A 57671-nucleotide genomic window follows, 5' to 3' on the forward strand; every position below is an offset into this window, starting at 1 on the left:
GTACGGCAGCGTGTCGTAGGCGCCGGGCGCGATCGCTTCGACCGCGGCACGCGCGTCGAAATAGTCCAGCGACGTGCCGGGCAGGGGTTTGCGGTAGGCAGTATTCATCATGTGGGGCGGGAAATCGGGGTATGACGTCCGGCGCGCGCCGGCGCCCGTCTCGCGGGGCCGGCGCGCGGCTGGCGGATCAGCGCTTCTCGATCGGCACGAACTGCAGGTCTTCCGGCCCCGTGTAGTTCGCGCTCGGACGGATGATCTTGTTGTCGACGCGCTGCTCGATGATGTGCGCGCTCCAGCCGGACGTGCGCGAGATCACGAACAGCGGCGTGAACATCGCGGTCGGCACGCCCATCATGTGATACGACACGGCGCTGAACCAGTCGAGGTTCGGGAACATCTTCTTCGCGTCCCACATCACCGATTCGAGGCGCTCGGCAATGCTGTACAGCTTCAGGTCGCCCGCTTCCTTCGACAGCTTGTGCGCGACGCCCTTGATCACCTTGTTGCGCGGATCGGAGATCGTGTAGACCGGGTGGCCGAAGCCGATCACGACTTCCTTGTTCTCGACGCGGCGGCGGATGTCGGCTTCGGCATCGTCCGGCGAGCTGTAGCGGCTCTGGATTTCGTACGCGACTTCGTTCGCGCCGCCGTGCTTCGGCCCGCGCAGCGCGCCGATCGCGCCGGTGATCGCCGAGTAGATGTCCGAGCCCGTGCCCGCGATCACGCGGCCGGTGAACGTCGATGCGTTGAACTCGTGCTCCGCGTACAGGATCAGCGACGTGTGCATCGCGTCGACCCACGACTTCGACGGCGTCTTGCCGTGCAGCAGGTGCAGGAAGTGGCCGCCGATCGAGTCGTCATCGGTTTCCGTCTCGATGCGCTTGCCGTTGTGCGAGAAGTGATACCAGTACAGCAGCATCGAGCCGAGCGACGCCATCAGGCGGTCGGCGATGTCGCGCGCGCCCGGCAGGTTGTGGTCTTCCTTCTCCGGCAGCACGGTGCCGAGCACCGACACGCCGGTGCGCATCACGTCCATCGGGTGCGCCGATGCGGGGATCTGCTCGAGCACGGCCTTCAGCGCGTTCGGCAGGCCGCGCATCGCGCGCAGCCGGGTCTTGTACGCGGCCAGTTCGGTCATGTTCGGCAGCGTGCCGTGCACGAGCAGGTGCGCGATTTCCTCGAATTCGCACGACTCGGCGACGTCGAGAATGTCGTAGCCGCGGTAGTGCAGATCGTTGCCGGTCTTGCCGACCGTGCAGAGCGCCGTGTTGCCGGCCGTCACGCCCGACAGCGCCACCGACTTTTTCGGCTTGAATGCGCCTGCGGCGGCCGGTGCTGCTGCGTCTTTCGTCTCGCTCATGTTTCCGTTCTCCAATAGGTATCTGGGTAGCTGTCGACCGCACTTGGCGCTTCAGCGCTTAGTACGGTCCCATGCAAAGCGGTCGACCGCACTTGGCGCTTTGGCGCTTGGTGCGGTCGCGTGCAAGGCGTTCCGGGAACCGTGTCCCGGCGCGCGGGCCGCGTTACTTCTTGCCCTGCGCGAACAGTTCGTCGAGCTTGCGCTCGTATTCGTGATAGCCGAGGAAGTCGTACAGCTCCGCGCGGGTCTGCATGGTCGGCACGGCGGCCTTCTGCGTGCCGTCGCGGCGCAGCGTCTCGTAGAAGTTCAGCGCGGCCTTGTTCATCGCGCGATACGCGCCGCAGCAGTACAGCGCGATGTCGACGTTCGCCTCGCGCAGCTCGTCGACCGTGAACAGCGGCGTCGAGCCGAATTCGGTCAGGTTCGCGAGGATCGGCACCTTCACGGCTGCCTTGAAGCGACGGTAATCGTCGAGCGTCTTCATCGCTTCCGGGAAGATCATGTCGGCGCCGGCTTCCACGTAGGCAATCGCGCGCTCGATCGCGGCGTCGATCCCTTCGGCGGCGGCCGCGTCGGTGCGGGCCATGATCACGAACTGGTCGTCGGTGCGTGCATCGACCGCGGCCTTCACGCGATCGACCATTTCCTCGAGCGGCACGACTTCCTTGCCCGGACGGTGGCCGCAGCGCTTCTGGCCGACCTGGTCCTCGAGGTGAACCGCCGCGACACCGGCCTTGATGAACGAGCGGACCGTGCGCGCGATGTTGAACGCGCCGCCCCAGCCCGTATCGATGTCGACGAGCAGCGGCAGGTCGGTCGCGTTGGTGATCCGGGTCGCGTCGATCAGCACGTCTTCCATCGTGCTGATGCCGAGATCGGGGATCCCGAGCGAATTCGCGGCGACGCCGCCGCCCGACAGGTAGACGGCCTTGAAGCCGACGGCCTGCGCCATCTTGGCTGCGTACGCGGTGATCGCGCCGACCACCTGCAGCGGCTGCTCGGCCGCGACTGCCGCGCGGAATTTCGCGCCAGCGCTCTGAAGATGCGTGTTGCTCATGAACGGCCTCCTGAAGGAATGACCATTAACAGCAAGGACCGGGCCAGCTCGCGAAATACCGCTAACCCACTGATTCTTAAGCAACCGGCGCGAGTGGCGAATCGCCCGACGATTTCAATTCGGCAATTTCAGGTTTCAAAAATGAAATCGCGCGCGCATAATCGATCGCCATGGACCTCTCCTCGACCAAGCCCGTCGGCCCGGCCGACCGCACGGTACGCCCGCGCATCTGGGCGATGGGCATCAGCCGCCTGCGCGACCTGTTTCGCGAGATCGCCGGCGAATTCGACGAACGCGCCGACGTGCGCATCGTCACGCGGGCCTACGAAGACGCGCTGAGCGCGATCGCGGAAGCCGGCACCGCGCGGCCCGACGTGATCGTCGCGGCCGGCTCGAACGGCGGCTTCCTGAAAACGCGCGCGCAGGTGCCGGTCGTGGTCGTGTCGCCGACCGGCTTCGACGTGATGCAGGCGCTCGCGCGCGCACGGCGCGACGCATCGCGGATCGCACTCGTCAGCGCCGGCGAGACGCCGCCGGAGGTGCGCCGCTTCGTCGCCGCCTACGGCCTCGACGTGCAGTTTGCGTCATATCAGTCCGCGCAGGAAGCGGAAGCCTGCGTGCACGACCTGCACGATCGCGGCATCGAGACGATCGTCGGCCCCGGCCTCGTCACCGATCTCGCGGCGAGTGCCGGCATGGGCGCGGTGTTCCTGTATTCGCACGCGTCGGTGCGCAAGGCGGTCGAAACGGCGCTCGAAGTCGCGTATGCGACCCACGCCGAGGCGTTTCGCCGTCAGCGCCTCGACAACCTGTTGCAGCACCTGCGCGACGGCGTAGTCGCGCTCGACGCGCGCGGTCACGTCGAGGCGATCAACGAGCGGCTCGCGTCGGCGCTCGGGGTCGAACCGGCGGCGGCCGTCGGCCGCGCGCTCGTCGACCTGCGGCCCGAACTGCGCACGCTGCGCGGCGAGGACGGCGACGCGCTCGCGACGGTGCGCGGCGTGCGCTACGTCGTGCATCGCGGGCCGCTCGTCGATCGTGGCGTCACGTCGGGCAGCGTGCTGACCTTCCAGGAATCGCGCGCGGTCGAACGGCTCGACCGCGCGCTGCGTTCGCAGCCGAACACGCAGCAGTTCGCGGCGCGCTACGCGCTCGACGACGTGGTCGGCGCGTCCGCGCCGATGGCGCGCGTGCGCGACCTCGTGCGCCGCTACGCGAAATCCGACGCGACCGTGCTCGTGCTCGGCGAGAGCGGCACCGGCAAGGAGATGATCGCGCAGAGCCTGCACGCGCTGTCCGTGCGGCGCAGCTATCCGTTCGTCGCGATCAACTGCGGCGCGTTTCCGGAAGCGCTGCTCGAGAGCGAGCTGTTCGGTTACGAGGAAGGCGCGTTCACCGGCGCGCGGCGCGGCGGCAAGACCGGGCTGTTCGAGGCCGCGCACCGCGGCACGCTGTTTCTCGACGAGATCGGCGAGATGCCGCCGTCGCTGCAAAGCCGGCTGCTGCGCGTGCTGCAGGAGCGCGAGGTGATCCGCCTCGGTTCGACCGAGCCGATCCGCATCGACGTGCGCGTGATCGCCGCGACGCACCGGCCGCTGCTCGCGGCCGTCGAAGCCGGCACGTTCCGCGCGGATTTGTATTACCGGCTCAACATCCTGAACATCGGCCTGCCGCCGCTGCGCGAGCGCGCGACCGATATTCCGGCGCTCGCGGCCACGCTGCTCGTGCAGGCCGCGCGGCGCGAGCCGCGGCTGGCCGAACGCGTGCGCGAGGTCGACGATGCGATGCGCGTGCTCGGCGCGACGCAGGCGACGCTCGCCCGCTACCGCTGGCCCGGCAACGTGCGGGAGCTGCAGAACGTGGTCGAGCGGATCGCGGTGGAACTGGCCGAGGAAGTCGACGAGCAGGATCCGGGCGCCGCGTGCGTCGCGCTCGCGCCCGATGCGCTGCAGGCGATCGCGCCGGAGTTGTTCGCGACACCGCCCGAGGCCGCCGATCCCGACGACGCGCAGACGCTGCAAGCACGCCGCCGCCGCGCGGAAGCCGACGAGATCCGCGCGGTGCTCGACGCATGCGGCGGCGACCGCGATCGCGCGTGCGCGATGCTGGGCATCAGCAAGACGACGCTGTGGCGGAAGCTTTCGGCGAAGTAGGTTCGGGCGGGATGCGGGGATTGCGCGTCGCGGCATGACGCGCTGGACCCGCGCCGCCGTCAATCGGTCTTGTGATAGTGGCGATATGCCTTCGCGCGATTGCCGCACGACGACATCGAGCACCAGCGACGGCTGCCGTTCTTGCTGTCGTCGATGAACAGCCACTGGCAGGCGTCGTTCGCACAACGCTTGACCTTCGCCAGCCGCGCGCTGCCCAGCAGGTCGGTCGCCGACCACAGCACCGGGCTCAACAGCCCTCCGAGCGTCGCGCCCGCACCCCCGATCCGCCACGCATAGCCGCCGTCGATGCGGGCGAGTGCTACGCGCGGTGCCGCTTCCGCCAGAAAACCGCCCAGCAGCGCGAGATCGTCGGCGTGCGGCTCGCGCCGCTCCGCTTGCGCGAGAAAGAGCCGGTACAGCGCCTCGCGCAACGCGAGCGCGCGCGCGAGCATCGCCGGCTCGTCATCCTGTTTCTCTTCTCCTGCACGACATGCGTCGGCCAGGCCAGCCGGCACGCCCGCCTGCTCGCGGCACCACGCGAACAGGTCGTCCAGCGTGCCGAAGGTTTCGGTCGGCGCGTCAGTGCCGCGCCAGTACAGCGTGTTCGCGAAATCGATGCTCAACGTGTCGGACGGCGCCGGAATCAGGCAGTCCGTCGTGACGGAAGGTTGCGTCTTGTTCATGCCGCGATCGTATCTAACCACCATGCCGGTTGACAAGCGCGGGGACGCTTTCTAACATAACCAGCATGGTGGTTAAAACAGCTTTGCCGCACCGATGTCCCCCTTCAGTTCAAGGAGCCAAAGATGATCGATCACCTTTCGTTCGGCGTTGCCCACATCGACCGCAGCCGCGCGTTCTACGACAGCACGCTCGGCGCGCTCGGCTACAAGCGGCTGCATAGCGACGACGGATCCCTCGGCTACGGCACCACCGAACCGGTGTTGTGGTTGCAGCACGCGGCGCGCCCCGTCGTCGCCGATCCCGAGTCGGGGCTGCACGTGTCGTTCCGCGCGGCGTCGCCGGTGGAAGTCGATGCGTTCTACCGGGCCGCGCTGGAGCACGGCGGGCACGACAACGGCGGGCCGGGCAAACGCGAGCGCTACGGCCCCGGCTATTACGCGGCGTTCGTCGTCGATCCCGACGGGTATCGGCTCGAAGCCCATTGCGAGCTGGACAACGTCGTCTGACCGGCTTCGGACGGACGCGGATGAACGACAAGGGCCCGATTCCGCATTGTGCGGAATCGGGCCCTTGTCTTTGCTGCATCGGTGTTCGGTTCGCGACGGTCAGCGCCGGCGACTAAACGATGCGCTCGAACGGCGGGCCGGGTGGCGGCGTGTGGCCGCCAGTTGCACCCGCCATTCGCCCCGCGCAAGCGCTTACCGCGCGTTGCGCGTGCTCTGCAACTGCTCACCGAGCCCGTCGATCCCGAGACGCACCGTCTGGCCGGCCTTCAGGAACACCGGCGACGGCTTGATCCCCATCCCGACGCCCGGCGGCGTACCGGTCGTGATCACGTCGCCCGGTTGCAGCGTCATGCAGGTCGACAGGTAGGCGACCAGCTGCGCGACGGTAAACACCATCGTGCGCGTGTTGCCGTTCTGATAGCGGTGGCCGTCGATCTCGAGCCACAGGTCGAGGCGCTGCGGATCGGGCACCTCGTCGCGCGTGACGAGCCACGGGCCGATCGGGCCGAACGTGTCGAAGCCCTTGCCCTTGTCCCACTGGCCGCCACGCTCGATCTGCCATTCGCGCTCGGACACGTCGTTGACGACGCAGTAGCCGGCGACGTAATCGAGCGCGCGCGCTTCGTCGACGTCCTTGCACGTCGTGCCGATCACGACACCGAGCTCGACTTCCCAGTCCGTCTTCACGGAGCCCTTCGGAATGTCGATGCCGTCGTTCGGACCGCAGATCGAACTCGTCCACTTGCCGAATACCACCGGCTCCTTTGGCACCGGCATGCCGGCTTCGGCTGCGTGATCGGCATAGTTCAGGCCAATGCCGATGAATTTGCCGACGCGCCCGACGCACGCGCCGATGCGCGGCTCGCCGGAGACGAGCGGCAGCGTGGCCGGGTCGATCGCGCGCAGGCGCGCGAGACCGGCATCGGACAGCGCGTCGCCGGCCAGATCGGGCACGTGCGCGGACAGGTCGCGAATCCGGCCATTTGCGTCGAGAATGCCGGGCTTTTCCTGGCCGGACGGGCCATAGCGAAGCAGTTTCATCGTGCTCAACCTCTATTGTCGAATGGGACAGGATACCGGCCGACGCAGCCGCTTGCAGCCACGCGCCGGACTGAATGTCGATCGTCGATGACGCGCGTCGGCGCCGTATCCGGCACGCCGTTCGACACGCGAGGCTCGCGCGGGCGCAGCGATCGCGGCGTCGCACCGAAGTGCGACGCGCATCGAACGGGCGGCCGCCGGTCTGCGCATCGGCGACGACGGCCCGGTATCCGCGGCATGTGCCGGCCTAAGCCGGCCGGCTTCACGCGCGGCCGCGCCGTCGCTGGCCCGCCGCTCTTTGTACCATCGGCGGCCCGCCGTGAAATGGCGCGCGACGGATACCGACTATTGGTGCGCCTGCGGGTGTTGCATCGCAGCATCCGGGGCCTCGAGTGGAGAACGGCAGGGTGTCGAACGGCGCCGTGCGTTGTCGTCGGGGCACGAATACACAATATTCGTTGCGACCCTGTCATCGAAAAGCGTGGTTGATCCGTTCTTGTTCGGTAACGATCGGTAAAAAGACGCTGCATTGCACACTAAAAGTTTGTTGTTAAGCTCGCGGACGGCCGTCAGTACCGCATGCGGGCTTCTCGAATCCGCGTGCAACGCCGGCCAGCGTGCGTCGCCCTCCGATTGGCAACTCCCGGACTTCCTACTCATGACGCAAACGACCACTGACCCGCTCCCCGGCAGCGACGCACGGGAGTCGATGGGTGCAGCCGACCGCTATCGCGCGCCCGCGCTCGACAAGGGTCTCGACATCCTCGAACTCCTGTCGGAACAAAAGGAAGGACTCACGCGCACCGAAATCACGAAGGAGCTCGGACGCAACGCGAGCGAGATCTACCGGATGCTCGAACGTCTCGTTGCGCGCCGCTATGTGATGCGCTCGAGCGGCGGCGACCGTTACACGCTCAGCCTGAAACTGTTCGCGCTCGCGCACCGGCATCCGCCGATGAACCGGCTGATCGCCGAAGCGTTGCCGCTGATGCAGCGCTTCGCGGATGCCGCCGAGCAGTCGTGCCACCTGAGCGTCTACGATCGCGGCAACCTGCTCGTGATCGCGCAGGTCGACGGCCCCGGCGCGTGGGGCGTGTCGGTGCGGCTCGGCTCGCGCGTCGGGCTCGCCGACACGGCGTCGGGGCGGGTGATGCTGTCGTTCCAGGGCTCCGAGCAGCGTGCGCACATGCTGGCCGAGCATCGCAAGGTCAAGGGCGAAACGCCGATCAACGAACAGGAACTCGCCTACGCGTGCCAGTCGATCCGGCAGGCCGGCTATGTGCGCCAGGACAGCCGCCAGGCGTACGGCGTCACGGATCTGAGCGCGCCGATCCTCGGCCCGTCCGGCCAGGCGATCGCGGTGTTGACCTGCCCGTACATGCGCCGGATCGACGCGCACACGACGCCGTCCGTCGATGTGGCCGTTGCAGGACTGCGCGATACGGCCGGTCAGTTGTCGATGTGCCGCGTGGAAATCGGCTGAACGTGCGAGCGCCGCGCGCCCGGCGCTACGCTAGAATAGCGGCCCTCTCAAAAACTACGGCGGCCGGTTGTCACGGCCGTCGTGTCCGATGGATGTCATGGCCAAACTTCTGAACGATCAAGAATTCCAGCGTTTCTCCGAACTTCAGCAGAAGCAGGCGAGCTTCACGATCACCGCCGAGGAAGCGGACGAGCTGCGCGACATCGTCGCGCGCGCCCAGAAGAAGCGCGACGATCGTGCCGCAGCGATGCTGGCGATCGAGAACTACATCGAGCAGTTCGGCATCACGCCCGACGAACTCTTCTCGCCCGAGCAGATCGGCGACGCCGCGCGCACCTACGGCCTGATCACGGCCACCAAGAAGGAACGCACGCTGCCGCCGTCGATCACGTTCAACGGCAAGCCGTACCAATGGACCAAGACGCTTCCGGACGACGTGCGCGGCGCGCTGTTCGACGCGTTTACGTCCGGCGAATCGGTCAAGCGGTTCATCGCGATGCCGAAGGACACCGCGCGTTGCGCGCTGACCATCGCCCGCCTCGAGCGCGAAACCGGTGGCGTTTATGCGGACGCGCACCTCGAAGAACTCGCGATTTCGCGTGACCAGGTGAACGACGCGGCGGCGAAACTCGCCGCGTAAACGCTGTCACGGGCACGGTTCATGCGTGCCCGCACCGACGCGGACGCCGGCAAAGGCCGGCGCCGCGCCTGGCGGAGCACTGCGTTCGCAGGCTCCCGAAAAGTCTCACCGAAGCGTCCCGTAAGCGCTCACCCGGGCATCCCGTAAAAGCTCACCCCACGCTCCCGGACACGCTCACCGCGCGCTCCCGAACCTCCTCACCGACGCCTCCCGCAGACGCTCACCGCCCTTTCCCGGAAAGGCTCACCGGCGCTTCCTGCAAGGGCTCACCGGCCGTTCCCGGGAAGGCTCACCCAGTGCTCCTGTATCAGCTCACCCAGCCGCTCCCGGAAAAGCTCCCTCGCGGCTCCCGAAAAATCTCACCTTTGTTTTGATTCCGATGCTGCGGGTGCGAATGCGGGTGTCAGCACGCCGCGCTACGGCACCCGAATCGGCGAAATGCGAAGGCCATCGACGCACGCCGCTCGCCCGCCCGCCGCGGATGCTCCGACTCGACGCTAGCGCCTCTCCTCACTGGTCGCGGAGCGTCGCATCCCATCGCGGATTCGCTCGAACACGCGGAATGGTCTGCATTGCGAATCGTGAAGAATCCGCGCAACTGCGGCCATGCGTCACGCCACAACGGCACATCATGCGTTCCGCGTCGACGGCGCACGATATCGCCGCACGTTCGCGCACCGTCGCCCACGCGACTACGATTGCAGCTTCATCCTGAACCCGACCACGCCGGGTTCCTCCGTCGTCGACACCGCGAAGCCGCATGACTTCGCCAGCGAAATCATCGCGGTGTTCTCGCGCAGCGCCTCGCCGATCATCCATGCGGTGCCGCGCGATCGCGCGTAGTCGATGATGCGGGTCATCATCAGCCGCCCGAGCCCCTTGCCCTTCTGATCGGGCCGCACGGCAATCGCGAACTCCGCCGTCTCGTTGTCGGGATCGGCGACCGCGCGCGCCACCGCGAGCGTGTGCGACCGACCCGACACGTCGGTAAACGACACGATGAAAGCCATCTCACGGTCGTAGTCGATCTGCGTCATGCGCGCGACTTGCGAATGATCGAAGCTGCGCACCGCACCGAAGAACCGCATTCGCAAATCGTCCGGTGTCATCGCGCCGAGCAATTCGTTGTGCGCCTCCTCGTCTTCCGGACGGATCGGACGGATCGTCACGGTCTCGCCGCGCCATTCGAGCGTCTGCTCGAGATGACGCGGATACGGCATGATCGCGAGCCGGCTGCGCCCCGCCGCCAGCGTGAGGCGCGGCGCGATGATGTATGCGCGGTCGGACAGCACGCGCAGCGTGATCGACATCGCGACGACCTCGCGCACGTCGCAAACAACCTGCGACAGCGCCGTCAGCGCATCGAGCGTGGGTTCGACGGGCGCACGGCGCGCGTAGGGCGAGCGCTCCATCACCGCGCGGGCGAGCACCGTATTCAGCGGCGGCAGCCCGTACACGATGAATGGCGCCGATACGCCGTCCGCCGGCGGCACCGCATAGCGGAACACCGGACCGAAGTTCGAATCGTCGTACATGTCGACCGTGATGTCGACGACTCGGGCGGCCGCCGACGCGTCGGCCGGCTCACCGTGCATCCCGAAGTGAGCGAGCCAGCGCAGCGCGGCTTCGCCAGCCAGTTCATGCTCGCCGGCATCGACCATCCGGCGGGCCTCGGCCTGCGCGGACGCGACGCACTCGAGCGGCTGCAGTGGCGTGCCCTCCGGCGTCTGCATCAGCAACTGCCGCCCGAGGTTGTAGTCGACCAGCCGCGCGTACGCGCGCGCAAGCCGCTGCGGCGTGGTGTACACCGGGATCCCGTTAGCGTGCAGGGCGTCGCGTGTCGCCGCGTCAACAGCACCGAAGAAGCACGCGAGGATGCCGCGGTATGCGTATTGCCGCGATTCGATCAGCGTGCGCGCGACCGCCTCGGCCGGCGCGCTGTGGGACGTCGAATGCACGACGAACAGCGCGCCCGTTTGCGGAAACGGCGCGAGCGCCTTGACGGCGGCGCCGAAATGCTCGGGACGCGCATCGTCGCCGAGCATCAGCGGATTGCCGGGCCCGGCGAGATGCGGCAGCGCGGCCGCTACCGCCGACGTCGCCGCTGCCGGCCAGTCGGCCAGCACGTCGCGCACCTCCGCGACCGCATCGCCCGCAAGCTTCGCGACGCCCGCGTCGCTCGTCACGAGCGTCGCCGCGCCACGCGCGGTGACGCGACCGACGCCGAGCGTCTCGATCTCGTCGAGCAGATCGTCGAGCGCATCGACGCGCACCATCCCTGCACGCTGGAATGCCGCCGTGTAAAGCGCGTCGCCGGGATCGGCGCGCCCGGTGCGCAGCGCGAGCACCGGCTTGTTGCGCGCCGCCGCGCGCGCTGCCGACATGAACTTGCGCGCGGCGCATACGGTGTCGAGCTCGAGCAGGATCGCGCGCGTGCCGGGATCGCTGGCGAGGTAGTCGAGCACATCGCCCGCGTCGACGTCGGCCTCGCTGCCCAGCGCGACGACATGCGAAAAGCCGAGGCCTCGCGCATCGGCCCAGCCCAGTACCGCGTTCGTCAGCGCGTTCGATTGCGACACCCAGGCGACGCCGCCCGATCGCGCCGTATAGGCCGGCGCGCCGAAATGCGCATGCCGCGCGGGCGACAGCACGCCGAGACTGCCGGGCCCGACGATACGGAGCACGAACGGCTTCGCGGCCTTGAGCGTGCGATCGAGTGCCGTGCGATCGGCGTCGGTGCGCGCTTCGCCGACGATCACCGCAACGCGCGTGCCGAGTTCGCCGAGCTTGCGCACGATGCCGGCCCATGTGGCAGGCGGCGTGCAGATCACGGCGACCGATGGCGGCGCGGGCAGGCGGTCGACATCGGCCACCACCACATGCCCGTTCAGTTCGCGGTACTTCGGATTGACGGGCCACACGGGCCCGTCGAACGCACCGTCGAGCACGCGCGCCCACACCATCGCACCGATACTGCCGGCGCGCGACGATGCACCGACGACGGCGACGGACCTGGGCTGGAACAATGCATCGAGATGGCGGACGGTCACATCGGCTCCCTGCGGTAACGAAAGACGATTCGACCGGCACACGGAACAGATAGCCACGTGCCGGCCGACGCGAACTCCAAGCATAGGCGAACCCGATGCGGCTGCCTATATGCCGAACGGCAGACTGTCCGACGCGCATCAATGCCCGCAACATGCGCCTGTCACCGACGCCTTCGCACGATGCAACGGACGAAGGCGACACGAGGCGGTCATCCCGGTCGCCACTTCAAAGGTGAGGATTTACAGGAGCCATGGTGAGCAAGTTCGGGAATAGCACGGCGCAGCGTGTCATTACGCGTGAGGTGAAGGCAATCGGCCGTACGTCAGCACCGCGAAAATCGAGCATGCCGATGCGCGCATGCCGCGTCATTGCGCGATTGTTTACGGGAATTCGCGGCGATATCCGCGCGAATTGCAGCGAATTCGCAAAAAGGCATCCGTTAATCGCGCGACATTGCCGTTTGATTCGCGGCCCCGAATCGCATTGCGGCGACCCAAAAACAAAACGGTGCGACGGCCGCATGGCCGTTCGCACCGTCAGTCAGCGCACGAAAGGTGAGGATTTTCGGGAGTCAGTCCTTGATCAGGAAACGCGCGCGGTTCTTGCCGAGCCACGCCGGCGCACGCCCGCGGCCGCTCCACGTTTCGCCCGTCTTCGGGTTCAGGTACTTCGGCGGCAACGGACGCTTCGGCTTCACGGCAGCGGCGGCGCCCATCGGAAGGAAACCGAGCTCCTCCGCCGTAATGTCGAACTCCTCGATTTTCGCCCGAATGGCGGCAATCGCATCGGCAATCGCCTTTTCGCGTTCCTTGTCGATCTTTTGCTGAAGTTTTTCGAGCTGCGCAGTCAGTTGCCTGTAGGTCGCCATATGGATGGGACTCCGTGAGTGTTATTCATGAAAAATAGCCGACTCCAAGCGAATAGAAAAGCGCTTCACCCGATCATGATTTCCTCAGCCGGTCGTGACGGGATCAATAACCGCTTTTCTTCTTGCATGCGAAGAGAAGATTTCGCACGGCGTCATCGGTCGATCGCTGGATGACATCGAATTCTCCATTGCAGAGGGCTCGGGCGTTGTCCGTGCAATTGCTCCAGTCGCCGCCGGTGCACTGCACCTGCGTAGTGGGGCGTCCGTCCGAAGTAAACAGTGGCGCCCCGCCGCCGCACCCGCCCAGCCCCGCAACAAGGGCCAACAATCCGGCCCGACACCTATGCGTTCGAGGCCACCGACAGACCGCCGCAAGCATGTGTTTCATTGTTGTTTCCGTCAACCTATTTTTGAATGTCGCGAGTATGCCATGCACTGTCGCACCGCGTTCAGTCAGGTGTCCGCTCGGGGCGTCCGCGCGTCTTGTACGGCACGGCCCGGCGCGGATCGTCGGTGATGCGAACGAATACCTGCTCGACGTCGGGAAGCGCGCCGAGTTCGCGCGCGAGCGCCTGCCGATCGAATGCCGGATCGGCACACCCTTCGACGTAGATGAAGCGCCGTTGCACGGTAATCCACAGGCTCGTGCCATGCAGACGATCGGTGCCCGCGAAATGCGTTTTGGCCGCCGCGGCGATCGGCGCGTCATACATATAGGAATTCGGTTTCGTGCAGCGGTGGGCGAGCCAGCAGGTGGTCCCACGCTCGACCCGGTAGTGCGCGTCGTCTTCCATCTCGGCGCGCGTCATCCACGGGCCGAGCGGCAGCGGGCATTCGGCGAAATCCCGCGACAGCACGATGAACGGATCGTTGTACCAGTTGCGCCGTGCCGCGGGTGCATCCGCGTCATTCGACTGCGCGAACGAGGACGTCGCCGCCAGTACGGCCAGCCATCCGGCGATGCCGATTCGCTTCATCGTTGTCTCCTGTCGGGCACTTCACCGGTGCCGTTCCTCATGTCCGCGCGCATCCGCCGCCGCGTGCCATCGATCGATGCCCAGCGCCGCCAGTTTCTTGTAGAGCGTCGCCCGACCGATGCCGATGCGCGCGGCCGCTTCCACCACCTTGCCGTCGCAAGCGGCCAGCGCATCGATCAGGAACTGGCGCTCCCACGCGGCCAATGCATCGGTATACGAAACGACCGGCGCACCGGGCGAAGCCGATGCGTCGCCGGCATCGCGGCCGGCCGACGACGGCGCGACCCGCGCGCCCGCCGGCACGCTGTCGGGCGCCACACGCACCGGCCCGAGGAACGGCGCGAGCGCACGCGCGTCGATCACCGAGCGATCCGACAGCATCAGCGCACGCTCGAGCGTGTTGCGCAGCTCGCGCACATTCCCCGGCCACGGATACGCGCACAGCACCCGCAGCGCATCGTCGGTCAGTTCGCAATGCGCGGCGCGGCCGTGCTGCGCGGCCAGTTCCTCCAGCGTCGCGTAGACGAGCGCCGCGATGTCGGACGCGCGCTCGCGCAGCGGCGGCGCGTGAATCGTCAACACGTTGAGCCGGTAATAGAGATCCGCACGAAAGCGGCCGGCCTCGACCAGCGCGGGCAGGTCGGCCGACGTCGCGGCGATGATCCGCACATCCGCGCGCACGATCCGGTTCGAGCCGAGCGGTTCGAATTCCTTGTCCTGCAATACGCGCAGCAGCTTGCCCTGCAGCGGCAGCGGCATGTCGCCGATCTCGTCGAGAAACAGCGTGCCGCGATCGGCCAGCTCGAACTTGCCGACGCGGCCCTTGCGATCGGCACCGGTATACGCACCGGGCGCCGCGCCGAAGAATTCGGTTTCGAGCAGCGTGTCGGGAATCGCCGCGACGTTGACGGTCACGAGCGGCTGGAGCGCGCGCGCCGACGCCGCGTGGATCGCATGCGCGAGCAGTTCCTTGCCGGTGCCCGTCTCGCCGAGCAGCAGCACCGGCGAATCGACCTGCGCCGCGCGCCGCGCCTGCCGCTTGGTTTCGAGGCTCGCCGCGCTCGTGCCGACGAAGCTCGCAAACGTGTATTTCGCTCGGCGCGCCTGCGCGAGCGAACGCTGCGTCGCGATCAGCTGTTGCTGAAGCTGCGCGTAGCGGGAAAAGATCGGCGTGAGCGTCTTCAACTGGTCGAACAGCGCGAAGCCGATCGCGCCGACCGTCTCGCCCGCCTCGTTCTTCAACGGCAGGCGCGTGACGACGAGCGGCTCGCGGCCGGTCTCCATGATGTCGAGCAGGATCGGTTGTCCGGTCGACACGACCTCGCGCATCAGGCTGTTCGGAATCACCGCCTCGCAGTCGAGGCCGACCGCCTGCTGCGGATCGGCGAATCCGAAACGCGCCGCATAACGCTCGTTCATCCACACGACGCGCGCGTCGCGATCGACGACCACCGTGCCCGCGCTCGAATCCTCGAACGTACGAAACAGCGACTCGGCGGCGCGCCGCAGCACGTCGCCGTAATTGACGGGCAGGCGGACCCAGTCGTTCATCATCGTATCGTCGTCTCCGCATATGCTTGGCCGGATGTCTCCAGAACGAGACGAAGTATCTCATTTCAGAGATACGCCGGAATGCCTTGTCAGGGAAAGCCCTTGCCGATTCGACGGGTTGTCCGGACGGCCAATTCGTCTCCGGATGGAGACGTTTTATGTAGAATCTTCAGACATTGGCCGGCGCGGGCCCGCCGGCCTGCGCCGGACCCATGTCCGGCGGCGCAATCCGGCCGATGGCACGAAACCTGCACGAACCGTCCCGGTCCGCGGCGCGTCCCGCGATCGAACAACAACCAAAGCCATTCCAAGCAATTAGGAGACTCCCTTGTCTTTCGTGATCGTCCTCGCCGCGCTGGCGTTCCTGATGTTCGCCGCGTATCGCGGCTACAGCGTGATCCTGTTCGCGCCGATCGCCGCGCTCGGCGCGGTCCTGCTGACCGACCCCGCCGCCGTCGCACCGGTCTTCTCCGGCATCTTCATGGAGAAGATGGTCGGCTTCGTCAAACTCTATTTCCCGGTGTTCATGCTCGGTGCCGTGTTCGGCAAGGTGATCGAGCTGTCCGGTTTCTCCGAGTCGATCGTCCATGCGGCGATCCGCTACATCGGCCGCTCGCGTGCGAACGCGGTGATCGTCGCGGTGTGCGCGCTGCTCACCTATGGCGGCGTGTCGCTGTTCGTCGTGGTGTTCGCGGTGTATCCGTTCGCGGCCGAACTCTATCGCCAGAGCAACATTCCGAAACGATTGATGCCCGGCGCGATCGCGCTCGGCGCGTTCTCGTTCACGATGGATTCGCTGCCCGGCACGCCGCAGATCCAGAACATCATCCCGACCACGTTCTTCAAGACGACTGCGTGGGCCGCGCCCGTGCTCGGCACGATCGGCTCGCTGTTCATCGTCGTCGTCGGCCTCACGTACCTGGAATGGCGCCGCCGTTCGGCGATGGCGAAGGGCGAAGGCTACGGCACGTCGCTCGTCAACGAACCGGAACGCGTGGAAGCGAAGTCCCTCCCGCATCCGGCGCTGGCGATCCTGCCGCTGATTCTCGTCGGCGTGTCGAACTTCGCGTTCACGAAGTTGATCCCGCAGTGGTACGGCGCCGCGTCGTACACGGTCGCGCCGGACGTGCTGCCCGGCGTGCACGCGCCGGTCACGACGTCGATCAAGACCGTCGTCGCGATCTGGTCGGTCGAGGCCGCGCTGCTGCTCGGCATCGTGCTGGTCATCCTGACCGCGTTCAAGCGCGTGAGCGGCCGCTTCGCGGACGGCTCGAAGGCCGCCGTCGCCGGCGCACTGCTCGCCGCGATGAACACCGCGTCGGAATACGGTTTCGGCGGCGTGATCGCCGCGTTGCCGGGCTTCCTCGTCGTCAGCGATGCGCTGAAGAGCATTCCGAACCCGCTCGTGAACGCGGCCGTATCGGTCAGCTCGCTCGCCGGCATCACCGGTTCGGCGTCGGGCGGCATGAGCATCGCGCTCGCCGCGATGTCGGACCTGTTCATCAAGGGCGCGCAGGCGGCCAACATTCCGCTGGACGTGCTGCACCGGGTCGTCGCGATGGCCAGCGGCGGCATGGACACGCTGCCGCACAACGGCGCGGTCATCACGCTGCTCGCGGTCACGGGCCTCACGCACCGCCAGTCGTATCGCGACATCTTCGCGGTCACCATCATCAAGACGCTCGCGGTGTTCTTCGTGATCGCCGTGTACTACACGACGGGCCTCGTGTAACGCTGTGCATCGGGCGGCGTTCCACACGCCGCCGCACTTCGGTCGGCCGCATCGACGCGGCCGACGCTCCTTTCCCCCGCACCCGCTCGATCGCCCTGCATCGCCGCAACAGGCAGCGCGGCGCGACGTCCATCACGTGGCACCTTCCCGATAGGCCGCATGCAAACCGCGGCGAATCGCCTGGAATTCGCCTCCGCCGATCCGCTCCCCGACCGACCGGAACCGCCCAACGCCACGCCGCTGCACGGCCCGGACGGCCCGGACGCCTCAGCATCCGCCACGCGCCGCCACCGCCATCCGCCACCGCCACCGCCACTCCTGCTCCTGCTCCTGCTCCCGCTCCCGCTCCCGCTCCCGCTCCCACTCCCACTCCCACTCCCACTCCCACTCCCACTCCCACTCCCATTGTTACCAGCAGCAGAACACTGCGTTGGGAGCGATCGCATTTTTCCCGCGCGTGGCCGGGCCTACACTGTTTTCAACCGCAGCCGCTTCGTCGAACGAAGGCCGGCCGCCCCGTCGGAAACATGGAGGTCCCGATCATGAAGCGCCTGATTCAAGCAGTTGCCATCGCCCTGGCCGTATCGGCCCCGCTCGCCGCGCACGCGCAGTCGAACCCGCCGCTCACGCGCGCGCAGGTTCACGCCGAAGTGAAAGCGCTCAAGCAAGCCGGCTTCCAGCCGAGCGACTGGTTCTATCCGGCCAGCATCGTTTCCGCCGAAGCGAAGATCGCCCGCGAACAGAGTGCCGGGTATGGCAGCGATCGCGGCGCGGCGTCGGAGTCGAGCCAGTAAGCGCGGCCTCCGCTTCCTCGACCCGCCCGACCGCACCCGTTTCCGCCGTTACGCCTTCACCGGCTGAATCAATTTCGCGCATGCCGCTGCCTGCGGGTCGCCCGCCGGCAGCTTCGCGCATACCCCATCGAACTGCTTCACCACCGACCTGACCGACGCATCGTGCGCGCCGCCGCCGCGCCAGCGGTTCAGTTGCGTGACGACCTTGGTCAGCGCCCGCAGGTTCGCCCCATAAAACGCATCGCGTGTCTTCCCGGCCTGCGCGAGCACGCTCGCGGCGATCGCCTCGATCCGCGCCGAATCGTCCGGCGCCAGCGCGACCGCATTCGCGAAGTAGGTCGCGCCCCAGCGCAGTTTCGTCGCCGGTCCGCTCGCCGAGTCGTACGCCTTCCGGTACCAGTCGAGCGCCGCGGCCTTGTCGCCGCGCGCCTTCGCATTCGCGGCCAGTCCGGACATGAAGTAGTACGGCGTCGCCGAACGCGGCAACTCGGCCTTCAGCAAGACATCGGATTCGTCGTACAGCCCTGCGTCGGTCAGCGTGTCCGCCCCTTCGCTGACGAGCGCCTGCCGCTCGTACGGATTCGCGGCGCCCTGCACCGATGCCGCGATCTGCTTGCGTGCGGCATCGACCAGCGCCGGTGCGGGGAGCGGCGCGCCGTCGTGCGCATCGCCGCGCGCGAGCAGTACGCGGCCGTGCAGCGCCATCAGGCGGTCGATCGACGACAGCGTCGTGTCGGTCGACAGGCGCGCAAGCGCCGCGTCGTATGCGCCGCGCAGCTTCGCGCGCTGCGCGGCATCGCCGCCGAGGTAGGCGACCACGCGCGCGGGCCCCGCGACGAGCACATCCGAATCGGCCCGCGCCAGCGCCGGCTCGCGCAGCACCGCGCGCAGCGCATCGGCGAGCGCGGCCTTGTCGAGCGCGCCGGCCTGCGCGGGATCGTCCGAGGACGCGACCACCGCCGATTTCAACGCGAACCGCGCGGCGTCCGCCTTCGCGCCGGCTGCCCGCGCCCGCTGCGACAGCGTCTGCAGCGTCACCGCGACCCGATCGGGCGGCACCGGCAACGCGCCATCGGTGTCCCATGAATAGTCGGCGAGCAGATGCCATTCGTCCGGCGTCAGCGACGCACCGTTGTTCAGCGCGGTCGCGAGCGTCTGCCGCACCGGGTGCGCGGCCGTCATCCCGAGCGACAGCGCCTGCATGTAGCGATCGAGATCGGCTTCGCCCGGCAGCCGCGTCACTTCGGTGCCGTCCGGGCGGAACAGGATCATCGTCGGATAGCCGTGCACCTTGAAGCGCTCGCCGAGCTTCTGCGCGCTTTCGGTATCGCCGTCGAGATACACCGGCACGAAGAACGACGAGCGGGTCTTGAACGCCTGCTGGCTGAAGATCGTCGACTTCACCTGGTTGCACGACGGGCACCACACCGCGCCCCAGTACAACAGCAGCGGCTTGCCCGTGCGCTTCGCCAGCGCGAACGCGGCATCGACGTCGCCTTGCTGCCACGCGATGCCGGGCGGCAGATGCGCGCCGTCGCCCGACGGACTCGACACGGCAGCGCCCTGCGGTGCGGGGTTGGCGAACGCCGCACCGGCGGCGGCGAACAGGCAGGCGGCAGTCAGGTTGCGGAGAACGGTTTTCATCGAGGCGGGTTCCGTTGAAAGAGACGGTTGCGGGATGCGGCGTCGCGTGACGGTCGGCGCCGGCACGTCAGCGACGGCTGACCCATGCGTGCGAAGCGGCGAGGCGAAAACACGGCGAAACGACGAAACAACGAAACAACGAAGGGCATCGGCGGATGGCACCGCGCATGCCGGAACCGGCCGCGCGCGTCGTGCAGGCGTCGACGCAAAAAGCCGCGACCGGCAAATCGCTCGACGATACGATTCACGCGGCCGGTTGAAAACGAACGAATTCTCGAATGAATATGACGTGCGGCATCGCCGACGTGCGCTCACGCGTTGCGGGCGCAACGATGCACCGCCGCGCTGCGTGCACGCCTCCATTACTGCCGCCCTTTGATCCGCGCCATCTGATACACCGACGCATACGCGCCGTCGCGTAGCGCGTAGTCCGGCGCCTCTCCCTCGATCCGGAAACCGTGCTTTTCATACAGCGCGATGGCCGCCGGGTTGTCGACGAATACGGTCAATTCAAGGCGCGTGACGTTCAGCCAGTTTTCGGCGAGTTCGATGGCGGCGGCCAGGAGCCGGCCGCCGATGCCGCGACCATGATGCGACGCATCGACCATCATCCCGAGCGACGCCGCATGACGCCGGCGCGGGTTCTGCTCCGGATGCAGCGCGAGATGGCCGACCACCGCGCCGTCGAGTTCGGCGACGAGGCTCACGCCCTGTTCGTGCAGGCGTTCGAGTCGCTGCTGCCATTTCTCGTGCGACGGAAACGGTTGCTGGAGCGTGTTCATGTACACCGCGGGGTGCGCGACGATCTGCCGGATCGCGTCGACGTCGTGCGTCTCGCTGTGCCGGATCGTGATATCGGTCATGACTGGGTAGAGTCGAAAGTATCGGGCCGGGGCACGTTGCCGCGCGAACGCAACAACGCATCGAGCTTATCCGATTTCACACGAATGAAACATGGTCACAGCGCAACGCGATTCCGTTGCATGCACAACCACACCACATTGCTCCGACCTAACGAAATCGGTAATTTCTAACCGATCCAGCCGCCGGGAATCGGTAATTTCAGACCATTCCGGCATCTTCGCGGCGGCGCCACCGATTAGTTGCGCTCGCAACCTAACCATCATCCTCACCGCACGTCATCGCGTGTCATCCGCGCATCACGTCGACGTCATCTGCGCTCCCTAGACTGGGCGCCGCCCCGCCCGGCACTCGCCGGGCACGCGTGGGCCGAGATCCTGCCCCGCGCATCACGAGCGTGCGGTGCGCAGGATCGCGACACCGGCCGACGCGCCGACACGCACACGCATCGCCAGCCGTCCCGGAAGGGGGGACGACGCACGGGCGCAACCAGACGAAGTCACGAACGCTCCCATCATCACAGGATCAGAACGCCATGACGTCACGCCGCAAATTTCTTCAGCAAACCGCGACTTCCGGCCTCGCCGCCGCCGCGCTGTCCGCGTTTCCGCCGAGCATCCGCCGCGCGCTCGCGATTCCCGCGTTTCACGAAACGGGGACCATCCAGGACGTCAAGCACGTCGTACTGCTGATGATGGAAAACCGCGGGTTCGACGGCTACTTCGGCACCTTCAAGGGCGTGCGCGGTTACGGCGACCGCTTCGCGGTGCCGTCGCCGAACGGCCGCGACGTGTTCCACCAGACCTACACGAAAACCATGCCCGCCGCGACCATCACGCCGTACCACCTCGATGCGAGCCAGGGCAACGCGCAGCGCGCGGGCGGCACGCCGCATACGTGGGCCGACTCGCAGGCCGCGTGGGACCATGGCCGGATGAACCGCTGGCCCGACGCGAAAACACCGCTGTCGATGGGCTATTACGACGCGGCCGAAGTGCCGTTCCAGCGCGCGCTCGCCGACGCGTTCACGCTGTGCGACCACTACCACTGCGGGATGCACACGGGCACGATCGCGAACCGGCTGTTCTACTGGAGCGGCACCAACGGCCCGAACGGCATCAACCCGGCCGACGGCAGCCGCGTGAAGCTCGCCGCGCTGAACAACCAGTTCAACGGCGGCAACGACATCGGCCCGTCGAGCCAGGGCTGGACGTGGACGACCTACGCGGACCGGCTGCAGCAGGCCGGCGTGAACTGGAAGGTCTACCAGAGCCTGATCGACAACTTCGGCTGCAACGAGATGATGAGCTTTCGCCACTGGCGCGCGGCCATCGAGCAGATGCCGGCCGCGCGCCGGCCCGCGTACGTCGCGTCGACGGACATCACGCAGCCGGTGACGGCGGCCGGCGCGTTCTACGATCCGGCGATCGACGATCCGTTGAGCCCGCTCGCGAAGGGCTTCGGCAACACGATGCCGCATGGCTTCCTCGAAACGTTCCGTGACGACATCCGCAACGGCACGCTGCCCGAGGTGTCGTGGATCATCCCGCCTTCCGTGTACAGCGAACATCCTGGGCCGTCGAGCCCCGCGCAGGGCGCGTGGTACGTGCAGGCGGTGCTCGACGCGCTGACCGCGAACCCGGAGGTGTGGAGCAAGACCGTGCTGCTGATCAACTACGACGAGAACGACGGCTTCTTCGATCACATGCCGTCGCCGGCCGTGCCGTCGCGCAACGCGGACGGCTCGCTCGCGGGCGGCCATACGCTCGCGACTGCCGACGTCGCCGTCGAATACCACGACTTCGCGCCGGCCACGTCGAGCCAGCCCGCGGCCGACGGCCGTCCGTACGGGCCGGGCCCGCGCGTGCCGATGTGGGTCGTGTCGCCGTGGAGCCGCGGCGGCTGGGTCAACTCGCAGGTGTTCGACCATACGTCGACGCTGCTTTTCCTCGAGAAGCGCTTCGGCGTGGTCGAGCCGCAGATCAGCGCGTATCGCCGCGCGGTGTGCGGCGACCTGACGAGCGCGTTCAACTTCCGCACGCCGAACAACGAACCGCTGCCGACGCTCGCGGGCCGCACGACGAAAAGCCAGGTCGACGCACTGAGCGCCGCGCAGCAGGCGGCGCCGAAGATCACGCCGCCGGCCACGCCGTCGCTGCCCGCGCAGGCCACCGGCGTGCGTCCGTCGCGCGCGCTGCCGTACGAGCTGCATGCGAGCGCGCAGGTCGATGCCGGCAAGGGCACCGTCACGCTGAAGTTCGCGAACACCGGGCGCGCGGCGGCGGTGTTCCACGTCTACGACAAGCTGCACCTCGACCGCGTGCCGCGCCGCTACGTCGTCGAGCCGGGCAAGGCGCTGCGCGGCGACTGGGCGGCGCTCGCCGACGACAGCGGCAAATATGACCTGTGGGTGCTCGGCCCGAACGGCTATCACCGCCGCTTCACCGGCGACCTGGCCCGGCTGGCCGGCGGGCGGGCGCCGCACCCGGAGATCCGGGTCGGCTATGCGGGCGCGAGCGGCAACCTGCATCTGCGGCTGCGCAACGACGGCGGCAGCCCCGTGCGCTTCACGGTGAAGTCGAACGAGGTGTACGGCGCACTGTCCGGCCGCGGCGCGAACGACGATCACCGCCACGGCAACGAGGACGACAACCGCGCCGGCACGACATGGACCGTCACGGTGCACGCCGGCAGCCAGTCGGAACTGCACTGGAAGCTCGACTCGACCGGCCACTGGTACGACTTCGTCGTCACCGCCGACAGCGACGCGAGCTTCTCGCGCCGCGTGGCCGGCCGCGTCGAAACGGGCCGCCACTCGGTCAGCGACCCGGCGATGGGGCTCGCCGACCGCTTCTGACGGCTGCCGCGCCCGCCCGGCCCGATCCCGGCCGGGCGCCGGGCGCGGCGCGGCCCGATCCGGCTGAAACGCCCGCCCGGCGGGGCTCAAACATCAGAAGGATCGGTGGTGCAACCCTCTTTTCGCGCCCACGAAAATGCTCCGTGTTGCGGCCCGTTCGCGTTAAACTTCGTCAAGCTGCATTCAACAACGACATCTTCGCCAATCTGGCACACACACGACACGAGGATAGGTTCGATGCGCACTACCGGCTCATCCGGGGCAATGACCCTGCTCACCGAACACGACCCGGCCGACGGCCGCGAACTCCGCTCGCTCAGGCTCGAATCGACCAGCGACGGCAAGAGCGTGCTGCTGATCGAGATCGACGAACGCAAGCCCGGCATTCACCGCGAGGTCCGCTACGAGATCACGCCGGCCGAACTGATCGCGGCGATCCGCTCGCACGGCGCCGAGCTGCCCGGCGAAAACCACGGCGCCGCGTCGCTCGCCCGCACTCCTTCCTGAAGTCCGACGGTGAGCCGCGTGCAACGCATCGGCTCACCGTTCTGCCCGCATCTCCCTGCCGCCGTCAGGCGCTTTCCGTCATTCCCCGACGCACGGTTGAAAATGGCCGATAATCGGCCCATCTGTGTAGTCTCCCCACGCGCTTCCTTTTCGGCCAGCCGTCATGCTCCGTGACCTCGTCGCCCAATACGGGCCGCTTCTCGTGTTCGCCAACGTACTCGCGGCGGCCATCGGCCTGCCCGTGCCGGCGATGCCGACGCTCGTGCTGTTCGGCGCGATGGCCGCGATGCATCCGGCGATGATCGGCTCGCAGCTCGTGACGGTGCTGGCGCTCTCGGTGCTCGGCGCGCTGATCGGCGACACCGTGTGGTACGTCGCCGGGCGGCGCTACGGCGGCACGACGCTGAAGACGATCTGCCGGCTGTCGCTGTCGCGCGATACCTGCGTGAAGAAGACCGAACGTTTCTTCGGCCGCTACGGCGTGCGCGTGCTCGCGGTCGCCCGCTTCATCCCGGGGCTGTCGCTCGTGTCGGTGCCGATGGCCGGCGCGCTCGGCACGCGCTATCGCACGTTCGCCGGCTACGATGCGCTCGGCGCCGCGCTGTGGACGATCGTCGGACTCGTCGCGGGGCTCGTGTTCTACCGGCAGATCGACTGGCTGTTCGCCGGCGCGAGCCGGCTCGGCCGCGCGGTGCTGCTGGTGATCGTCGCGCTGCTGGCGATCTATGCGGCCGTGCGCTGGATGCGCCGCCGCGCGCTGATCCGCCAGCTCGCGAGCGCGCGGATCGGGGTCGACGAGCTCGACCGCCTGCTGGGCGACGCGTCGGCGCCCGTGGTGCTCGACGTGCGTTCGCCCGAGCATCGCAAGCTCGACCCGTTCACGATTCCCGGCGCGCAGTTCGCGGACGAGCGGCGCATCGACGACATCGTCTCGCGCTATCCGCTCACGCAGAAGTTCGTCGTGTATTGCTCGTGCCCGAACGAAGTGACGGCCGCGCTGATGGCCAAGCGCCTGCTCGACGCAGGCTTCACCGATGCGCTGCCGCTGCGCGGCGGCCTCGATGCGTGGCGCGACACCGGCCGCCAGCTCACGTCGCTGGTGGAAGAGGTGCCCGCCGCGAACGATCCGGTGGCGGGCTTGCACAAGCCGGCCTGATCGAACTGACGGCAGGCCGGCCGCGCAAGACGGGAAATACCGCGGGGGACGTTGCATCCCCCTTCGATCAGAACGCGTGTAGCGGCACGTTCACGACCAGGCGATACTCGCGGTTCGTCGCGTCCGAGTAGTGCGCGGAACCGTTGTGCCACATCGCGATGAACGTGACCTTCGTGTCCTTCAGCTTGCCGCTCTGGAACGTGTACGACGGGATGAAGCCGAACTCGTGGTGACGGCCCTGTACCGGCGCGCCGTTGGCCCAGTAGATGCTCGACTTGCTCGGATCGTTCGCCGCCCCGGCGCTGCCGTCCGCACCCCAGCCCGTCACGCCCCAGACCATCGCCTTGAAGCCCGGCAGGCCCGCTTCCTTGCCGTAGAACGTGTAACGCAGCTGCAGCGACTTTTCGTGCGGCGCGTTGTAGTCGACGTCCATCGAGTTGGTCAGGAAGATACCGTTGGTTTCGTTCAGGTAGTCGAAGAACTGATCGCCGAGCACCTGCTGGAAGCCGAGCAGCAGCTCGTGCGGGCCGTGCTGCGCGGCCAGCGACAGGCTGTATGCGTTGTTGTCGATCTTGCCCTGCAGCGCGTCGCCGGTGTCGTGCGTCGAGTAGACGTTGCCGAAGCCCGTCCACTTGATCGTCTGCGTGCTGCCGATGCTGTGCTTCACCGACGCGTAGTACTGGTGCCACACGTCGTCGGCCTGGTTCGCGTACAGCGCGACTTCGCCGTTCGGCGAGTAGTCCCACGTGCCGCCGACGTAAGTCAGGCGGTTGATGCGCGTGCCGCCGTATTGCGTGGTGAGGTTGGTGAGCGTCGTGTGACCGCGCGCGTCGGTCTTCGTGAAGCTGCCGGCCTCGAGCATCACGTTCTTGAATTCGTTGCTGACGATCGTCGCGCCGAGGAACGTCGGCGGCAGTGCGCGGTTGTCGTGCTGCTCCATGAACGGGTTGTCGACGGCCTGCAGACCGTACTTGACCACCGTGTTCGAGATGCGCGCCTTGATGTCGTAGATGCCCGGGTAGGCCCACGCGAGCTGGTTGCCGCCACCGCCGCCCTTCGCGATGTGCACCATGCTGCCGGCGCCCTGGCCGCCGTCGAGCTTCAGCGCCGCATACAGCGACGCGTCGAAACCGATCCCGATCAAGCCCGTCGTAAAGCCCGATTCGAAGTTCGCCATCGCGCCCTGCACCCACGCGTGGCGGTGCGGGCCGCCCTTGCTGTCGAGCACGTCCGAATAGTTGCGGAACAGGAAGTCGAGATGGCTGTCGGCAATGAAGCCCTTCGACTTCGACTGGGCCGACGGCTCGTCCGGCGGCGTGACGGCCTGGGTCGCTTCGGCGTTGATCACGGCGTTCGGGGTCGTTGCCTGCGCAACGGTCGAGCTCGCGCCGGCGGACGGCGCAGCCTGCGCGACCGTCAACGGTGCGGGGGCCGCGTCGTCGGCGTGCGCGACGCCGGTCAGCGACACGCCCGCGAGCGCCGGCAAGCCCCATGCAAGCAGCATCTTCGATGCCGTCCCGATCGTCTTTTGCTTTTTCATCGTCATTCTCGTCTTGTGTTGATGTCGTCCACGCCGGTTGCGATCCGCTTCCAGCCCCCCGGCGAGCCCGGTTAAGGACGCGCCTTTACCCGCGGCGCGAAGGTTGTTCGCGCCGCACCCTACCCCTGTTGACCTGCCTGGTTATGTTTGCTGCGTTACTTCACGCCGCCACGCCCGCCCGGATGCACGCGACACGCGCCGCCGAGCCGTGCCGCACTTCCGGCAGCGGCACGTCCTGCGCGCACGCGTCGATCGCGACCGGGCAGCGCGTGCGAAACGCACAGCCGGACGGCGGGTTGAGCGGCGACGGCATCTCGCCCGCCAGCAGCATCGGACGGCGAGCACGCTCGCGCGCCGGCTCCGGCGTCGGCGCCGCATCGAGCAGCGCCTTCGTGTACGGGTGCTGCGGCACGCCGTACACGTCATGCCGCGTGCCGAACTCCATCACGCGGCCGAGATACATCACGAGCACGCGCTGGCTGATGGCCTTCACCACCGCCAGATCGTGCGCGACGAACAGATAGGACAACGACAGGTCGCGCTGCAGATCGCGCAGCAAGTTCACGATCTGCGCCTGGATCGACACGTCGAGCGCCGAGACGGGTTCGTCGCAGATCACGAGCTTCGGCTCGCTGATCAGCGCACGCGCGATACCGACGCGCTGGCACTGCCCGCCGGAAAATTCGTGGGGATAGCGCAGCAGGTGATGCGCATTCAGGCCGACGCGCTCGAGCATCGTGATCACGCGGCGGCGCACTTCGGTGCGGCCGAGGCCCGCGTGGTGCGTGACGAGCGGCTCCGCGACGATCTGCTCGATCGTCATGCGCGGATCGAGCGACGCGAGCGGATCCTGGAAGATCATCTGGACTTCGCGGCGCATCGCGGTGCCGCGCAGATGATCGGGCGCGACGGCATCGCCGCGCCAGCGCACCGTGCCGGCCGTCATCGGCACGAGGCCGATCAGCGCGCGCGCGAGCGTCGACTTCCCGCAGCCCGACTCGCCGACGAGCCCGACCGTCTCGCCGCGCTTCACGTCGAACGACACGCCGTCGACCGCGCGCAGCGTGCCCTTCGGCGACCACGGATAGCCGCCGAGCGGCACGCGGAAATGCACCTTCAGATCCTCGACGGACAGCAGCGTGTCGCCCGTCGCGCCGGCATTGCGGCGTGCTTCGACGCTCATCGCAGACCTCCCGCCAGATCGGCCAGCGGCCGGTGGCATGCGCGCACCGCGCCCGCCGCGCCATAGGTTTCGAGCGCGGGGCGCGCCGCACCGCAGCGCTCCTCCGCATACGTGCAGCGTTTCGCGAACGCGCAGCCGGCCGGCGCGGTGCCGGGCATCGGCGGATTGCCGGGAATCGCGACGAGCGGCGCGTCGTCCGCATCGGTCAGGCGCGGCAGCGCGTTGAGCAGGCCGATCGTGTACGGATGCGACGGCGCCGCGAAGATCGAATCGGCCGGCGCGTATTCGACGGTGCGGCCCGCATACATGACCATCACGTCGTCCGCGAGGCCCGCGACCACGCCCATGTCGTGCGTGATCAGCACGATCGCGGTGCCGCGCTCGCGGTTCAGCTCGCGCAGCAGGTCGATGATCTGCGCCTGCACGGTGACGTCGAGCGCGGTGGTCGGCTCGTCGGCGATCAGGATTTCCGGCTCGGACAGCAGCGCCATCGCGATCATCACGCGCTGCCGCATGCCGCCGGAGAACTCGTGCGGATACATGCGGATGCGGCGTGCCGCATCGGGAATGCGCACCGACTCGAGCGCCTCGATCGCGCACCGGGTCGCGTCCTTGCGCGACAGCTTGCGATGCAGCTGCAGCGTCTCGGTCATCTGCCGCTCGATCGTGAGGAACGGATTGAGCGACGTCATCGGATCCTGGAAGATCATCGCGATGCGGTCGCCGCGCACCGCGTTCAGCGCGCGCGTATCCATCTCGAGCAGGTTGTCGCCGCGATAGCGCGCCGTGCCCGTCGTCGTGCCGTTGCCGGCCAGCAGGCCGAGCAGCGCCATCACGGTCTGGCTCTTGCCCGAGCCCGATTCGCCGACGATGCCGAGCGTCTTGCCGGCCTCGAGCGAGAACGACACGCCGCTCACGGCGTCGACGGGCGGTGCATCCTTGCGCGTGAAGCGCACGCCGAGGTTGTCGACTTCAAGTAATGCTGCCATTTCAGCGATCCTTCGGGTCGAGCGCGTCACGCAGGCCGTCGCCAACGAAGTTCACGCAGTAAAGCGTCACGCACAGCATGACGGCCGGTGCCAGCAGGAGCCACGGCATCGATTCCAGTTTCTGCGCGCCGTCCTGGATCAGCACGCCCCAGCTCGTCATCGGTTCCTGCACGCCGAGGCCGAGGAACGACAGCACCGATTCGGTCAGCACGATGTTCGGCACCGAGACCGTCGCGTACACGACGACCACGCCGAGCAGGTTCGGCACGATGTGGCGCCGCACGATCGATGCCGGCGACACGCCGATCGCGCGCGCCGCATCGACGAACTCGCGGTTGCGCAGCGACAGCGTCTGGCCGCGCACGACGCGCGCCATGTCGATCCACGAGAACGCGCTGATGGTCAGCACGACCAGCAAGAACGAGCGGCCGAACAGGGTCATCATCAGGATCGCGATCAGCAGGTACGGGATCGCGTACATCATGTCGACGATGCGCATCATCACGGAGTCGACCCGGCCGCCCGCGAAGCCGGCGGTCGCGCCCCACGCGACGCCGAACAGGCCGGACACCAGCGTGCCGAGCAGGCCGACCTCGATCGACACGCGCCCGCCGATCAGCGTGCGCACGAGCAGGTCGCGCCCGAGTTCGTCGGTGCCGAACCAGTGCTGGTTCGCGAGCGTCGGCGGCAGGCTGATCGACGCCCAGTCGCTCGTCGCGGGATCGGCGGCGAGCAGCCACGGGCCGGCGAAGCACGCGAGCGTGATCAGCGCGAGCAGCACAAGGCTGAACAGGGCCGCGCGGTTGTGAAGGAAGCGCGCGAACGCGAGCGCGAGCGGCGAGCGCGAACGCGGCGGCGAGTCGGTCTGCACGGGCAGACTGACGACGGGAGTAGTCGGGGTCATCGCAGTGCCTCGCTCAATAACGGATGCGCGGATCGAGCCACGCGTATGCGAGGTCGACCAGCAGGTTGAACAGCACTGCAAACACGGTCGTCAGCACGACGAGGCCGAGCACCAGCGTGTAGTCGCGGTTGATCGCGCCGTTCACGACGAGCTGCCCGAGCCCCGGCAGCGCGAACACCGATTCGGTGACGACGGCCGCCGTGATCGACGTGATGCAGACCGTGCCGAACAGCGACACGACCGGCATCAGCGCGGGCTTGAGCGCGTGGCGCAGCACGATCGTCGAGCCCGGCAGGCCCTTCGCGCGCGCGGTGCGGATGTAGTTGCTCGACAGCGTCTCGATCATCGAGCCGCGCATCACGCGCGCGAGCAACGACACGTTGATGAAGGTCAGCAGCACGATCGGCAGCAACCGGTACTGCCAGCCGCCGTCGCCCCAGCCGCCGGCCGGCAGCCAGCCGTTGCCGGCCGACGTCTTCAGCAGGATCGCGAAGATCCACACCAGCACCGGGCCGAGCACGAACGGCGGCACGACGTTGCCGAAGTTGCCGAGCAGCATCACGAAGCGGTCGATCACGCTGTCGCGGCGCACGGCCGCGACGGTACCGAGCAGCACGCCGAACACGATCGAGACCGGGATCGACACGCCGCCCACGCCGAGACTCACGGGCAGCGCCTTCTTCACGAGATCGTTCACCGACCAGTCGACGTAGCGGAACGACGGGCCGAGATCGCCGCGCAGCAGCGAACCGAGATACAGCAGGTACTGCTTCCACAGCGGCTCGTCGAGGTGATACTTCGCGTTCAGGTTCGCGAGCGTCGCCACGGACAGCTGCTTCTCCGTATCGAACGGGCCGCCGGGCGTGAAATGCAGCAGCAGGTAGCAGACGGTGATGACGGCGAGAATCGTCGGCACCGCCCACAACGTGCGTCTCAATGCGTAGGCCAGCATGATCGCTCCGCTCAGTGCTTGATCAGGTACATGTCCTGCGACGCACGCATGTCGATCACGTTCTTCAGCGAGTAGCCGCCCACGTAGGGCTTCACGAGACGGTCGGCCGAGTACTGGAACAGCGGCACCATCGGCGTGTCGTTCATCGCCGTGTCGTGCGCCTGCGTGAGCAGCGCGGTGCGCGCCTTGTCGTCGAGCTTCTGGTTGCCTTCGTCGACGAGCGAGTCCATCTGCTTGTTGCAGTAGCCGACGGTGTTCTGCGAGCTGCCGCAGCGGATCAGGTCGAAGAAGGTCATCGCGTCGTTGTAGTCGGCGAACCAGCCGTCGCGCGCGATCTGCACCTTGCCGTCATGCCGTTCCTTCATCAGCACCTTGAACTCGACGTTCTCGAGCTTCGTGTTGATGCCGAGCTTCGTGCGCCATTCCGATGCGGTGAACAGCGCGACCTTCTTGTGCAGGTCGTTGGTGTTGTACGTAAGCGTGAACGACAGCGGCTTCGCGTCCGAGTAGCCGGCCTGCTTGAGCAGGTCCTTCGCGGTCGCGACACGCTTGGCCATCGGCCACGACGCCCATTCCGGCGTGAACGGCTGCGCGCCCTTCGTGCCGTTCGGCATCAGCCCGTACATCGGCTTCTCGCCGGCCTGCGTGAGCTTCGACGTCAGCACGTCGCGATCGATCACCATCGACAGCGCCTGGCGCACGCGCTTGTCCTTGAGCGCCGCGTCGCTGTTGTTCAGGTAGTAGTAGTAGGTCGCGAGCTGCAGGCCCGGGCGCAGCTCGCCGCCGAACTGCTTGCTGACCTGCTGGAAGATGCCCGACGGGATCGAGTAGCTGTAGTCGATCTGGCCGGCCTGGTACATGCGCATCGCGGTTTCGTCGCTTTCGATCGGCAGGTACGTGACCTTGTTGATCACGACCTTCGACGCGTTCCAGTACTTCGCATCCTTGGTCGCCACGATGCGGTTGTTCGGCTGCCAGTCGACGAGCTGGTATGCGCCGTTGCTGACGATGTTGCCGGGGCGCGTCCATGCGTCGCCGAACTTCGCGACGGTGTCCTTGTTCACCGGTGCGAGCGGCGCCATCGCGGTCAGCTCGGGGAAGAACGCGACGGGCACGTCGGTCGTCACTTCGAGCGTGTACGGGTCGACGGCGCGCACGCCGAGCGTCGTCGGCGCGGCCTTGCCGGCGATGATGTCCTTCGAGTTCTTGATGAACTCGACGAGGATCGTGTACTTCGAGCCCGTCTTCGGATCGACGAGACGCTGCCACGAATAGACGAAATCGGCGGCCGTCACCGGCTGGCCGTTGCTCCACTTCGCATCGTGGCGCAGCTTGAAGATCCACGTCTGCGGCGTCTTGCGCTCCCACGACTGCGCGACGCCCGGCACGACCTGGCCGGCCGCATCGATGCGGGCGAGCCCTTCGAACAGATCGAGGCCGATCGTGTTGCCCGTCCACGATTCGATGTGCGCCGGGTCGAGCGACTCGACTTCGGCGGGCACCTGGCGCGTCAGGTCCTGTTGAGGAGCGAGCGCGACGTTCGACGGAACGGTCACGGCGTGAGCGGCGGGCGTCGTCAGGGCGAGCGCGGCCAGCACGGCCGACATGGCATGCAAGGATTTCATCGTGGCGGTCTTGAGAAGGTTGTTCGGTGAGCGTCGCGCGGCGAATGCCGCGGTTACGCTTGAGACGCTGACGGGTGCAGCGATTGGGGAGGCCCGTGGTTCTCGTATTGCATCTTAGTATTCCTTACGTTTCTTTCGACAGGCATTCCGTCTCTGAAACGAAGGAATACCTGTGCGTTAGAACAGCCTCGGTGTACCGACCCAGACCACCACCGACTCGATCTTCGCGGTGTTGACCCAGCTGTGCGGGACCGTCGACTGATAGTGCGAGCTGTCGCCGGCCTGCAGGACGAACGTCTTGCCTTCCAGCGTCAGCGACACTTCCCCTTCAATCACATACAGGAATTCCTCTCCCGCATGCGTCGTTACTTCCGACCGCTTCTGCCCCGGCGGCAACCGCACGAGGATCGCCTCGAGCTGACGCCCTTCGGACACGTTCGTCAGCCTCGCGAACAAATTCGCCGAATCGGCGAATCCGAAGAAGCGCAACTGCTCGCCTCTGCAGACCGAGCGTTCCTCGCTCGGTGTGTCCACGAAGTACTGCACCGTCACGCCGAGCGCCTGTGCGATACCGGCCAGCGACGTCAGCGACGGCGACGCGAGCCCGCGCTCGACTTGAGACAGAAACGGCTTCGAAATACCCGCGGCGGTAGCGGTGTCGTCGAGCGTGCGCTTGAGTCGTTGGCGCAACGCGCGAATCTTGCTGCCCAGAGCGGCAGCGTCTGCCGATCGCGAGTTTTCAGTGGGGGAAACCATAGCAGGCCGAAAAGTGGTCGTCAAAAAATGTTTGATGGAAAGTAACTAAGTTAAATCGAGATGCCTTAATCTTCAGGTTCGCACACGTCTTCGGTGTCGAGCCCGGTGCACTAAACAGGGCACGAAGCGTGCGAAACGACGCGCTATCTTGCCAGACTCGCCGGCTTCACAGGCAAGCTGCAAGCGGCTCTCCGGGAATTTGCGGAGAACGGGCGCAGAGCTTACAAGTAAATGACGAGACAAATGTTCCTGAAAGCTGCTGCCATATTGGGAGTTTCCCTGAGTGGCGCGGACCCGACGCACCGGACCGGCAAACGTTACCATTCGCGCGCCGGTCGGGGCCGCGCGCCGCCTTGTCTGGCGGTGTCCGACCCCGGCCCGGGCTAACCGCCCGACTGCTCCATCGCCGACGCAAAGCCTACCCGGCCACCGTGCTCCGGCGCCAGTTCGACCCCAAGGCGACGCGCGATCCGCGCCGTCCGTTTGAAACGAGATTGATGATGCACGCACCTGTTTCACAAACCCGATCGTTTACGACGGTCTTCCTCATCGAAATGTGGGAGCGCTTCGGCTACTACGGCATGGCCGCGCTTCTGGTCCTCTTCATGGTCGACCGGCTCGGTTTCACCGACAGCCATGCGAACCTGACCTGGGGCGCGTTTACCGCGCTCGTCTACGCGTCGCCGTCGATCGGCGGCTGGATCGGCGACAAGGTGCTCGGCGCCCGTCGCACGATGATCATCGGCGCGGCCGTGCTGTGCGCCGGCTACCTGATGCTGGCGGTGCCGAACGACGCGCTGGCGTACATGTACGCGTCGCTCGGCGTGATCGTCGTCGGCAACGGCTTGTTCAAGGCCAACGCGGCGAACCTCGTGCGCCGCATTTACGAAGGCGACGACGCGCGCATCGACAGCGCGTTCACGATCTACTACATGGCGGTCAACATCGGCTCGACCGTGTCGATGCTCGCGACGCCGTGGATCAAGGATCACTGGGGCTGGCACACCGCGTTCGCGGTCTGCTGCGGCGGCATGCTGCTCGCGATCCTGAACTTCATGCTGATGCACCGCACGCTCGCGCACATCGGCTCGCAGCCCGACGACGAACCGATCCGCTGGAAGCGCCTCGGCGGCGTGGCGGCAGGCGGCGTCGCGCTCGCGCTGATCACGCTGTACGTGCTGCAGCACAAGCAGCTCGCGGTCGCCAGCGTGTGGACGGCCGCGTTCGCGATTCTGGCGATCTTCGCGTACATGATCGCGAAGTCGGAGCGTTCGGAGCGCGCGGGCCTGATCGCGGCGCTGGTGCTGATCGGCCAGGTGATCCTGTTCTTCATCTTCTACGTGCAGATGTCGACGTCGCTGACGCTATTCGCGCTGCGCAACGTCGATCCGCGCTTCATCCTGTTCGGCACGACGCTGTTCACGTGGAGCGCCGCGCAGTTCCAGGCACTGAACCCGATCTGGATCATGATGCTGAGCCCGCTGCTCGTGTGGATCTACAACGCGTTCTCGAAGAGCGGCCGTGACCTGCCGGTCGCGGCGAAATACGCATTCGGCTTCGGCGCGGTGGCGGCCGGCTACCTGGTGTTCACGATCAGCGGCCGCTACGCGGTCGATGGTCGCGTGTCGTCGTGGTTCATGGTGTGGGGCTACGGCCTCTACTCGCTCGGCGAACTGCTGGTGAGCGGCCTCGGCCTCGCGATGATCGCCCGCTACGTGCCGGCGCGCATGAGCGGCTTCATGATGGGCGCGTATTTCGTCGCGACGGGTGTGTCGCAGTATCTGGGCAGCGTCGTCGCGAACTTCGCGCAGATGCCGTCGCACGACCTGCCGGCCACCGAATCGCTGCCGCTCTATCTTTCGCTGTTCGAGAAGCTCGGCTGGCTCGCCGCGATCGGCATGCTGCTGGCGCTGCTGCTGCTGCCGATGATGAACCGCCTGTCGCGCCAGCATCAGCGCTGCGCGGACGAGCGCCGCGAGGAAGAAGCGGTGCAGGCGCAGGCGATGGCCTCGGCTCAGTAAGTACTATCCCTCGGCGTGCGGCATGCACGCCACATTCTCCCGCCAGCACGGCCAGCACGTCCTACACTGGTTGCAACGGCGCAACCGTTCCATCGCGGTGCGCACTGGCGGGAGAACATCATGAAAAGCAAAACGACTCGGCTCTTGAGGATACTGTCGGACATCCGGCACGCGCAGCGCTGCACCGCATTGCGCGCGGCACGGGCCGCGGCCGAAGCCGACGCGGTGCTCGCGCAGGAGGACGATCCGAAGTCCGACGAACGCGACGACACCGAATCCGACGACGCGACGGCGGCCCCCCGCTCCCGCATCGGCTCACCTCACTGAGCGTTCCGACGCCGCGCGGGCTCCTTGCCTGCCGCCCGCGCGCGCTCCCGCGCCGCTCATGCGGCCGCGCCGCGCCAGCGCGCGAACCACGATCCCGATCCGGCCACGGCCATCATCAGCCCCACCGCGCACGCGTCGGCCGCGAGGCCCACGCCGATATGCCGCAGCTCGGCGCCGTTCGCGACCGGATGCAGCAGCGAATCGATGACGAGCGAGATCGCCGCGCCCGCGACGAAGCAGATCAGGCCGCGCCGGCCGACCGCGACGACGGGCTGCACGGCGTGCGCAATGCGCGCGATCCAGCCGTAGCGCACGCAGTCGGCCATCAGCCACGCGAGAGCCACGAAGCTCACGATGCGCGGCAGCGCGAGATCGCGCTTGAGCACGCCTTCCGGCACCGGCAGCCCCGAGAACAGCTTGTAGCTCGCGCAGCCGAGCACGATCGCACACGCGACGCCGGTCGCCGCGGCACTCCAGCGCCCGAGCGCGACGTGCCGATAGAACGGCTGGCTGCGCGCGAGCACGCCGCCGACGAACATCAGCTGCCACGCGAACGGGTTGAAGCTCCAGCGGAACGCATCGGTGTCCAGCAGTTCGGGGCCGAGCCAGCCGGCCGCGAGCCACGACGCCGCGCTGAACGCGACGAGCAGCCACGGGTGGCGACGCGCGAACGGCACGACGACCGGCGACGCGAGCGCGAACAGCACGTACATCGGCAGCACCGACGCGAGATACGGCTGGCGCTGGAACGTGAGCAGCTCGGCCGCGCCCGTGAGCGGCGACGCGAGCATCACGCTGACGTCGTCGAGCGCGAGGTTCGGCGCGTCGATCCCGTAATGGTCGAGCACGGCGGACGCGACGAGCATCAGCGTCGACGTCGCGAGAAACGCGCGATAGATCTGCATCGCGCGGTGCACGAACCGCCGCTGCGCGGCGCGCGCACCGTGCCGGTCGGCGATCGCGCCGTAGGCGCTCGCGGTCGCGAAGCCGCCGAGGAACACGAACACCTCGGCCGCGTCGCACAGCGCGAACGCATGGAGCGTCACGCGCGACAGCACGCTCGCACTGATGTGATCGACGACGATCATCAGCAGCACGATCCCGCGGAAGAAATCGACTTCGATCAAGCGGCCGCCGCGCGCCGGCGCAGCCGCGGCGGCGGGCGGCATGCTCAGCGACATGGCCGCACCCGCGCGAGCACGGCGCGGCATGCACCGGTGGAGGAGTCGAAAGGAAGAAGGCGCAGCCGATCAGCGGCGATACGCGTATGCTCGCATCGCGCCAGCCCGGCCGGCCCGGCACGGAGATGACCGTTCATGGAAAAGCCGCATACGAAGAGAAGACGGTCAGATCAGTCTAGTGTCCGGGTGGGGGATACCCTAAGTAACAAAATGCAACGGAATCTTCTGTTCGATTACACGGGTGACGGCGGTGATACGAAGCTGGCGACGCGGTCAGCGTGACGTCAGTGCGTCGCCAGTTCGACGCCAGGATCGCGGGAATTCGACGCGACGAACGCGCAACGCGTAGCCCGTTTCCGCGCGGCGGTCGTGCCGCGAAAGACAACGCTCAGCGACGCGCGGGCAGGCGCCGCATCAGCATCGCGCTGTGCCACGCGGTCAGCGCGACGGCGACCCAGATCGGCCCGTACGTCGCGAGCTGCGCGACGCTCAGCGTCTCGCCGAGCAGCAGCAGCGACACCGCGACGAGCAGCACGGGCTCGACGTAGCCGAGGATGCCGAACAGCGCCATCGGCAGCATCCGGCTTGCCTTCAGGTAGCTCGCGAGCGCGAGCGTGCTGAGCACGCCGAGCCCCGGCAGCAGCGCGGCCCACAGCAGCGGATGGCCGGCGACCGGCGTCGCGCTCGTCGATACCATCGCGAGCGCGAACGGACACAGCAGCACGATCTCGACCGCGAACGCGGCCAGCGAATCGGCGTTGATCCGGCGGCGCAGCACGAAATACGGCGGATAGCCGAGCGCGACCACGAGCGTCGGCCACGCGAACGCGCGCGTCGCCCACACCTCGTGCGCGACGCCGAGCGCGGCGAAGGCGACCGCCGCCCATTGCAGCGGATCGAGCCGTTCGTGATAGTAGAAGCGGCCGACGAGCACCATCGTCAGCGGCAGCAGGAAATAGCCGAGCGACACTTCGAGCATGCGCCCGTGCAGCGGCGCCCACAGGAACAGCCACAGCTGCAGGCCGAGCAGCGCCGCGCTCACCGGCAGCGCGATCAGCAGGCGCCAGTCGCGCACGCTGCGTCGAACGAGCTCGACGAGCGCGGGCCAGCGGCCGCGCAGCGCGATCAGCGCGAGCGCGCCCGGCGCGGTCCACACGATGCGCCACGCGAAGATGTCGAGCCCCGTGAGCGGCGCGAGCAGTTTCGCGTAAGCGGACATCAGCGCGAACAGCGTCGACGCCAGCACCGACAGCACGATGCCGCGCCCGGCCTCCGGATACCCCGTCATGTTGTTTTCGCCTTACTGCTGCTGGAAGCGATCGAAGCGCCTTTCGATCAGACGTTCCTCGAACGTGACCTCGGTCACGCGTGCGGCCGGCGGCCCGTGGCGCAGCCACGCGAGCATCCGGTCGATCTGCGCGCCGGGGCCCTGGATCATCGCCTCGACGCTGCCGTCCTCGAGATTCGCGACCCAGCCGCGCAGCTTCAGCGCATGCGCCTCGCGCACCGTCGCGTGACGGAAGCCGACGCCCTGCACGACGCCGCGCACCCGCACGTAGTAGGTCTCGATCCGTTCGTCCAGTTCATTACGGCTCATCGCGTCGCCCTCCTGTTGCATTCAAGCCCGGCATTGTAGTCGCGTCGGCGGCTTCCTACACGCACCCGGCAGGCCGGGCGTCGGCCGCCGCCCGATGCGGCCGCCACGCGCGGCGCTCGCGTCGCCGGGCGCGCCGACCACGTACAATCTCGCCGACGCACAACCGCCGCGCCGCCCGCGCGGCCCTGAAGGAAACGCATGACTGATACCACCCGCGATCTCGTTCTCGTCACCGGCGCGTCCGGTTTCGTCGGCTCGGCCGTCGCGCGCATCGCGCAGCAGAAAGGCTATGCGGTGCGTGTGCTGGTGCGCCCGACCAGCCCGCGCACGAACGTCGCGGATCTCGACGCCGAGATCGTCACCGGCGACATGCGCGACGAGACGTCGATGCGCGCCGCGCTGCGCGGCGTGCGCTACCTGCTGCACGTCGCGGCCGACTACCGGCTGTGGGCGCCGGATCCGGACGAGATCGAGCGCGCGAACCTCGAAGGCGCGGTCGCGACGATGCGCGCGGCGCGTGCCGAAGGCGTCGAGCGGATCGTCTACACGAGCAGCGTCGCGACGCTGAAGGTCACGAGTGCCGGCGATCCGTCCGACGAAAACCGGCCGCTGACCGCCGAGCAGGCGATCGGCGTGTACAAGCGCAGCAAGGTGCTGGCCGAGCGCGCGGTCGAGCGGATGATCGCCGACGAAGGGCTGCCGGCCGTGATCGTCAATCCGTCGACGCCGATCGGCCCGCGCGACGTGAAGCCGACGCCGACCGGCCGCATCATCGTAGAAGCCGCGCTCGGCAAGATTCCCGCATTCGTCGATACCGGCCTGAACCTCGTGCACGTCGACGACGTCGCGCACGGCCACTTCCTCGCGCTCGAGCGCGGCCGGATCGGCGAGCGCTACATCCTCGGCGGCGAGAACCTGCCGCTGCAGCAGATGCTGGCCGACATCGCGCAGATGACGGGTCGCAAGGCGCCGACGATCGCGCTGCCGCGCTGGCCGCTCTACCCGCTCGCGCTCGGCGCGGAGGCCGTCGCGAAGTTCACGAAGAAGGAACCGTTCGTGACCGTCGACGGGCTGCGGATGTCGAAGAACAAGATGTATTTCACGTCCGCGAAGGCCGAGCGCGAGCTTGGCTACCGCGCGCGTCCGTACCGCGAAGGGCTGCGCGACGCGCTCGACTGGTTCGGCTCGGCGGGCTATCTGAAATAGCACAACGCGGCGTGCTTCACGCCGCTTTGCGCACTTTGTTACACGTCGCTGACGGACCGGCACCGGCGCAGCGGTTAAAATCGCGGGTCTTACGCAGAGAAGACACGCATGAACCTGAACGATCAGATCGATTCGCTCAACGCGGGCGTCGATCAGCTGCTCCACGATCACCACGCCGCGCAGCAGGCGGCACGCAGCGCGGAAGCGTTCGCGCGCGCCGCCGCGGCGGAAGCCCAGGCCGCCGCCGAGCGTCACGCCGCCGCGGAGACCGAAGCGCTGGCCGCCGCGCAGCGCCACACGGCCGCAGCCGCCGACGCCACCGCCGCGCAGCAGCGCCACGCCGATGCCACCGCCGCGGCCGAAGCCGCCGCCCAACGCCACAACGAAGCCGCCGCGCAGGCCGAAGCCGCCGTCCAGCGACACACCGAAGCGACCGCGCTGACCGAAGCGCTCGCGCAGCGTCACGCGGATGCGGAAGCCGCGTCGCAGCGCCATGCGGCCGCGATCGCCGAAGCCGAGGCGGCCGCGCAACGTCATCACGCCGCCGCGACCGAAGCGGAAGCCGCCGCGCAGCGTCATGCCGCCGCCACCGCGGAGGCCGCGGCCGCCGCGAAACGCCACGCGGATGCGACCGCCGAAGCCGAGGCCGCGACGCAACGTCACGCGGCCGCGATCGCCGAGGCCGAAGCGCTCGCGCAGCGTCATCTGCAGGCGATCGCCGAAGCGGAAGCCGCCGCGCAGCGCCACGCCGATGCGACCGCCGAAGCGCAAGCCATCACGCAGCGCCACACTGAAGCCATCGCGCAAGCCGACGCGGCCGCGCAACGCCACGCGCAGGCCACTGCCGAAGCCGAGGCCGTCGCGCAACGCCACAGCGAAGCGATCGCGCAGGCCGAAGCGGCCGCCGAGCGTCACGCGAAGGCGATCGCCGACGCGGAAGCGCTCGTCGAAGCTGTTGTGAAGGACGCGGCGACGAACCCGGCGGCGTCCGACAACGCGATGGCCGTTGCGGCCGTCGCGGCCGAAGTCGTCGAGCCGGTTGTCGAACCCGCTGCCGCGCCAGTTGCCGCCGATGAAGGCGCTTCGGCGCCGGCCGATGCGAGCACCGCCGTCGTCGCGACGAACGGCGCCGCCGGCGCGATCGAAGTCGCCCCTATCGAAGCCGCGGACACGCCCGCGGACAAGCCGACGCTGCACGTCGCTCGCCCGTCGCAGAACGAACTGACGCTGACCGTCAACGGCCAGTCGATCACGCTGCACCCGGAGCAACTGGGCCAGCTGATCGAGGAACTCGCGCATGCGCGCGCGTCGATGCAGCCGGAACCGCCGCCCGGCATCCCGGCCGGCTGGCGCTTCGTGACGACGAAGAACCCGATGATGGCCGTGCAGAAGCAGTCGAACGGCGACCGCCTGCTGGTCGCGCGCCACACCGGCTACGGCTGGGTGCCGTTCACGTTCTCGCCGGACGTCGTGATCCAGATGTACATGATGCTGACGCAGCGGTAAGCGGGCGCAGCACCGCCGCAAAGAAACAGCCCGATCGGTTCGCACCGATTGATCTATACCCCGAGGGGTCGAATTTTCCGTTCGTCCCCCGGGGTATTTTTTATGACGCTGACCCACTTGAGGATTCAAGGGCTGTGTGCGCTGTCACATATTCAAATCTCTGATTGGCTCACAACTAGTCGCGAAATATCTGTCAAGGCTGACAGGTTTTTGGATCGCTTGATTGACAGCAGCAAAAGTAGTTCGTAAGGTTTAATTTTTTGTGGCGCGCCGACTGGCTTTTACAATCTTTCGGATATGTACCGTGCATGACTGGAAGATTGAAACGCCGATCGACAAGCGGGGGTAAGCTGCACGGCACGGGTAATCGTCGAGACCTGAGAGCACAAAATAACAATGAATCCAACAGAACTTATCCGCGCCGTCACGGCGCAGTTTCCGAACTTTGAACGGCTGCTATCCGGCTTCACACAATCGCGCCGGTTGCTGCAAGTGCAGTTCGCCCCATCGATGGGCCTGCCGGGCAATGCCGTCTTGCCACATCAACTCACTTCAAGCGAAGGTATTTGCGAGCCGCTCAGGTTCACCCTGCAAGCGCTATCCAGCGATATTTCAATGCCACTGAAGGCATTCATCGGTGCGCCCGTGGCGTTCCAGGTAGGCGACGTCGCAGGTACTGAACGAACCATTTGTGCAATCGTTTGCGAAGCGCGTCAATTGGCCGCCGATGGCAGTTTCGTGCTTTACGAATTCGTGTGCACCGACGCGCTTTCATTGCTTGATCGACGGGTAACCTGGCGTGTATTTCGCGATGCATCGGTTGTCGACATTTCACACGCGATCATTCAAGAGCATACGACTGGCAATCAGGTCATCGGTGCAGCGTTTCGACTCGATACAAGTGCGCTCGGCACCTATCCAAGTCGTGGGTTCACGATGCAGGCGAAGGAAAGTGACCTCGCATTCATGACTCGCTTGTGGCGTCGCGAAGGCATTAGCTGGTACTTCACGCACGCAATCGAGAATGGCGCACCTGTTCACACATTGAATCTTGTCGACAGAACGGACGCATGGAAGGCAAATCCGGCCGGCCTTGTACGCTTCAATCGTGCGGACGCGACGGAACCGGACGACACGATTTTCGCGTGGGAGGCGTACAGAGAACTTGCCCCCGGTGCCGTGTATGCGGCATCACATGATTATCAAACCGCCGGTGTCAAACAACTTGACACCACGACTTCACAGGACCAAGGCGAACACGGTAAAGCCCTTGCCGCGACGCTAACCCAATATTGGTACGACTCGCCGCACGTCGCGGAAAATGCCGACCACTACGAACAGGTTATGCAGCGTCGCCAGCTTGCGCTCTCGCAAGGTGCAAAGCACTTTGCCGGTCAAAGTGTCGTTCGCGCATTCGTGGGTGGCTCAGGCACCGTCTTTTCGATGGCTGGCCATCCGGAGATCGACAAGCATTCCGCCGAAGACCGTCGCTTCGTGTTGACGCATGTGGAGACGCAGGTGCGAAACAGTCTTCTCCCGAATTCCCCCGGGAAAGGCAGGTTCGCAATCGAAGAGGATAGTCCGGTCCTCAATCGCTTCGAGTGTGTTCGAGCATCGACGCATATCGTTCCGAAGTGGGACGCGTCCTGCGTTCCGGCCGTCGGTCCAATCAGTGCACGCGTGGTCGGAAACGGTGAAGTTGATGTGGACGAACAAGGGCGGATATGCGTGCAATTCCTGTTTGCCCGGCGAGACGACCATCCCGATAGCGGCGCAAGCGGCACACCACGCGACTCCGCGCGTGTGCGCGTCGCGCAACCGTGGGCGGATGCGCAATCCGGGACAGCGTTCTGGCCCCGGGTCGGTTCCGAGGTTCTCGTTCTATTCATGCAGAACGATCCGGATAAGCCGATCGTAGTCGCAAACATGTTCGACGCGCGACATGCGCCCGTGCAGTTCGCCAGCGCAGGCGATTTGCCCGACAACGCGCCGCTATACGGCATTCGGTCGAAGGAAATCGGCGGTCCTGGCTATGGCGAACTGCAATTTGATGACACGACCGCACAGACCAAGACCAAACTCTCCTCAGAACACGGCAAAACTCAACTGAATCAGGGCTGGATCGGCCATCCTCGCAACAAGGGTGTATCGGAAAAGCGCGGCGAGGGTTTCGAACTTCGCACCGATCTGGCGGGCGCAATTCGTGCCGCACGCGGGATGCTCCTTTCAACAGATGCCCGCAACAATGCAAGCGGACGCGTGCTGGATCGGGCTGAATTGACCGGTCAATTGGAACTCGCGTTATCTATCGCGAAGAGGCTGAGCGAACTGTCGTCGACGCATGACGCCTACGAAACGGATACAGGTCCGCAAGAGAAGTTGACGAAAAGCATTCGTGAGTGGACAGACGACGGCGGAGCGGCAGCGATCGGCGTTACTGCGCCGGACGGTATCGCGATGTCCAGCCCGGCAAACGTTCTTGCTGTCGCAGGCGGGAATGTTGAATCGGTAGCAGCTCAGGATGCGAACATCAGCGCCGGTCGGCGCATTTTGATGCGCGCCGCGCAGGGGCTATCGGCATTCGCCAAAGCCGGGATGAAGCTTATGGTGGGATCGGGCGACCTGACCATTCAGGCGCACCAAGGCAAGGGTGAGATCGGCACGTCCGAGCGTTTGCATATTTACTCGCTGGAAAAGCTGATTCTGGAAGCACCGGAACTGGAACTGCGAACAAACGGCGCAGTGATAAAAATTTCGAACGGGAAGATCGTCCAATCGTCGACAGGTGAGCATCGGATTGAATCGAGCGGCTTTCAGGCAGTGACGGGCGGCGGCGGTACGGCCGACCTACCGAACATGCCGACTTCGTCAATGAAGACGGACGAACGGTTTAAGGTGGTCGGCCCAGACGGCAAGCCGCATGTTGGGCTCGCGCACGAGGTTCTGGATGATGCCGGTGGCATTCGCGATCAGGGAAAGCTAGGGGCCGATGGCACGCACTCGCAGCTCGCGAACGATAGCGAAATTCGGCCGGTTACATTCCGGCCGGTTGACTGAACACAGAAAAATATCAATAGAAATGGCTACCGCTGAAACTGCAAACGAGAATTCCGAGTGTGGAGTAAAGCAAGCGTATCGTCGCATTCCGCTTCGGTTCGATGTGAACGGCAACCCGTACTTTGATAGCGTTATGAGTCCGGAATCGTTCAAAGTATGTGCGCTCGGTAAACTACCGCCGCGGCACGTCATTCCTGTGATTTTCGTGCCGGGTATCATGGGAACGAATCTCTGCGGCAACAAGAACGCGACCAAGCCTGGCGAACCCGCATGGAGTCCGCCTAACGGCAAGATGGCGGGGCTAGGCGAATGGTTCCGGCGACTGCATCAAAGCGCCGCGGCCAGACAAATGCAGATTGGCCCTGAGCGAGTCGAAGTGGACCGCAGCGGAAAGGTAAATATTCCACGATATTTGTTCTCGTTGACGAATGACGAGGCGAAGCGACGTGGATGGGGAGAAATTCACTTCGATAGTTACGGCGGGATTCTTGCTGAACTTGAATATGCGTTGAACGAACCGTTCGTCGAACCCGAACTGCCTTCCGATGCCCAAAAGCCGAAGGACGTTTGGCAAGTAGCTCAGACACTAGAGCGAATCGTAAAGAATCAGAAGGTCGACGTTCGCAAGGAGTGGAACCCGCAGGGTGTGACAATCGAGCCGCTTGCGTCGGATGAATTCTCTCGAGTGTCGCAGTACTACTATCCGGTATGGGTATGTGGTTACAACTGGCTTGCTTCAAACGACGCATCTGCGGATCAACTCATCAAACGTATCGACGAAGCCATCGAGTATTACAAGAAAGGTTCCTATTGGATTTCTACCGGCAAAGTCATCATCGTCACACACTCAATGGGCGGACTTGTTGCGCGCCGTGCTGCGCAAAAACTGAGCGGCCGCGGAAGCACAACGTCGAGCGATGACAGGCGAGTCGGAGGAACAGAAAAATCGGACGACGCGAACGAAACGCAAGTCAAACCGCTGGACTCCGGGGGAGCGACGGACGGATCAGCTAGCGGCACGACAAGCAACGCAGGACCGGATACTGTGTTAGGTGTCGTCCATGGAGTGCAACCGGTGGGCGGCGCGCCTGTTGTGTATCGGCGCTTCCGCGCGGGTACTGAAGTGAACGGGACGTTCAATATCGAAGGTGCGCTGGTGGCGGAAATCATGGGATGGAGCGCAGCCGATATTGTGTGCGTGATGGGAAATTCGTCCGGTCCGCTGGAACTCTTGCCGACCAAGCACTTCGCGCCAGGATGGCTAAAGTTTACACGGTATGCCAACGGGAAAAAAACCGAAGCAATGCCCGCGCTTCCGCTATCGAATCCGTATGCAGAAATTTACTCCACTACAGTGAAAGACGTTTGGTGGGGAATGGTTAATGAATCACTCATTAATCCAGCCGGCCTGAACAATGACGTCGGCTCCAAAGATATCAATCGTTACTCCAAGGCCATCGGAAAAGCAGAGGATTTTCACGATGCCTTGCAACTGTATTGCCATCCGGTTACCTATGCATATTATGGCGCAGACAAAAAACAGGTTTCTTTCGGAAGCGTCACCTGGTCCACCAAAGACGAAGTCGGCTCCGAATTTGAATGGCAACTCCCCACACTAAAAACCAACGACTTCGATTTATTTGGAAAATCCACGTTGAAGGTAGCCCAACAAAAAGCGATTTTTAAGTTGGAAAATGCACCACCGCCACCTAAAAATGATCAGATCAGCGATACCACATTTTCCGGAGACGGAACGGTCCCATTCGACTCCGGGAATTTGATTGTCGAAAGTGGTTCTCAGCCCGTCACATTTCGCATGTCTGGCTTCGATCATCAAATGTCGTACAACAACGAACCCGTGCGCGAGTGTGTGTTATGGTGCATCGCGAAGATCGTACAACTCGCGCCACCAGTCCAGCAAACTGGCGCGTCTACTCAGGGAAGCGCATGAAGGTACAACGACTAATTGCATTGACCCTCACATTTTTGTCTATGACTTGTATGGCTGGCGAACCGAACATGAATGACTCGAAGACATACTGTGTTGGCCGATTCCTTGTCGATGTTCCGGCAAACATGGAACTATATGCGCAGATGGGCGAATATATGTTTGGCCCCGTTCAAACAAATACGCGATACCCAAATATCGCAGCCTTCCAAAAAAGAATGCAGGAACGGGAAGCCGGCCTTAAAAGACCGGAGGGTAAAAGTGATCTTGCATTTGATCGCGCGATCGACTTGCGTACCAACGGGGTGGTATTTCTTAAATCAACCACTCTCTATGGGCGAAAGATTGAAGGATTTGAAGCTTACAAATGGATTAATGGACGGACGTTCTTCATTGACGCAGACGGATTTGACACGGACAAATACGCAGCGCTAACCGAGAAGCTGCAAAGTAAATTCTTGCCAAGTCTTCGCGCCCGCACTCCGAATGAAATTCCTACACAAGCGGGGTTTTGCCTGAGAGACGGCTTTTTCGCAGATGATGGGAAGACATCTCAACACGAAATTGCGTCGATTACGTTCAAATTATCGAGTGCACCGGGACTGCTCATTCATGTAACAACGATGACCGCGAAGCCGGATGCAAAATCGTTGCTGCAGCGCGTCGATAGTGGCGTAGTGCCGGGCGCACTGCAATCTCTTGTGTCAGGAATTCGCACATTGCGGCGCGGCGAGCACGATGTGAATGGCCGCAAGGGTGAGGAAGGCCTATGGTCGCTCCCCACCGACGCAGGTTTCCGGGCCTATCAGTTTCATTGGGAAGCGCAAGGGGAACACTTGCAGCCACTGAAACCTACGCTTTCGGTTGAATTGACGACGCGCGAGGATCAACGCCCTGGTTTGACGGAAGAACAAGCAACCAAGCTATTCGAGTCGATTGTGAACTCAGTACGGCTACGCCCAACATCCGGTGGAGGCCAAGTAAGTACAGCAGGGACGCCGCCGGTTCCCTTAAACAGCATCGTGCAGACTGGGGCGGCCTGTCCCCGCAGCGGCTGGTGGACGTGTCCTGAAGCGAATGGGCTTTCCGTGGTCGGCGGTAGCCGTCAATACTTCGAACTCGGAGCGGTCATGCCATCGATCGAAATATTGAATCAACCAGGCATTCTGGACCGTGTGTTGGGTCGGGAGTCAAAGCACAGCGTGCCGACAACGTGGACGCTGGTTGCAGTTGACGACGTTGCGCCGCCGGGCGCGGTGGATGAGGGCAACGCTGCCCCGCAAGGGTGACGGAGAACGACGACCGATGCGTAACGTTATTCGAGTAGGTGACGCGACCGACCATGGTGGACAAGTCCAGGGCGGCGCATCAAATTTTGACGTAGACGGCAAAGCAGTCGCCCGAATGGGCGATCCCTGTATCTGCCCGATTGAAGGGCATCAAGTCTGCGTAATCGCGGAAGGCGACCCGAACTTCGTGGTTGAGGGTCGCCCGGTAGCGTTCGATGGGCACAAGACGACATGCGGCGCAACGCTGCGCTCCAGCATGTCGGAATTCGGTATCACCTGATCGCTCATTGGTGTTCGACGTAGCGCAACAGAAAGCAGACAGCCCGATCGGTTCACACCGATCGGGCTGTCTGCTTTCCGAGGCCTGGAAGTCAGCCGGCACACGCCGGCATCCTTCAGTTCAACGCTCCACCGGCGCCTGCACCCGCGCCTTCCACTGGCCGCCCTTGCCGCGCCAATAGCGCCACGCGGACGCGAACGTCGCTCCGACGTAGAACAGCGCGACGAGCGGCAGCGCGGGCGCCCACAGCGGCGAGCGCCGGTAGTAGCGCAGCATCGGCGCATACGCGGTGCACATCGACGCCCACGCGAGCCACGCCGGCCACGCGCGCGCACCGTACGCCAGCGCGGCGACGGGCGGCACGAGGTAGATGATCGTCATCCCGAGCAGCGTGCCGGCGAGCAGCAGCGGCGAATAATGGAGCTGCGTGAACGCGGTGCGCGCGATCATGTTCCAGATGTCGCGCCAGCTGTCGTACGGACGCAGCGACACGCTGCGCTCGGCCAGATCGAGCCGGATCGGATGCCGGCCGCTGCCGCGATGCTTGATCTGCGCGGCGAGGCTGCAGTCGTCGATCAGCGCGCCGCGGATCGATTCGATGCCGCCCGCCTCCTCGAGCGCGCTGCGCTTGACCAGCATGCAGCCGCCCGCGGCGCCGGCCGTCCGGTTGCGCGGATTGTTGATCCACGAGAACGGATAGAGCTTCGCGAAGAAGAACACGAACGCCGGGATCAGCGCCTTCTCCCAGAACGAATCGCAGCGCAGCCGCACCATCAGCGACACGAGATCGCGCTGTTCGGCCTGCGCGCGCGTGACGAGCTGGGCGACGGCGTCGGGCGGATGGCCGATGTCGGCATCCGTCAGCAGCAGGTAGTCGGCCGGCAGCCCGAGCGTGCGCACCGCCGCGATGCCCTGCGACTGCGCCCATACCTTGCCGGACCAGCCGGACGGCAGCGGCTTCGCGGCCAGCACCGTCAGGCGCTCGGCGCGGTTGATCGCGAGCGCGGCCGCGCGGGCCGCGTCGGCGGTGCCGTCGTCGCTGTGGTCGTCGACGATGATCAGATGAAAATCGCCCGGATAGTCCTGCTCGAGCAACGACGTCGCCGCCTGAGCGATCACGTCGACCTCGTTGCGCGCCGGCACGACGGCGACGACGGCCGGCCAGCCGGCCTCGGCCGCGGCGCCGCGCGCCTGCGGCGGCAGCGCCCGCGCGGGCCGCGCGCGCCAGAAACCGCCGCGCGCGACGAGCAGCACGATCCAGATCAACAGCGACAGGCCGGACACCAGGAAAGTGATCGCCAGCATCATCGGCAAGCCCCCTGCCGGACACCGGCGCGAACGGCCCGGGCGCCTGCGGCGCATGATCGGTCGAGCATATTGAGGGTCGGAGTAAAAGAGTCCATGACCGCACGGGCGGCAGGGCAATACGCGTAAGAATCGACGGTCATCGAATGGCCTTGAAATGAGCGCGACGCCGGGCAGCCGAACCGGCTGCCCGCGAAAGCGCGCAGTTTACCGGGTTCCGCGCGCGCCAGCGCCGACGCGGCTCTGCTGTGGATGCAACACGCTAGATACAGCACCAGAGCACGGACGGCCCGATAGGGTTAAAATGCGCGATTAATTCGGGGTTCCGGGGCCTGGCCTGGCCGGTTCGTTCCTGCCTTCATAACATCAAGCCGGGGCGAGCGAGCCGTGCCAGCTCCTCGAACCCCGGCGTCTGTCGTCGGAGTTCGCTCATATATGCGAGTCATCCTTGCCCAGCCCCGCGGCTTCTGTGCGGGGGTTGTCCGCGCAATCGAAATCGTCGATCGCGCGCTGCAACAGCACGGCGCGCCGGTCTATGTGCGTCATGAGATCGTGCATAACCGGCATGTCGTCGAAAATCTGCGTAATAAAGGGGCACGATTCGTTGAGGAACTCGACGAGGTGCCGCACGGCGCCGTGGCGATCTTCAGCGCGCACGGTGTCGCCCAGACGGTCGAACGCGACGCCGAAACGCGCGGGCTCGACGTGCTGGACGCCACCTGCCCGCTCGTCACGAAAGTGCACGTGCAGGGCCGCCAGTACGTCGCGGCGGGCCGCCGGCTGATCCTGATCGGCCACGCGGGCCATCCGGAAGTCGAAGGCACGATCGGCCAGATTCCGGCCGAGGTGATCCTCGTGCAGAGCGAGGCAGAAGTCGATACGCTGACGCTGCCGGTCGATACGCCGGTCGCGTACGTCACGCAGACCACACTATCGGTCGACGACACGCGCGGCATCATCGAAGCGCTGCAGCGCCGGTTCACCGACATCGTCGGCCCGGACACGCGCGACATCTGCTACGCGACGCAGAACCGCCAGGCCGCCGTGCGCGAACTGAGCGGCCAGGTCGACGTGCTGCTGGTCGTCGGTGCGACGAACAGCTCGAACTCGAACCGCCTGCGCGAGATCGGCACCGAAAGCGGCGTGCCGAGCTATCTCGTCGCCGACGGCTCGGAAGTGAAGCCCGAATGGTTCGCGGGCGTGCAGACGGTCGGCCTGACCGCCGGCGCGTCGGCACCCGAGGAAATGGTTGAGGATGTAATCGGCGCGCTGCGCGCGCTGGGGCCCGTCGATGTCACGACGATGGCGGGCCGTGAAGAAAAAGTCGAATTCAAGTTGCCGGCGAAGCTTACGCAAGCTGTCGCCCGCGAAGTTTAAGGAGGACATCTCTTGTCTATTCCGCTGCTCCAGCAAGTCCGCGTCGGCGCATACATCATGCGCCAACACCTGTCCGGCAACAAACGCTATCCGCTCGCGCTGATGCTCGAGCCGCTGTTCCGCTGCAACCTCGCGTGCAACGGCTGCGGCAAGATCGACTATCCGGACCCGATCCTGAACCAGCGCCTGTCCGTCGAGGAATGCCTGGGCGCCGTCGACGAGTGCGGCGCGCCCATCGTGTCGATCGCCGGCGGCGAGCCGCTGCTCCACAAGGAGATGCCGGAGATCGTCAAGGGCATCATGAAGCGCAAGAAATTCGTGTACCTGTGCACGAACGCGCTCCTGATGGAAAAGAAGATGGACGACTACGAGCCGAATCCGTACTTCGTCTGGTCGGTCCACCTCGATGGCGACAAGGAGATGCACGATCATTCCGTGTCGCAGGAAGGCGTGTACGACAAGGCGGTCGCGGCCATCAAGGAAGCGAAGCGCCGCGGCTTCCGCGTGAACATCAACTGCACGCTGTTCAACGATGCGATCCCCGAGCGCGTCGCGAAGTTCTTCGACACGCTCGAGCCGATCGGCGTCGACGGCATCACCGTGTCGCCGGGCTACGCCTACGAGCGCGCGCCGGATCAGCAGCACTTCCTGAACCGCGACAAGACGAAGAACCTGTTCCGCGAGATCCTGAAGCGCGGCGAAGGCGGCAAGCGCTGGTCGTTCAGCCAGTCGTCGCTGTTCCTCGACTTCCTGGCCGGCAACCAGACGTACAAGTGCACGCCGTGGGGCAACCCCGCACGCACCGTGTTCGGCTGGCAGAAGCCGTGCTATCTGGTCGGCGAAGGTTACGTGAAGACCTTCAAGGAACTGATGGAAGACACGAACTGGGACAACTACGGCGTCGGCAACTACGAGAAGTGCGCGGACTGCATGGTCCACTGCGGCTTCGAAGCCACCGCCGTGATGGACACGATCTCGCATCCGCTGAAGGCGCTGCGCGTGAGCAAGAAGGGCATCAAGACCGACGGCCCGTTCGCACCGGACATCTCGATCGCGAAGCAGCGTCCGGCCGAGTACGTGTTCTCGCGCCACGTCGAGATCAAGCTCGACGAAATCCAGCGCGCCGGCAAGGGCAAGCTGCAGAAGCCGGCGAAGTCGGCAACGGCGGCTTAAGCGCGTGTCGCCACGTGGAGGCTGACGCCTCCGCGCAGGCAGGCGGCAAGAAAGCGCCACGGAGTTCGCTCCGTGGCGCTTTTGTTTTGTCGGGCCTCGTGAACGGGGCCGCCGCGCATCCGCGCACGCATCGCAATGCGCACGCCGCTCGCCCAGACTAGTGTCGCGACTCCGCCGCCGCGATCAGCTGCCAGGCGGTCGGGCCGGGATCGAGCAGCGGATCGGACGGCGGATCGAGATCGTGCTGATGGGTTTCCTCGGACGGCAGCGTCTGCCATTTCGCAATACCGATCTCGTCGCCGCACACGGTGCATCGATAGATGCCCGCGATCTTCACTTCGCTGCCCGGCGGCAGGTTCTCGCTGAATGCGCGGCCGATTCCGCACGTGAAATAGCCGCCGATCCTGTATAGCGCCATCGCTCCTCCTGACTGAAACGAATGCGTTCGCGCCGACACGCACGATCGTCGCAAACGCGAGGATGGATCGTCATCGACCGAACCCGTTCGGCTCGTGTCGTGACATTAGACGGCGAGAGTCAGCCCCCGTGAATGGGACTCGTACGAAACACGGCCCGGGCGTCGGTCGCGTGGCCGCCGCTCAATGCAGAACGGCCGGCTCCCGCATCTTCGCCGCCGCGTGCGCGACCAGTGCCGGCTGTTCGGCCGACGCAAACGTGCAGACGTGATTCCACAGCTCGGCGAGCCGGTGTCGCGTGAGCGTCGCGACACACGCGTCGTTCGCGGCGAGCACGCGCTCGAGCACCGCGCATTCGTCGTCGTGCAGCGTCCATGCGCCGCTTTGCGCGGCGCGCGCCACGCTCGCGTCGAGCACGCGTTCCGCCTCGACGCAAAGGTCGATGCTCGCGTCGGGGGACACCGCATCGTCGAGCGCGAGGAACACCAGATAGACGCTCGTGCGCAGCCGCATCAGCAATGCCTCGTTGCCGTGCTCGCCGCGCAGCGCGACGAGCGCCATGTGGCACTTCAGCGAAATGTCGCGCACATGCGCGGGCGGCAGCGGCAGCAGCCACTCGCGCGTCAACGGCGGGCGGCGACGGCCCTTCCGGACGGCCTTCATGATTCGTCCTCGCTTGCGGCGACGTCGTCCGCATCGAATGCCGGGCACACGGTGCGGCACGCGACGCCACTGCGGCTTGCGTCGCGATTGCCGTTCGCGCGGCGCCGCGCGCCGTACACGTCGTCCCGCCGCCGCGTCGCGCACGCCGCCGGCAGCCGGCGGAGCAGCGACGCGCGCAACGCGGCGGGGAGTCGGTTCGCGCATGCCATGCTCGTCTCCCGCATCAGAACGTGTTCTCGCCCTTCAGGTAGTACGCGGTCTTCACGAAGAACGCCTTCACCGGATGGCCGGTCTGCGCATCGCGCGCCGCACGCTGCTCCATCGCCGCCTTCTCTTCCTGCGAGCGGTCGGGCAACGGGTTGTGCACGCGCTCGAGCGCACGCTGCATCGCGAGCGGATAGTTCTGGTTGCCGGCTGCCGTCGCACGATAGCCGGCGCGCGCCATCTGCATCAGCTGCACGTCGGTCTCGGCACGCGCCGCCTTCCAGTTCAACGGCGCGGCGTTCTGCCACTCGGTGTCGACGGACTGCGCGAAGCTTGCGACGGGCAGCACGACAAGCGCGCCGGTCAGGACAGCAAGGGAAACAAGGGATCGCATCATGGCCTCCAGATGGTTGTTTCCGCATCGATCTCGATGATCGATGCGGTGTAGTCATCGTATGCCGCGGGGCCGTGCGCTTGAATAGCCGATTCCGCAATTGATATTTTCGGCACCGGCAGCCGGGGCGCGATCCGCGCATTCGCGACTGCCGCCTGTGCGGAATTTCTTTATTTCATTCAACTACCTGATCGCGTTTTCGCAGACGATTCGAAGCAGCACGTGAATCGCCTTTGCAGTTTTCGAAATGACGTATTTCCGCCGAGATTTCGGCCGAAGCTTGGCCCGGCAAGGCTTTCGGCGCGATGCGGCATGCTTGGATGCACGCGAGAAAAATCCTATCGAACGAGCCGGTTTCGCTGACGCGCGGCAAATCCTCCGCGCCGATTTACCGCTCCGAGACAAGACGTGTCCGACGAGTAAGCGCGATAATTGCGCATCGGCCGTATGTCACGGCTCTCCTGCCTTCCCCATTCTTCACTCGAGTCCGCCATGTCCGCCATCGACACCTCCGCCATCGACAGTTGGCACGCACACGTCTACTTCGACGCCGCGAGTCGCGACGCGGCCTGGGCGTTTCGCCTCGTCGTCGAAGAACGGTTCGGCGCGATCATCGAGCTCGGCCGCTTTCACGAACGCCTCGTCGGCCCGCATCCTGCGTGGTCGTATCAGATCGCGTTCGACGCCGCGCGGTTCGACACCATCGTGCCGTGGCTCGTGCTGAATCACGGCGCGCTCGACATCTTCCTGCATCCGAACACGAACGACGAACTGCGCGACCACCGCGACAGCGCGGTGTGGATCGGCCAATCGCATGAACTGAATCTCGGCGCGCTGGGAGGCTGAGGGGCTGACGGCGGCTTGCGCGACATCCACGTTTCGGTTTGCGCTGAAACGTCCGGCGGCGTTGCATCAATACAGTGGTTCCGTTATCCACGCTTGCCGGAACCCGTCATGACCCACGCCGACACCGATGCGCAACGCATCCATCGAGACTGGCACGCCGCCGTCGTCGCACGCGACCTCGACGCGCTGATGTCGCTGTACGCGGACGACGCGATCCTCGAAACGCCGCTGATCGTCGTCACGCTGCCCGATCAGGGCGCGGGCGTGCTGCACGGCAAGGCCGCGATCGGCGAGTTCTTCGCGGCGGGCCTGCGCAATCCGGGCAACAAGCTCGGACGCTGGCACCGCACGGGCCTGTTCTTCTCGAACGGGCGGCAACTCATATGGGAATATCCGCGCGAAACGCCGGAAGGCGATCAGGTCGATCTCGTCGAGGTGATGGATCTGCGCGACGGGCTGATCGCGCATCACCGCGTCTACTGGGGATGGGTCGGGTTCATGGCGCTGCGCGGCGCAGCACAAGCGGCCGGACGCGCATGACGCGCACGGTGCCGCCCACGTCCACGCTCACGCAACGTACATCGCGACACTGACGAACTGGCACAGGCTGCCGGCCAGCACGAACAGGTGCCAGATGCCGTGCCCGTGGCGGATGCGCTCGTCGTTGATGAAGAAGTAGATGCCCGCGCTGTAGATGACGCCGCCGGCCACGAGCCAGGCGGTCCCCACCGGCGGCAGCGCATGGATCAGCGGGCGGATCGCGACGAGCGCGAGCCAGCCCATCAGCACGTACAGCACCATCGACACGATGCGCGTGCGCCGTCCGAGCGTGAGCTCCTGCGCGATCCCGAATGCGGCGAGCCCCCAGCTCACGCCGAACAGCGACCAGCCCCACGGGCCGCGCAGCGTGACGAGCGCGAAGGGCGTGTAGCTGCCCGCGATCAGCAGATAAATGGCCGAATGGTCGCACTTCTGCAGGATCGCCTTGAGCCGCGGGTTGCGCACGCTGTGGTACAGCGTCGAGATCGCGTAGAGCAGGATCAGCATCGCGCCGTACACGCTGAAGCTCACGATCTTGTAGGGATCGCGATCGAGCGCGCCCATCGTCACCAGCGCGACCAGCCCTGCCACCGACAACACCGCGCCGACGAGATGGGAAATGCTGTTGAAACGCTCACCGACATGCACGACGGATTCTCCTGCGCGGATTCATCGGAAAAAGCAAAAGCCCTATGATACCGGCGCGGCGAGCGAGCCATGCTGAAGCCGGTCAAACGCGGCGGCGACGGCAGCGCCCGCGCGCGTCGCCCGGCTCCCAAAAGAAAAAAGCGCCGCGAATGCCTTCGCGGCGCTTCCTGGTCCGTCACCGGACCGCCCTACCTGGCGGCTTCACCGGCCCGGTTCAGCAACACTTCCCCGCCCCCGACCCGTACCGCGCATTCTGACGCTCGCGGAAGAATTCCTCGTACGTCATCGGCTCGCGGTCCGGATGGGTTTCGCGCATGTGCGCGACGTAGGTGTCGTAGTCGGGCAGGCCGACCATCAGCCGCAACGCCTGCCCGAGGTAACGCCCCGCGCTGCGCAGGTCGCTGCCGAGATCGCTGAACATCGCGGCCTCCCGTTATCGTCCGCTGCCGAGCGCCTGCGCGGCCGGCATCGGCTCGTACGGCGTCTCGCGCACGGTCGGCTTCGACTCGCGGCGCGCGCGCAGCACGGCGAGCAGGCCGTACACCGCGATCGCCACGACGACGAAGATGAACAGGCCCGCCAGCGCCGCATCGATGTAGTCGTTGAAGATGATCCGCTGCATCTGCGCGATCGACTTCGCCGGTGCGAGCACCTTGCCTTCGTCCACCGCGGCCTGCAGCTTCGCGGCATGCGCGAGGAAGCTGACCTTCGGATTCGAATCGAAAATCTTCTGCCAGCCGGCCGTCAGCGTGCAGATCAGCAGCCATGCGGTCGGCACGATCGTCACCCACGCGTAGCGCTCGCGCTTCATCTTGAACAGCACGACGGTGCCGAGCACCAGCGCGATCGCGGCGAGCATCTGGTTCGAGATGCCGAACAGCGGCCACAGCGTGTTGATGCCACCGAGCGGATCGACCACGCCCTGGTACAGGAAGTAGCCCCACGCAGCCACGCACAGCGCGGTGGCGACGAGGTTCGCGGGCAGCGACTCGGTGCGCTTGAGCGCCGGATGGAACGTGCCGAGCAGGTCCTGCAGCATGAAGCGGCCCGCGCGCGTGCCGGCGTCAACCGCCGTCAGGATGAACAGCGCCTCGAACAGGATCGCGAAGTGATACCAGAACGCCATCATCGCTTCGCCGCCGATCACCTGGTGCAGGATGTGCGCCATGCCGACGGCCAGCGTCGGTGCGCCGCCCGCGCGCGCGATGATCGTCGTCTCGCCGACGGCCTTCGCGGTCTGCGTCAGCATGTCGGGCGTCAGCACGAAGCCCCATTGCGTGACCGTGTTCGCGACGGCTTCCGGCGTCGAGCCGAGCACGGCCGCCGGCGCGTTCATCGCGAAGTAAATGCCGGGCTCGATCACGCACGCGGCGACGAGCGCCATGATCGCGACGAACGATTCCATCAGCATCGCGCCGTAACCGATGAAGCGCGCATTGGATTCGTTGTCGATCAGCTTCGGCGTCGTGCCCGACGAGATCAGCGCGTGGAAACCCGACACCGCGCCGCACGCGATCGTGATGAACAGGAACGGGAACAGGTTGCCTGACCACACCGGGCCCGTGCCGTCGACGAACTTCGTCAGCGCGGGCATCTTCAGTTCCGGTGCGACGACCAGGATGCCGATCGCGAGGCCGAGGATCGTGCCGATCTTCAGGAACGTCGACAGGTAGTCGCGCGGCGCGAGCAGCAGCCACACCGGCAGCACCGATGCGACGAAGCCGTAGCCGATCAGGATCCACGTGAGCTGCGTGCCGTTGAACGTGAACCACGCGGCGAGCGTCGCCGAATCGTGCACGTGCTGGCCGAACGCGATCGATGCCATCAGCAGCACGAAGCCGATGATCGACACTTCGCCGATGCGGCCCGGACGGATGTAGCGCGTGTAGATGCCCATGAACAGCGCGATCGGAATCGTCGCGGCGACGGTGAACGTGCCCCACGGCGAATTCGTCAGCGCCTTCACGACGATCAGCGCGAGCACCGCGAGGATGATCACCATGATCAGGAACGCGCCGAACAGCGCGATCACGCCGGGCACCGTGCCGAGCTCCATCTTGACGAGATCGCCGAGCGAGCGGCCGTCGCGGCGCGTCGAGATGAACAGCACGATGAAGTCCTGCACCGCGCCGGCGAACACGACGCCGGCCAGGATCCACAGCATGCCGGGCGTGTAGCCCATCTGCGCGGCGAGCACGGGGCCGACGAGCGGCCCGGCGCCGGCGATCGCGGCGAAGTGATGGCCGAACAGCACGTACTTGTTGGTCGGTACGTAGTCGAGGCCGTCGTTGTATTTGACCGCCGGCGTCATCCGCAGCCCGTCGAGCTGCATGACCTTGCTGGCGATGAAGCAGCTGTAGAAGCGATATGCGATCAGATACACGCAGACTGCGGCGATCACGATCCATAGCGCGCTGACGCGTTCGCCGTGCGCAAGTGCGATCGTCCCGAATGCGAATGCGCCGAGCAGCGCGACCGCGATCCAGAGCAGGGTACTGGAAGCCCGATTCATGGCGTCTCCTGGTCTCCAATGTGTTTTTGAGTGGATGCGGCGAGGGGCCGAACCCGCGTGACGTCGATGCGTCGTGCCGCGTCTCGAGAAAGCCGCAGCAGTGGGCCGTAGTATTCCGCGCGATGGGGGCGGCTTACAAGCGCACAACTACGTATGCGGGGCTACGTAGAATTACGTAGGCAGGGGGGGGATGAGGGTGCGCGGCGGTGCTGGATCGCCGCGCGGTGCGACGTGACGTGGCACCCGGCCGGCCCCGCACATCGCGTGCCGGGCCGGGCCGCATGTATCAATGCTTGTCGATCAATGCTTG

52 protein-coding genes (2 of these 52 cut by a window edge) are annotated in these 57671 nt (G+C 65.9%); 21 read left to right on the forward strand and 31 right to left on the reverse strand.

Translation table 11 applies throughout. The annotated features are described in order from the left end of the window. From acnD to prpB, 3 genes are all read right to left on the reverse strand, one after another. Window positions 1–108, reverse strand: the 5' portion of a protein-coding gene (gene acnD / locus SB771_RS23055) for a Fe/S-dependent 2-methylisocitrate dehydratase AcnD (protein WP_175660155.1). 2487 nt of this gene lie to the left of the window's left edge; 108 of the gene's 2595 nt are visible here — the first part of the coding sequence; the start codon lies at window positions 106–108; its stop codon lies beyond the left edge, outside the window. A gap of 79 nt (window positions 109–187) precedes the next feature. Continuing rightward, window positions 188–1360, reverse strand: a complete 1173-nt coding sequence (gene prpC, locus SB771_RS23060; protein WP_011659785.1) for a 2-methylcitrate synthase — start codon at window positions 1358–1360, stop codon at window positions 188–190. Between the two features lie 163 nt (window positions 1361–1523). Further along, window positions 1524–2417: a methylisocitrate lyase gene (gene prpB / locus SB771_RS23065; RefSeq protein WP_175659996.1), complete on the reverse strand. Its 894-nt coding sequence runs from the start codon at window positions 2415–2417 to the stop codon at window positions 1524–1526. 170 nt (window positions 2418–2587) lie between these two features. On the opposite strand from prpB, the gene prpR reads away from it, so the two are divergent. Beyond that, the gene (gene prpR / locus SB771_RS23070; RefSeq protein ID WP_175659995.1) at window positions 2588–4570 is read left to right on the forward strand and encodes a propionate catabolism operon regulatory protein PrpR; all 1983 of its coding nucleotides are present in this window, start codon (window positions 2588–2590) and stop codon (window positions 4568–4570) included. A 59-nt stretch (window positions 4571–4629) separates the two neighbouring features. On the opposite strand, the gene SB771_RS23075 is transcribed toward prpR, so the two are convergent. Then, window positions 4630–5277 carry a CGNR zinc finger domain-containing protein gene (locus SB771_RS23075; protein ID WP_175660154.1) on the reverse strand — a complete coding sequence of 216 codons (648 nt, stop codon included), beginning with the start codon at window positions 5275–5277 and terminating at the stop codon, window positions 4630–4632. A 99-nt stretch (window positions 5278–5376) separates the two neighbouring features. On the opposite strand from SB771_RS23075, the gene SB771_RS23080 reads away from it, so the two are divergent. Continuing rightward, window positions 5377–5760 carry a VOC family protein gene (locus tag SB771_RS23080; protein WP_175659994.1) on the forward strand — a complete coding sequence of 128 codons (384 nt, stop codon included), beginning with the start codon at window positions 5377–5379 and terminating at the stop codon, window positions 5758–5760. A 192-nt stretch (window positions 5761–5952) separates the two neighbouring features. Here SB771_RS23080 and SB771_RS23085 read toward each other — a convergent pair whose 3' ends face one another. Next, complete coding sequence (locus SB771_RS23085) at window positions 5953–6801, reverse strand: ureidoglycolate lyase (protein WP_175659993.1); 849 nt, start codon at window positions 6799–6801, stop codon at window positions 5953–5955. 658 nt (window positions 6802–7459) lie between these two features. On the opposite strand from SB771_RS23085, the gene SB771_RS23090 reads away from it, so the two are divergent. After that, entirely contained in the window at window positions 7460–8284 is an 825-nt protein-coding gene (locus SB771_RS23090) for an IclR family transcriptional regulator (RefSeq protein WP_105832017.1), read from the forward strand. Between the two features lie 88 nt (window positions 8285–8372). Further along, window positions 8373–8924, forward strand: a complete 552-nt coding sequence (locus SB771_RS23095; protein WP_165753981.1) for a hypothetical protein — start codon at window positions 8373–8375, stop codon at window positions 8922–8924. Between the two features lie 692 nt (window positions 8925–9616). Here the strand turns inward: SB771_RS23095 and SB771_RS23100 are convergent. From SB771_RS23100 to SB771_RS23120, 5 genes are all read right to left on the reverse strand, one after another. Further along, the gene (locus SB771_RS23100; protein WP_175659992.1) at window positions 9617–11974 is read right to left on the reverse strand and encodes a GNAT family N-acetyltransferase; all 2358 of its coding nucleotides are present in this window, start codon (window positions 11972–11974) and stop codon (window positions 9617–9619) included. A gap of 572 nt (window positions 11975–12546) precedes the next feature. Beyond that, window positions 12547–12843: an H-NS family nucleoid-associated regulatory protein gene (locus SB771_RS23105; protein WP_175659991.1), complete on the reverse strand. Its 297-nt coding sequence runs from the start codon at window positions 12841–12843 to the stop codon at window positions 12547–12549. A gap of 103 nt (window positions 12844–12946) precedes the next feature. After that, a complete protein-coding gene (locus SB771_RS23110) occupies window positions 12947–13231 on the reverse strand; it encodes a hypothetical protein (protein ID WP_244096760.1) in 285 nt (94 codons plus the stop codon). Window positions 13232–13292: 61 nt separating this feature from the next. Continuing rightward, a complete protein-coding gene (locus SB771_RS23115) occupies window positions 13293–13820 on the reverse strand; it encodes a BON domain-containing protein (protein WP_175659990.1) in 528 nt (175 codons plus the stop codon). 21 nt (window positions 13821–13841) lie between these two features. Beyond that, window positions 13842–15374 carry a sigma-54 interaction domain-containing protein gene (locus SB771_RS23120; RefSeq protein WP_175659989.1) on the reverse strand — a complete coding sequence of 511 codons (1533 nt, stop codon included), beginning with the start codon at window positions 15372–15374 and terminating at the stop codon, window positions 13842–13844. Window positions 15375–15699: 325 nt separating this feature from the next. Here SB771_RS23120 and SB771_RS23125 point away from each other — a divergent pair, with 325 nt between their 5' ends. Together SB771_RS23125 and SB771_RS23130 are read left to right on the forward strand one after the other, a co-directional pair. Next, on the forward strand, window positions 15700–17103 hold the full coding sequence (locus tag SB771_RS23125; RefSeq protein WP_011659798.1) for a GntP family permease: 1404 nt from the start codon (window positions 15700–15702) through the stop codon (window positions 17101–17103). A gap of 542 nt (window positions 17104–17645) precedes the next feature. After that, window positions 17646–17897 (forward strand): DUF4148 domain-containing protein, encoded by a 252-nt coding sequence (locus tag SB771_RS23130; protein ID WP_175659988.1) that lies wholly within the window; start codon window positions 17646–17648, stop codon window positions 17895–17897. A 48-nt stretch (window positions 17898–17945) separates the two neighbouring features. Here the strand turns inward: SB771_RS23130 and SB771_RS23135 are convergent, their stop codons facing one another. Together SB771_RS23135 and SB771_RS23140 are read right to left on the reverse strand one after the other, a co-directional pair. After that, window positions 17946–19541 (reverse strand): thioredoxin family protein, encoded by a 1596-nt coding sequence (locus tag SB771_RS23135; protein WP_175659987.1) that lies wholly within the window; start codon window positions 19539–19541, stop codon window positions 17946–17948. A gap of 362 nt (window positions 19542–19903) precedes the next feature. Continuing rightward, window positions 19904–20404: a GNAT family N-acetyltransferase gene (locus tag SB771_RS23140; protein WP_105784677.1), complete on the reverse strand. Its 501-nt coding sequence runs from the start codon at window positions 20402–20404 to the stop codon at window positions 19904–19906. 533 nt (window positions 20405–20937) lie between these two features. Between SB771_RS23140 and SB771_RS23145 the strand changes: the two genes are divergently transcribed. The 3 genes from SB771_RS23145 (at window position 20938) to SB771_RS23155 (ending at window position 24922) form a co-directional block, all read left to right on the forward strand. Beyond that, a complete protein-coding gene (locus SB771_RS23145; RefSeq protein WP_175659986.1) occupies window positions 20938–23259 on the forward strand; it encodes a phosphocholine-specific phospholipase C in 2322 nt (773 codons plus the stop codon). A 237-nt stretch (window positions 23260–23496) separates the two neighbouring features. After that, window positions 23497–23766, forward strand: coding sequence for a hypothetical protein (locus SB771_RS23150; protein WP_006753639.1), 270 nt, complete (start codon window positions 23497–23499; stop codon window positions 23764–23766). Window positions 23767–23929: 163 nt separating this feature from the next. Beyond that, window positions 23930–24922, forward strand: coding sequence for a DedA family protein/thiosulfate sulfurtransferase GlpE (locus tag SB771_RS23155; protein WP_175659985.1), 993 nt, complete (start codon window positions 23930–23932; stop codon window positions 24920–24922). Window positions 24923–24989: 67 nt separating this feature from the next. Here SB771_RS23155 and SB771_RS23160 read toward each other — a convergent pair whose 3' ends face one another. The 7 genes from SB771_RS23160 to SB771_RS23190 form a co-directional block, all read right to left on the reverse strand. Beyond that, on the reverse strand, window positions 24990–26462 hold the full coding sequence (locus tag SB771_RS23160; protein WP_175659984.1) for an OprD family outer membrane porin: 1473 nt from the start codon (window positions 26460–26462) through the stop codon (window positions 24990–24992). Between the two features lie 160 nt (window positions 26463–26622). Then, window positions 26623–27645, reverse strand: coding sequence for an ABC transporter ATP-binding protein (locus tag SB771_RS23165; protein WP_175659983.1), 1023 nt, complete (start codon window positions 27643–27645; stop codon window positions 26623–26625). After that, complete coding sequence (locus SB771_RS23170; protein WP_175659982.1) at window positions 27642–28634, reverse strand: ABC transporter ATP-binding protein; 993 nt, start codon at window positions 28632–28634, stop codon at window positions 27642–27644. The genes SB771_RS23165 and SB771_RS23170 overlap by 4 nt, the downstream gene beginning before the upstream one ends. 1 nt (window position 28635) lies before the next feature. After that, window positions 28636–29538 carry an ABC transporter permease gene (locus SB771_RS23175; protein WP_175659981.1) on the reverse strand — a complete coding sequence of 301 codons (903 nt, stop codon included), beginning with the start codon at window positions 29536–29538 and terminating at the stop codon, window positions 28636–28638. Between the two features lie 13 nt (window positions 29539–29551). Next, window positions 29552–30490: an ABC transporter permease subunit gene (locus SB771_RS23180; protein ID WP_011659808.1), complete on the reverse strand. Its 939-nt coding sequence runs from the start codon at window positions 30488–30490 to the stop codon at window positions 29552–29554. 11 nt (window positions 30491–30501) lie between these two features. Continuing rightward, window positions 30502–32115 carry a peptide ABC transporter substrate-binding protein gene (locus SB771_RS23185; RefSeq protein WP_105832593.1) on the reverse strand — a complete coding sequence of 538 codons (1614 nt, stop codon included), beginning with the start codon at window positions 32113–32115 and terminating at the stop codon, window positions 30502–30504. 177 nt (window positions 32116–32292) lie between these two features. After that, window positions 32293–32871 (reverse strand): cupin domain-containing protein, encoded by a 579-nt coding sequence (locus SB771_RS23190; RefSeq protein ID WP_006753630.1) that lies wholly within the window; start codon window positions 32869–32871, stop codon window positions 32293–32295. 497 nt (window positions 32872–33368) lie between these two features. Here SB771_RS23190 and SB771_RS23195 point away from each other — a divergent pair, with 497 nt between their 5' ends. Both SB771_RS23195 and SB771_RS23200 read left to right on the forward strand, forming a co-directional pair. After that, entirely contained in the window at window positions 33369–34892 is a 1524-nt protein-coding gene (locus SB771_RS23195; RefSeq protein ID WP_011659810.1) for a peptide MFS transporter, read from the forward strand. Between the two features lie 120 nt (window positions 34893–35012). Further along, the gene (locus tag SB771_RS23200) at window positions 35013–35219 is read left to right on the forward strand and encodes a hypothetical protein (protein WP_126226232.1); all 207 of its coding nucleotides are present in this window, start codon (window positions 35013–35015) and stop codon (window positions 35217–35219) included. Window positions 35220–35275: 56 nt separating this feature from the next. Here SB771_RS23200 and SB771_RS23205 read toward each other — a convergent pair whose 3' ends face one another. The 3 genes from SB771_RS23205 to SB771_RS23215 form a co-directional block, all read right to left on the reverse strand. Continuing rightward, complete coding sequence (locus SB771_RS23205) at window positions 35276–36400, reverse strand: OpgC domain-containing protein (protein WP_175659980.1); 1125 nt, start codon at window positions 36398–36400, stop codon at window positions 35276–35278. A 388-nt stretch (window positions 36401–36788) separates the two neighbouring features. After that, the gene (gene rarD, locus SB771_RS23210) at window positions 36789–37688 is read right to left on the reverse strand and encodes an EamA family transporter RarD (RefSeq protein ID WP_012367073.1); all 900 of its coding nucleotides are present in this window, start codon (window positions 37686–37688) and stop codon (window positions 36789–36791) included. A 12-nt stretch (window positions 37689–37700) separates the two neighbouring features. Next, the gene (locus tag SB771_RS23215) at window positions 37701–37997 is read right to left on the reverse strand and encodes an acylphosphatase (RefSeq protein WP_041491699.1); all 297 of its coding nucleotides are present in this window, start codon (window positions 37995–37997) and stop codon (window positions 37701–37703) included. Between the two features lie 198 nt (window positions 37998–38195). Here SB771_RS23215 and hpnA point away from each other — a divergent pair, with 198 nt between their 5' ends. The 6 genes from hpnA to SB771_RS23245 all read left to right on the forward strand — a co-directional run bounded on the left by hpnA (window position 38196) and on the right by SB771_RS23245 (window position 47283). Further along, window positions 38196–39203, forward strand: coding sequence for a hopanoid-associated sugar epimerase (gene hpnA, locus SB771_RS23220; protein ID WP_175659979.1), 1008 nt, complete (start codon window positions 38196–38198; stop codon window positions 39201–39203). Between the two features lie 108 nt (window positions 39204–39311). Beyond that, on the forward strand, window positions 39312–40709 hold the full coding sequence (locus tag SB771_RS23225; RefSeq protein ID WP_175659978.1) for a phage tail protein: 1398 nt from the start codon (window positions 39312–39314) through the stop codon (window positions 40707–40709). A 396-nt stretch (window positions 40710–41105) separates the two neighbouring features. Next, window positions 41106–43766, forward strand: a complete 2661-nt coding sequence (locus tag SB771_RS23230) for a type VI secretion system Vgr family protein (protein ID WP_175659977.1) — start codon at window positions 41106–41108, stop codon at window positions 43764–43766. 22 nt (window positions 43767–43788) lie between these two features. Next, a complete protein-coding gene (locus SB771_RS23235) occupies window positions 43789–45717 on the forward strand; it encodes an esterase/lipase family protein (RefSeq protein ID WP_175659976.1) in 1929 nt (642 codons plus the stop codon). A gap of 68 nt (window positions 45718–45785) precedes the next feature. Next, window positions 45786–47003, forward strand: coding sequence for a T6SS immunity protein Tli4 family protein (locus tag SB771_RS23240; RefSeq protein ID WP_175659975.1), 1218 nt, complete (start codon window positions 45786–45788; stop codon window positions 47001–47003). A gap of 16 nt (window positions 47004–47019) precedes the next feature. After that, window positions 47020–47283, forward strand: a complete 264-nt coding sequence (locus tag SB771_RS23245) for a PAAR domain-containing protein (protein ID WP_175659974.1) — start codon at window positions 47020–47022, stop codon at window positions 47281–47283. Between the two features lie 120 nt (window positions 47284–47403). On the opposite strand, the gene SB771_RS23250 is transcribed toward SB771_RS23245, so the two are convergent. Then, entirely contained in the window at window positions 47404–48591 is a 1188-nt protein-coding gene (locus SB771_RS23250; RefSeq protein WP_105784686.1) for a glycosyltransferase, read from the reverse strand. A 432-nt stretch (window positions 48592–49023) separates the two neighbouring features. Between SB771_RS23250 and ispH the strand changes: the two genes are divergently transcribed. Then, window positions 49024–49965, forward strand: coding sequence for a 4-hydroxy-3-methylbut-2-enyl diphosphate reductase (ispH, locus tag SB771_RS23255; RefSeq protein WP_011659818.1), 942 nt, complete (start codon window positions 49024–49026; stop codon window positions 49963–49965). Window positions 49966–49977: 12 nt separating this feature from the next. Next, window positions 49978–51138 (forward strand): adenosyl-hopene transferase HpnH, encoded by a 1161-nt coding sequence (gene hpnH / locus SB771_RS23260; protein WP_011659819.1) that lies wholly within the window; start codon window positions 49978–49980, stop codon window positions 51136–51138. A 157-nt stretch (window positions 51139–51295) separates the two neighbouring features. Here the strand turns inward: hpnH and SB771_RS23265 are convergent, their stop codons facing one another. The 4 genes from SB771_RS23265 to SB771_RS23280 form a co-directional block, all read right to left on the reverse strand. Beyond that, window positions 51296–51556 carry a hypothetical protein gene (locus SB771_RS23265; RefSeq protein WP_006750234.1) on the reverse strand — a complete coding sequence of 87 codons (261 nt, stop codon included), beginning with the start codon at window positions 51554–51556 and terminating at the stop codon, window positions 51296–51298. Between the two features lie 181 nt (window positions 51557–51737). Continuing rightward, on the reverse strand, window positions 51738–52217 hold the full coding sequence (locus tag SB771_RS23270; RefSeq protein WP_105832587.1) for a hypothetical protein: 480 nt from the start codon (window positions 52215–52217) through the stop codon (window positions 51738–51740). Further along, on the reverse strand, window positions 52214–52426 hold the full coding sequence (locus SB771_RS23275; protein WP_175659973.1) for a hypothetical protein: 213 nt from the start codon (window positions 52424–52426) through the stop codon (window positions 52214–52216). The genes SB771_RS23270 and SB771_RS23275 overlap by 4 nt, the downstream gene beginning before the upstream one ends. A gap of 14 nt (window positions 52427–52440) precedes the next feature. After that, complete coding sequence (locus SB771_RS23280) at window positions 52441–52815, reverse strand: hypothetical protein (RefSeq protein ID WP_175659972.1); 375 nt, start codon at window positions 52813–52815, stop codon at window positions 52441–52443. A 492-nt stretch (window positions 52816–53307) separates the two neighbouring features. On the opposite strand from SB771_RS23280, the gene SB771_RS23285 reads away from it, so the two are divergent. Then, window positions 53308–53661, forward strand: coding sequence for a DOPA 4,5-dioxygenase family protein (locus tag SB771_RS23285; protein ID WP_175659971.1), 354 nt, complete (start codon window positions 53308–53310; stop codon window positions 53659–53661). 108 nt (window positions 53662–53769) lie between these two features. Then, on the forward strand, window positions 53770–54201 hold the full coding sequence (locus SB771_RS23290) for a nuclear transport factor 2 family protein (RefSeq protein ID WP_175659970.1): 432 nt from the start codon (window positions 53770–53772) through the stop codon (window positions 54199–54201). Between the two features lie 27 nt (window positions 54202–54228). Here SB771_RS23290 and trhA read toward each other — a convergent pair whose 3' ends face one another. The 4 genes from trhA to SB771_RS23310 form a co-directional block, all read right to left on the reverse strand. Next, entirely contained in the window at window positions 54229–54849 is a 621-nt protein-coding gene (gene trhA / locus SB771_RS23295; RefSeq protein ID WP_006761278.1) for a PAQR family membrane homeostasis protein TrhA, read from the reverse strand. A gap of 214 nt (window positions 54850–55063) precedes the next feature. Further along, window positions 55064–55270: a YbdD/YjiX family protein gene (locus tag SB771_RS23300; protein ID WP_006480280.1), complete on the reverse strand. Its 207-nt coding sequence runs from the start codon at window positions 55268–55270 to the stop codon at window positions 55064–55066. A gap of 12 nt (window positions 55271–55282) precedes the next feature. Beyond that, window positions 55283–57361, reverse strand: coding sequence for a carbon starvation CstA family protein (locus tag SB771_RS23305; protein WP_175659969.1), 2079 nt, complete (start codon window positions 57359–57361; stop codon window positions 55283–55285). 300 nt (window positions 57362–57661) lie between these two features. Beyond that, window positions 57662–57671, reverse strand: partial view of a PRC-barrel domain-containing protein gene (locus SB771_RS23310; RefSeq protein WP_006750226.1) — the final stretch only. It continues 419 nt past the right edge of the window; the window shows 10 of its 429 coding nt (coding positions 420–429); its start codon lies off the right edge, out of view; it ends in the stop codon at window positions 57662–57664.

The organism is Burkholderia sp. SIMBA_051, from assembly GCF_046534915.1.
Lineage (GTDB): Bacteria > Pseudomonadota > Gammaproteobacteria > Burkholderiales > Burkholderiaceae > Burkholderia > Burkholderia ambifaria.

Coding starts and splice junctions, on each gene's coding strand:
- prpC (WP_011659785.1), bottom strand. CDS start 1,360: ATGAGCGAGACGAAAGACGCAGCAGCACCGGCCGCCGCAGGCGCATTC.
- prpB (WP_175659996.1), bottom strand. CDS start 2,417: ATGAGCAACACGCATCTTCAGAGCGCTGGCGCGAAATTCCGCGCGGCA.
- prpR (WP_175659995.1), top strand. CDS start 2,588: ATGGACCTCTCCTCGACCAAGCCCGTCGGCCCGGCCGACCGCACGGTA.
- SB771_RS23075 (WP_175660154.1), bottom strand. CDS start 5,277: ATGGTGGTTAGATACGATCGCGGCATGAACAAGACGCAACCTTCCGTC.
- SB771_RS23080 (WP_175659994.1), top strand. CDS start 5,377: ATGATCGATCACCTTTCGTTCGGCGTTGCCCACATCGACCGCAGCCGC.
- SB771_RS23085 (WP_175659993.1), bottom strand. CDS start 6,801: ATGAAACTGCTTCGCTATGGCCCGTCCGGCCAGGAAAAGCCCGGCATT.
- SB771_RS23090 (WP_105832017.1), top strand. CDS start 7,460: ATGACGCAAACGACCACTGACCCGCTCCCCGGCAGCGACGCACGGGAG.
- SB771_RS23095 (WP_165753981.1), top strand. CDS start 8,373: ATGGATGTCATGGCCAAACTTCTGAACGATCAAGAATTCCAGCGTTTC.
- SB771_RS23105 (WP_175659991.1), bottom strand. CDS start 12,843: ATGGCGACCTACAGGCAACTGACTGCGCAGCTCGAAAAACTTCAGCAA.
- SB771_RS23110 (WP_244096760.1), bottom strand. CDS start 13,231: ATGAAACACATGCTTGCGGCGGTCTGTCGGTGGCCTCGAACGCATAGG.
- SB771_RS23115 (WP_175659990.1), bottom strand. CDS start 13,820: ATGAAGCGAATCGGCATCGCCGGATGGCTGGCCGTACTGGCGGCGACG.
- SB771_RS23120 (WP_175659989.1), bottom strand. CDS start 15,374: ATGATGAACGACTGGGTCCGCCTGCCCGTCAATTACGGCGACGTGCTG.
- SB771_RS23130 (WP_175659988.1), top strand. CDS start 17,646: ATGAAGCGCCTGATTCAAGCAGTTGCCATCGCCCTGGCCGTATCGGCC.
- SB771_RS23135 (WP_175659987.1), bottom strand. CDS start 19,541: ATGAAAACCGTTCTCCGCAACCTGACTGCCGCCTGCCTGTTCGCCGCC.
- SB771_RS23140 (WP_105784677.1), bottom strand. CDS start 20,404: ATGACCGATATCACGATCCGGCACAGCGAGACGCACGACGTCGACGCG.
- SB771_RS23145 (WP_175659986.1), top strand. CDS start 20,938: ATGACGTCACGCCGCAAATTTCTTCAGCAAACCGCGACTTCCGGCCTC.
- SB771_RS23150 (WP_006753639.1), top strand. CDS start 23,497: ATGCGCACTACCGGCTCATCCGGGGCAATGACCCTGCTCACCGAACAC.
- SB771_RS23155 (WP_175659985.1), top strand. CDS start 23,930: ATGCTCCGTGACCTCGTCGCCCAATACGGGCCGCTTCTCGTGTTCGCC.
- SB771_RS23160 (WP_175659984.1), bottom strand. CDS start 26,462: ATGAAAAAGCAAAAGACGATCGGGACGGCATCGAAGATGCTGCTTGCA.
- SB771_RS23165 (WP_175659983.1), bottom strand. CDS start 27,645: ATGAGCGTCGAAGCACGCCGCAATGCCGGCGCGACGGGCGACACGCTG.
- SB771_RS23170 (WP_175659982.1), bottom strand. CDS start 28,634: ATGGCAGCATTACTTGAAGTCGACAACCTCGGCGTGCGCTTCACGCGC.
- SB771_RS23175 (WP_175659981.1), bottom strand. CDS start 29,538: ATGACCCCGACTACTCCCGTCGTCAGTCTGCCCGTGCAGACCGACTCG.
- SB771_RS23180 (WP_011659808.1), bottom strand. CDS start 30,490: ATGCTGGCCTACGCATTGAGACGCACGTTGTGGGCGGTGCCGACGATT.
- SB771_RS23185 (WP_105832593.1), bottom strand. CDS start 32,115: ATGAAATCCTTGCATGCCATGTCGGCCGTGCTGGCCGCGCTCGCCCTG.
- SB771_RS23190 (WP_006753630.1), bottom strand. CDS start 32,871: ATGGTTTCCCCCACTGAAAACTCGCGATCGGCAGACGCTGCCGCTCTG.
- SB771_RS23195 (WP_011659810.1), top strand. CDS start 33,369: ATGATGCACGCACCTGTTTCACAAACCCGATCGTTTACGACGGTCTTC.
- SB771_RS23200 (WP_126226232.1), top strand. CDS start 35,013: ATGAAAAGCAAAACGACTCGGCTCTTGAGGATACTGTCGGACATCCGG.
- SB771_RS23205 (WP_175659980.1), bottom strand. CDS start 36,400: ATGTCGCTGAGCATGCCGCCCGCCGCCGCGGCTGCGCCGGCGCGCGGC.
- rarD (WP_012367073.1), bottom strand. CDS start 37,688: ATGACGGGGTATCCGGAGGCCGGGCGCGGCATCGTGCTGTCGGTGCTG.
- SB771_RS23215 (WP_041491699.1), bottom strand. CDS start 37,997: ATGAGCCGTAATGAACTGGACGAACGGATCGAGACCTACTACGTGCGG.
- hpnA (WP_175659979.1), top strand. CDS start 38,196: ATGACTGATACCACCCGCGATCTCGTTCTCGTCACCGGCGCGTCCGGT.
- SB771_RS23225 (WP_175659978.1), top strand. CDS start 39,312: ATGAACCTGAACGATCAGATCGATTCGCTCAACGCGGGCGTCGATCAG.
- SB771_RS23230 (WP_175659977.1), top strand. CDS start 41,106: ATGAATCCAACAGAACTTATCCGCGCCGTCACGGCGCAGTTTCCGAAC.
- SB771_RS23235 (WP_175659976.1), top strand. CDS start 43,789: ATGGCTACCGCTGAAACTGCAAACGAGAATTCCGAGTGTGGAGTAAAG.
- SB771_RS23240 (WP_175659975.1), top strand. CDS start 45,786: ATGAATGACTCGAAGACATACTGTGTTGGCCGATTCCTTGTCGATGTT.
- SB771_RS23245 (WP_175659974.1), top strand. CDS start 47,020: ATGCGTAACGTTATTCGAGTAGGTGACGCGACCGACCATGGTGGACAA.
- SB771_RS23250 (WP_105784686.1), bottom strand. CDS start 48,591: ATGATGCTGGCGATCACTTTCCTGGTGTCCGGCCTGTCGCTGTTGATC.
- ispH (WP_011659818.1), top strand. CDS start 49,024: ATGCGAGTCATCCTTGCCCAGCCCCGCGGCTTCTGTGCGGGGGTTGTC.
- SB771_RS23265 (WP_006750234.1), bottom strand. CDS start 51,556: ATGGCGCTATACAGGATCGGCGGCTATTTCACGTGCGGAATCGGCCGC.
- SB771_RS23270 (WP_105832587.1), bottom strand. CDS start 52,217: ATGAAGGCCGTCCGGAAGGGCCGTCGCCGCCCGCCGTTGACGCGCGAG.
- SB771_RS23275 (WP_175659973.1), bottom strand. CDS start 52,426: ATGGCATGCGCGAACCGACTCCCCGCCGCGTTGCGCGCGTCGCTGCTC.
- SB771_RS23280 (WP_175659972.1), bottom strand. CDS start 52,815: ATGCGATCCCTTGTTTCCCTTGCTGTCCTGACCGGCGCGCTTGTCGTG.
- SB771_RS23285 (WP_175659971.1), top strand. CDS start 53,308: ATGTCCGCCATCGACACCTCCGCCATCGACAGTTGGCACGCACACGTC.
- SB771_RS23290 (WP_175659970.1), top strand. CDS start 53,770: ATGACCCACGCCGACACCGATGCGCAACGCATCCATCGAGACTGGCAC.
- SB771_RS23300 (WP_006480280.1), bottom strand. CDS start 55,270: ATGTTCAGCGATCTCGGCAGCGACCTGCGCAGCGCGGGGCGTTACCTC.
- SB771_RS23305 (WP_175659969.1), bottom strand. CDS start 57,361: ATGAATCGGGCTTCCAGTACCCTGCTCTGGATCGCGGTCGCGCTGCTC.